Origin of the sequence: Sphingomonas sp. OK281, assembly GCF_900115295.1 — a bacterium.
In the GTDB taxonomy this organism is placed as follows: Bacteria; Pseudomonadota; Alphaproteobacteria; order Sphingomonadales; family Sphingomonadaceae; genus Sphingomonas.
This window is the reverse complement of sequence record NZ_FOVZ01000002.1, coordinates 799,137-855,807: the sequence shown is the minus strand read 5'-3', so window position 1 is coordinate 855,807 and position 56,671 is coordinate 799,137. Positions and strand designations below refer to the sequence as shown.

Sequence of the window (56,671 nt, the reverse complement as noted above, 5' to 3'; positions counted from 1 at the left end):
GCAGGCCAACCGCGACGACGCCGACGATCGCGGAAAGGACGGTCATCCATGCATCGTAGCGAAGCAGAAGATCCGGGCGATATGCGAGGATGGCAATGAAATGCGTCGTCCAGACGCCCAGTCCGGCAGCGAGCGCCAGCGCGCACCCCCGCCATCCGGTCCGCTCTCCCTCGAAAGCATCCCCCAGATCGACCGCAAGCAACGCAACCGACCACCCCGCTGTCAGGCAGATTCCGATGGCGACCGCGATCAGGAAGCCCGAGTGCTGGAAATGGAGATTGAAGAGAATAGGCAAGGCGTTCGCTTCGACAGTTTTTTATGCCCTGCCATGCAGACATTAACGAAGTTTCTCCCTTGTTGCAGCGCAGCAGGCAATCGTTTGCAACGAGTGACGCGGTAATGCGCCTCCGAGTATGACAGGTCTGGCATATCGCATTGATATTGCCGCCTTCGCGCCACACATGCCTGCTGCCGGTCGAGCTGGGAAACGAACGGCTTTCGGCATGGGCACGACCGCGGGGTATCGTAGATGCGTGATGATCGAACCCTTCTCGCGGTGCACGGGCTCGGCAAGTCGGTGCCCGGGCCGCGACTGCTGTTCCAACGGCTCGAACTCGACGTCCGCGCAGGCGAACTTGTCGCGATCATCGGTGAGTCGGGAGTCGGCAAATCGACGTTGCTCAACATTCTCGCCGGGCTCGACGACGCGGACTCGGGAAGCGTCGCGATCGACGGAACGGTACTGGCGACGCTCGACGAGACCGCGCGAACCCGGCTGCGGCGCGAACGGATCGGCTTCGTGTTCCAGGCCTTCCACATTCTGCCCTATCTGACACTGCAGCAAAATGTCGCGTTGCCGCTGACGCTGGTGTCGCCCGACGCCGCCGCGGCGATCGCCCGCGCCGACGCGATGCTCGACGCCGTCGGGCTCGGTGGACGCGGCGAAGGCTATGCCCGCGACCTGTCGGGGGGTGAGTTGCAGCGCGTCGCGATCGCCCGCGCGCTCGTCCACCGTCCCGCACTGATCCTGGCGGACGAGCCGACCGGCAATCTCGATCCCGAAACCGCGGCGCGCGTGTTGTCGCTGTTCGCCGACGCCGTACGCGACAACAAGGCGGCAGGCGTGATGGTGACGCATTCGGATGCCAGCGCGGCGATCGCCGACCGGGTGCTGACACTGGGACGCGACGGACTGGTGGAGCGCCGTGCCCGCTGAAACTTACCCTGCTGAGCCCCGGCTCTGGTCGGCGCGGGTCGCGCTACGCTGGCTGATCGCCGGCGAATGGCGGTTTCACCCCGCCCGCTTCGTCATGACCGCGGTGGCGATCGCGGTCGGCGTCGCGCTCGGGTTCGCGGTTCATCTCGTCAACGGATCCGCGCTCGCGTCTTTCGATGGGGCGATGCGCGGCGTCAGCGGCGCGGCCGAACTGTCGGTGCGCGCGACCAGCCCGCTTGGCTTTGACGAACGCCTCTACCCGCGGGTCGCACACGCAGACGGTGTCGCCGACATCAGCCCCGTCCTCCGCCTCGACGCACGGATCGGCACGAAGCGCCTGACGCTGCTCGGTGTCGACGTCGTGCGCGCCGCCGTGGTCACGCCCTCGCTGATCGGAGCGCGACCGCAAGGCGCCGACACCGGCAACGACGCGGTGTTCGACGAAGACACGCTGTTCCTGTCGCGCGCCGCGCTCACCCAGGTCGGCGCGACGATCGGCAGCCGGGTGACCGTCGTCGCCAATGGGCGATCGGTGTCGCTCCGAGTCGCCGGCAGCCTGCCGGCAACCGATGCCGCCGTCGCGGTCGGCGTGATGGACATCGCAGCGGCGCAGTGGCGTTTCGGTCGGCTCGGCCGGATCGATCGGCTCGACCTGGCGCTGTCGGACCGGCCTGCGGCGGAGACGGCGTTGCGGCCAATCCTCCCGGCTGACGCGATCCTGTCGACCGCCGAGACGCAGAACGCACAAGGCGACTCGCTCTCGCGCGCCTACCGGGTCAACCTCGACATGCTGGCGCTGGTCGCGCTGCTGACCGGCGGCTTTCTCGTCTATTCGGCGCAATCGCTATCGGTGGTCCGCCGGCAGCGCGCCTTCGCCTTGCTTCGGACGCTGGGCATGCCCCGGGGCGGCATCGTTGCGGCGGTGGTCGTCGAGGGTCTCGCAATCGGGCTCGTCGGCGCGTCCGCGGGCCTGATCATCGGCTATGCGCTCGCCTGGAGCGCGCTGCATTGGTTCGGCGGCGATCTGGGCGCCGGGTATTTTGGCGGCGCCACGACGCATGTCGTGATCCAGCCCGTTGCGGCATTCGGCTTCTTCTCGCTCGGCCTGCTGGCGTCGATCCTGGGGAGCGCACTGCCCGCACGCGTGGCAGCACGCGCGGCGCCGGCCGCCGCGCTGAAGAATGCGGGCGACGTGCTCGATCCGCGACGACGCGTGGCATGGTGGCCTGCGGTCGCGTTGCTTGCGGCGGGCGGCGCGGCGGCGTTGCTGCCCGCGGTGGGTGGCCTGCCGCTGTTCGGCTTTGCCGGCATGGCGCTGATGCTTGCGGGCGGGGTTGCGGGCGTACCGTGGTTCGCGCGAACGCTGCTCACTCCGCTCGCGAGACGGACGGGAGGCAGCGTGCCGAAGCTGCTGGCGATCCGCCATCTTCATGGTGCGCCCGGCGAGGCCGCCACCGCGCTGTGCGGGATCGTCGCGTCCACCGCGCTGATGATCGCGATGGCGACGATGGTGACCAGCTTCCGTGGCGCGGTCGACGAGTGGTTGAACCAGGTGCTCGGCGCCGACCTGTATCTCCGCACGACCGCGGGCGCGACGTTCGACCCCGCCACGCGGACGCGACTGGCGACCACGCCGGGGATCGAGCGGCTTGCCTTCAGCCGCCAGATCCCGCTGACGATCGCCCCCGATCGCCCACCGGTGAGCCTGATCGCACGGCCTGAACGGGGCGGCCGCGATCCGTTGCTTGTGCTGATCGAGACCGCGCCGCCTCCCGCCGCGAACACGCCGACTTCGCTGACGCTGCCGATATGGGTCTCCGAACCGGCGCAACGGCTATACGGCTGGAACCCCGGCGACCACATCACGCTGCCGATCGCCGGACGTACGCCGTTCATGGTCGCGGGCGTGTGGCGCGATTACGGACGACAGGCCGGGGCAGTGCTGATCGACGAAGGCGATTACCAGCGGCTTACCGGCGACGACACGCGCGACGAGATTTCGGCGATGATCGCGCCCGGCCGGGATGCCGCGCAGATCGCACGCACGATGACCGCAAAGCTGCCACCGGCACTACGCGATCAGGTCGAAGTGAGCCAGCCGGCGACGCTCCGACGGCTTGCGCTGACGATCTTCGATCGCAGTTTCGCGGTGACGTACCTGCTGGAGGCGGTCGCAATCCTCGTCGGGCTTGCCGGAGTCGCGGCGACGATGTCCGCACAGACGATCGCGCGCGAACGCGAGTTCGGAATGTTGCGGCATCTTGGGCTGACGCGGCGGCAGTTGACGACGATGCTGGCAACCGAAGGGGCGATCGTCGGGCTGACCGGGGCACTCGCCGGGATCGGGCTCGGGTTGCTGCTGTCGCAGGTGCTGATCCACGTGATCAACCCGCAGTCGTTCAACTGGACGATGACCACGCGGGTGCCGATCGGGACTTTGCTCGGCGTGGCGGCGGCGTTGACCGGCGCCGCGGCGGCGACCGCGGTCCTCGCCGGGCGGCGCGCTACCGCGAAGAGCGCGGTGCAATCGGTGCGGGAGGATTGGTGATGGCACGTTCCTGGATCCCCCTCGGCTGGATCATCGCAGCGCTTGCGGCGATCGCACCTGCCGCTACCCCGACCGTCACGTATCCTGCGGTCGCGCCTGGCATCACGCTGCGCTTCCCCGCCGATCACGGTGCACATCCGGCGTTTCGCACCGAGTGGTGGTATTTCACCGGGTGGTTGCGCACCGCGGATGGCAAGGATCTCGGCTTCCAGGTGACGTTCTTTCGCACCCGCCCGCCGGTCGATCCGCGCAACCCGAGCCGGTTCGCCGCCAGGCAGGTGCTGTTCGCACATGCGGCGTTGTCCGATCCCGCTACCGGGAAACTGTCGCATAGCGAGCGGGCCGCGCGCGCCGGCTTCGGACTGGCCGAGGCCCAGACGGGCGACGCGAACGTGTCGATCCGCGACTGGCGGTTACGGCGCGCGGGCGACGGCCGCTGGGCGACGCGCGTGACGGCACAGGATTTCGGGCTCGACCTGTCGTTCCAGCCGACGCAGCCGTCGCTTCCCCAAGGACGCGGTGGCTATAGTCGCAAGGGGCCTCGTCCCGCCGAGGCCAGCTATTACTACTCGGTGCCGCATCTGCGCGTGACGGGACAGGTGACGCGCTCGGGCAAGACTGTCCCGGTGACCGGCGAGGCGTGGCTCGATCGCGAATGGTCGTCCGACTATCTGGCGCCCGCCGCACAGGGCTGGGACTGGACCGGGCTGAACTTCGACGATGGTTCGGCGCTGATGGCGTTCCGGATCCGGCGCAAGGGCGGTGGCACGGTATGGGCGGGCGGGTCGCTGCGGCGTCCCGATGGCAGCATCACGGTGTTCGCGCCGGGCGACGTCGCCTTCCGCACGCTGGCGACGTGGCGGAGCAAGGCGACCGGCGCGGTATATCCGGTGTCGCAGGAGTTGAGCGTTCGGGCGGAGGGCCGCGTCCAGCGTTGGCGGCTGGTGCCGATGTTCGCCGCGCAGGAACTCGATACCCGGCGCAGCGGAATGCCCGTCTATTGGGAGGGAGCGGTACGGACGCGGGGTGGGCGTGGATATCTCGAACTCACCGGCTACGACCGCGCGCTCAGGATGTAGCGCTGCGACGCCAGAGCCAGCCGAGCAGGCGACCCGCAAGCGCCGGCAGGCCGGGACGGAACAACAGCCAGTCGCGGATCGGTGCGTCTGCCGTCGCGCCGATGACCTGCTTGTAGCCGCTGTCGCCGGCACCCCAGTCAACCCGACGAATACCGCGGCCCTGCGCCGCAACCAGGTTGCGCCAGTAAAGAAGTTTGCCCGGCGAATGTCTGCCAAAGCGCGGGTCGTAGCTGTTGGCGATCGCGTACAGCAGTTCGCCGGTGTCGATATCGAACGAAAAGGCAGCAGGCGCGCCATCGACGGTCAGCAGCGCGGCACGGAACATTCCGGCCAGTGCCGGGTCGGCGACAGCGGCCTGCCAGAAGGCGAGATGGCCGTCGTCGGTGAACTTCATGCCGGTGCGGTCGGTGGCGTGCGCGATCCAGCTGGTCTGCTCAACCGCGCCGAGACCGGCAAAGGCGGCGGGCCAGTCCGCGCCTGCCAGGAAGTGCCAGCCTGGTTCGCCATGCTCGGCAAGATGCTTCTCGTGGAAACGGTTCTTCCGCAGCGTCGAATTGCGCGGCCAGGGCTGGCCTTCTCTGGACAGTGGCAGGTCGAGCGACCAGCTGTCGCCGATCGCACGATCGATCGCGGTCCAGCCTTGCGCGCGGGCGGCGGCGATCAACGCGGTAGCGGCGGGATCGGTGTCGTACACCGGACCTATCCTCAGGCCGGTGACGTGACTGGCGAGCGTCGCCAGCGCGGTCTTCAGCGCCGCGTCGCCCGCTTCGAGTGCGAGGCCGAAGCTGCGGAACGGCCAGTAGCAACCAGGAACAGCGGCGATCCGGAGAAGGCGAGGACCGATCGGGACGAACGGCAGCGTCAGGACCGGCGCGTCGTCTTGGGTCACGACCAGCGTTCGGGCTTGTCCGCCATACGCCGCGAGCGCGGCGGCGTACCAGCCGAAGCGAAGAAAGCGGTGGCTCTGCGGCCCCCGCTCCGCGACGGTATCGATCGCCGCGGAAAGCCCCGCGACCACGTCGCCTCGGACGTTGGGGGGAAGCCGGACGAAGTCGGTCAGGAGCATCGGCTTGGACATTGCCCGCTAGATACCGCGCAGAAGGTTACGATTGCATGCTCTTTTACAATCGCCCCCTTTTGCAATCGGGTATTCCCCATCATGGTAGGATCATGCCGATCATCCCCGCCATCTCGACCATCGCCCAGACGATCCAGCTCTCGCTGGCCCCGGTCTTCATGCTCGCGGGCATCGGCCAGTTGCTCAACGTGCTGGCGGGACGCCTGTCGCGTGTCATCGACCGAGCGCGAAAATTGGAGCAGTTGCACCCCAATTTCTCGGCGGCCGATCGGACTCGCTACGGCTGGGAGTTGCGGTTGCTCGACCGGCGGATGACGATCATCAACGCGGCGCTGTTCCTAGCGGTGTCGAGTGCGATCATGACCTGTGTGCTGATCGCGCTGCTGTTCATCGCCGAGCTTGCCAAGCTACATTTCGGTACGGCGGTCGCCTTGTGCTTCATCCTGGCGATGATCCTGCTGATCGCAGCGCTGGTCTCGTTCATTTTCGAGGTCAGGATGTCGTTGCGCGCGTTCCGCATCAGACCGGAATTGCTGAAGGACCTGTCGTGATCGAGAAACGCGTGTTGCAGGCGGTCGTCGCGGTCGCATGCCTGTTGCCACTGATCGTAGGCGGACAGGGTGTGTTGCATGGCCCTGCGCCTTTCGGTCATCTGAGTGACGTGCCGCGCGATCTGGATAGCCATTTTCGCTATATCTCGGGGATCTTTTTCGCGACCGGGCTGGGCTTTCTAAGCTGTATTCCGGATATCGAGAGGAAGGGACCGCGGTTCCGGCTGCTCGGCGGGTTGATCGTCGTTGGCGGGCTTTCGCGCGGGATTTCGCTGCTGGCGGTTGGGGTGCCGTCGCAGGGACATGTGCTCGGGCTGGTGATGGAGACGGTGGTCGTGCCGTTGCTGATGCTGTGGCAGTGGAGTTTTGCCAAGCGGGCGGCGCGCGCCTGACGATCCTCCCCCGCGCGGGGGGTGACTGGCGCTTGCCAGACGGAGGGGGCGGATACGAAACAGCAGTTCTCCGTATCCTCCCCCTCCGTCACCTGCAGTGCCCCCCTCCCTGGCGGGGGAGGATCGTCAGGTCAGCGCGCAGCCTCCATACCGGGTCCTACGGCGGCGGTTGGCAGATACCGTGGCGCCACGCGGGCCTCCGCGGTTTGCTCATAGGCATACCCGGCGCCGAGCACTTCCGCATCGCCATACGCGGTCGCGATGAACGACAGGCCGACCGGCAGGCCACGAACCAGCCCCATCGGCACGGTGAGGTTCGGGTAGCCCGCGATCGCCGGCAGCCCGCTCGAACTCGGCCCGCCATATTGATCGCCGTACACAGGCTCGCTCAGCCACGCGGGGCCGTAGGTCGGCTCGACCAGTACGGTAGCGCCCGCCGCCTTGAGCATCGCGTCGATCCCCCCCGCGCCCGCCAGCCGCAGCGATTTCGCTCGTGCCACCTTGTAGGCCAGGTCGCCCAGACCCTTGGTCTTCGCCGCAGCCTCGAACGTCTCCTGCGCGAAGAAGGGCATTTCTGTCGCCGCGTTGGCCGTGTTGAACGCGATGACCTGATCTAGCGTCCGCGTGCTGACCGCCCCCGGCGTGGTGGCGAGATAGGTGTCCAAGTCAGCCTTCAATTCGGTCTGGAGAACGAGCAGTTCGGCCTCGCCAAGCCCTTCCAGCTTGGGCTGCTTCACCTCGACCAGCACCGCGCCCGCGGCCTTCAGTACGTCGAGCGCCGTCTGGTATTTCGCGGCAAGGTCGGCGGTCATCTCAGGCCGAATCACGCCGACGCGCAGGCCCGACAGCGCGCTGGTCGACAGCCCGGCCGCATAGTCGCGCTTGTAAGCCCCTGCCCCCGCGGTCGCGGCATCGGCAGGATCGGCCGCGATCATCGCCGAGAACAGCGTCGCGACATCGCGGACGCTGCGCGCCATGGGCCCCGGCGTATCCTGGCTGTGGCTGATCGGCACGACATGCGTGCGGCTCACGAGGCCCAACGTCGGCTTCAACCCGACCAGTCCGTTGAGCGACGACGGACACACCACCGAGCCGTCGGTCTCCGTCCCGATCGCCGCCGCCGCGAAGCTCGCCGCGATCGCTGCGCCCGAGCCGCTCGACGATCCGCACGCGGTACGGTCGAGCGCATAGGGGTTCTTGACTAGGCCACCAACCGCGCTCCAGCCGCTCATCGACCGGGTCGAGCGGATGTTCGCCCATTCGCTGAGGTTGGTCTTCCCGAGGATCACCGCGCCCGCAGCGCGGAGTTGCGCCACGACGGGTGCGTCCCGACGCGTGAGATTATCCTTCAGCGCGAGGCTGCCCGCAGTGGTCGGCATCGCATCCGCGGTCTCGACATTGTCCTTGATCAGCACCGGCACGCCGTGGAGCGGACCACGGACGCGCCCCGCCTTGCGTTCGGCATCGAGCGCCTTGGCCTGCGCCAGCGCGTCGGGGTTGAGCGCGATGACGGCACGGAGAGTCGGCCCCTTACGATCCATCGCCGCGATCCGCGCGAGATAGGCGCGGACGAGATCGACGCTGCTTGCTTTACCCGCGGTCATCGCCGCCTGGAGCTGGTCGATCGACTGTTCCTCGACCGCGACCGTCTTTGCGCTCGCGACGGCTGGAACGGCGGTTGCGAGCAATAGCCCGATGATAACCTTACGCATTTTCTGAATCCCCTTTGTCGGGAAGCTATCGGGGTTGCGCTCCCGCGCCAAGCGGTCTGAACGATGCGCGAGACGATGCGTTACGGATCAGCAACGGATAGGGGAATGGCGTGCGTCTGGTGTTGAAGATCGTCGGGGGCGTCGTGCTGCTGGCGATCGTGGTCGTCGCCTTGGCGGTGACGATCGTGCCGCGCTTCCTCGACCGCATCTATTACCGCGGACCGGCGACCGGCCATTTCGATGGTGCGCACTTCGCCAACCCCGACAACGACGCCGACACGCAGCAGATCCAGCCCGCAGGCGGTGGTCGCGCGAGCTTCTTCTGGCGCTATTTCACCGGCAGCGATGGCCGCCCCGCGTGGCCGAAGACGGTCGCGGTGAACCGCGTCGCGCCGCCCGCCCGCGTTGAGGGCGAGCGGATGGTCGTGACCTGGGTCGGTCATGCCAGCGTGCTGATCCAGACGCAGGGGCTGAACATCCTCACCGATCCGGTCTGGGCGGAGAAGGCCGGGCCGCTGGGCACGGGCCCGCGTCGTGTCGCCGAGCCGGGGATCGCGTTCGATGCGCTGCCCAGGATCGACCTCGTGTTGGTCAGCCACAATCACTACGATCATCTCGACAAGGCGACGCTGAAGCGGCTGTGGGAGCGAGATCGGCCGCGGATCGTCACGAGCTTGGGCAACGACAGCGTGATCGGCCAGACCGGCGCGCAGGCGACCGCGCTCGACTGGGGTCAGCGGGTGGCGATCAGGCCCGGCGTCGCGGTCACCGTGACGCGCAACCATCATTGGGGCAGCCGCTGGTTCACCGATCGCAACCGCGCTTTGTGGTCGAGCTTCGTCGTCACGCTGCCGGGCGGGAATGTGTTCTTTGCGGGCGATACCGGGATGGGCGACGGCCAATGGCCGCGCGAAGCGGCAACGTTGGGACCGATCCGGCTGGCGCTGATCCCGATTGGAGCCTTCCGGTTCGTCGATGGGCAGATGGAGTCGGGCAGCCATATCGGACCGGTCGATGCGGTCGAGGTCTATCGCCGACTGGGCGCGGCGCACGCGATCCCGATCCACTGGGGTACGTTCCGGCTGTCGTTCGAAGGGTATGATACGCCGCCGAAACTACTGGCGGCGGCGATGCGGTGTACGGGGCAGACTGGGTTCGCGCCGGTGGCGATTGGGCGGCCGGTGGCGGTTGCGGGGTATGTAAAGCCGGTGACGGTAACGCCGATGGCTCGGGCGGCCTTGTTGCAGTGTCTCGATACGCCGCAGGTTCGCGCACTCCGTTAATTCTTCCGTCACCCCGGAGTTGTTCGGCGCGTATCCCCTGCGACCAAGTAAGCCTGTTTCCCCGCGAAGGCGGGGACCCAGACTGGGCTCCCGCCTTCGCGGGAGAACAACGAGAAAGAAGAGTAACGCCGGCCTCCCATCCGACCACCCCGGCGAAGGCCGGGGCCCAGTTGGAAAGGTCGCAGTAACGGAAGACCGCGTTAAGTTAGCGACGTTACCCAACTGGGCCCCGGCCTTCGCCGGGGAGGTGTACCCGCTCGGACGCGATAGGCGCCGAACACAGCCCGCACCTCACCCCATCTTGAACACGCAAAGCTTGTTGCCGTCCGGATCGCGGAAATACGCGCCGTAGAAGCCCATTTCCTCGGGTCCACGCGTGCCGGCGGCGCCTTCGTCCGCGCCGCCGAGTTCGATCGCCTTGGCGTAGACCTGGTCGACCTGCTCGCGCGAATCCGCCGCTAGCGCGACCATCGTGCCGTTGCCCGCGGTCGCGGCCGCGCCGTCATAGGGCTTGCCGATCACCAGCATCGGCTTGTCGGGGCCCGCGCCGTAGAAGGTCAACTGGCGGGCGTCGGGCATCTGCATGAGGCGCTTGCCGCCGACCGTCGCGAATAGCGCGTCGTAGAACGCCAGCGCCGAGTCGATGTCGTTGGTGCCGAGCGTCGCGTAACCGATCATGGGTCTCTCCTCTTATGAATAAGGAGCGATATCGGCGGGTTACGCGGGGGACGCAACTAGCTGTTCCCCCGCGAAGGCGGGGGAACAGGGCCGAACCCTCCCGGCATGCGACGGTGATGTAATCCCTGGGCCCCCGCCTTCGCGGGGGAACCCAAAGCTCAACGCCATCAGCCGACGAAAGCGCGCTCGATCACGAACGTACCCGGCTTCGAATTCGCGCCCTCCTCGAAGCCCTGCCCCTCGAGCATCACCGCGAACTCCTTGATCATCTCGGTCGAGCCGCACAGCATCGCGCGGTCGGTCTCGGGGTTGAGCTTCTGCTCACCGCGGACCGGGTGGCCGAACAGCGACGCATCCTCGATCAGCGCACCGATCCGCCGCGTGGTGCGGAACGGCTCGCGGGTCACGGTCGGGATGTAGTGGAACTGCGTCTGCGCCTCGTCGGCGATCAGCGGGTCCTCCGCCAGCAGCCCGGCCATCTCGTCGTGATAGGCGAGATCACTCACGCGGCGCACGCTGTGCACGACGATCACCTGCTCGTAGGCCGCATAGACGTCGGGATCGCGCATCAGGCTGAGGAACGGCGCGAGGCCGGTACCGGTCGAGAACATGAACAACCGCTTCCCCGGCAGCAGCGCGTCGAGCACCAGCGTACCCGTCGGCTTCTTGCCGAGATACACTTCGTCGCCGGGCTGGATCAGCTGGAGCTTCGAGGTCAGCGGGCCATCCTCGACCTTGATCGACAGGAACTCGAGCTCTTCCGAATAATGCGGGGACGCGATCGAATAGGCGCGCATGATCGGCTTGCCGCCTTCCTGGGGCAAACCGATCATTACGAACTCGCCCGAGCGGAAGCGGAAGGTCGAGGGCCGCTCGATCGCGAAGCTGAACAGATGTTCGTTCCAGTGACGCACCCACAGAACCTTGGCGTTGAGGAACGCGGGGGTCTCGGGGATCAGCGCGGGCGCGCGGGTTGCTTCGACGGTCGGGGCGGTCATGCGTCTATTCCTTGGCCTGCGCGCGGGCGCTGGCGGATCGATGGCTTGCGAAACGGTCGCATTATGGGCGCGAGCCGGACGGGTCAACAACAGCTAAACTTGGCATCGCCCAAACAGGTCCCGTGGCCGTTGCCGACTCACCGTATGTTCCCCATATTCCCCCTTGATGGCCATTCAGATCCGCACCAGCCTCGCCGAGCCCGAAACCGGCGAAAGCTTCGTCCCGCACCGCCCGACCGCGCGCCCCGACAAGGTCGAGGGCGGAAAGCGGTTCAACCTCGTCAGCGAGTACGAACCCGCGGGCGACCAGCCGACCGCGATCGCCGAACTCGTCTCCGCGATCGGCGACGGCGAGAAGGATCAGGTGCTGCTCGGCGTCACCGGCTCGGGCAAGACCTTCACGATGGCCAGCGTCATCAACCGAGTCCAGCGCCCCGCGCTGATCCTCGCGCCGAACAAGATCCTGGCCGCACAGCTGTACGGTGAGATGAAGTCGTTCTTCCCCGACAACGCGGTCGAATATTTCGTCAGCTATTACGATTATTACCAGCCCGAAGCGTATGTCGCGCGGTCGGATACGTACATCGAGAAGGAATCGTCGACCAACGAGTCGATCGACCGGATGCGGCATTCCGCCACCCGCGCGCTGCTCGAACGCGACGACGTGATCATCGTCGCGTCGGTGTCGTGCCTGTACGGCATCGGCTCGGTCGAGACCTATTCGGCGATGATCTTCGACCTCAAGAAGGGCACGACGGTCGACCAGCGCGAGATCGTGCGAAAGCTCGTCGCGCTCCAGTACAAGCGCAACGACGCCGCGTTCCAGCGCGGCAATTTCCGCGTGAAGGGCGACACGCTCGAAATCTTCCCGTCGCATTACGAGGACAGCGCATGGCGCATCTCGTTCTTCGGCGACGATATCGAGGAGATCATCGAGTTCGATCCGCTGACCGGCAAGAAGGTCGCGTCGCTGAACTCGGTGCGCGTCTATGCGAACTCGCATTACGTGACGCCCGGCCCGACGCTCAAGCAGGCGGGCGAGGCGATCAAGCATGAACTGGCAGAGCGGCTGAAGGAGCTGGTGCTGGAGGGCAAGCTGCTGGAGGCGCAGCGGCTCGAACAGCGCACCAACTTCGATCTCGAGATGATCGCGGCGACCGGGTCCTGCGCGGGGATCGAGAATTACAGCCGCTTCCTGACCGGCCGCATGCCCGGCGAACCGCCACCCACTTTGTTCGAATATCTCCCCGACAACGCGCTGCTGTTCGTCGACGAGAGCCACGTTACGATCGGCCAGATCAACGGCATGTCGCGCGGCGATCACCGTCGCAAACTGACGCTCGCCGAATACGGCTTCCGTCTGCCGTCGGCGATCGACAACCGGCCGTTGCGCTTCAACGAATGGGACGCGATGCGGCCGCCGACGACCTATGTCTCGGCGACTCCCGGCAGCTGGGAGATGGAGCAAACCGGCGGCGTGTTCGCCGAACAGGTCATCCGCCCGACCGGGCTGATCGATCCGCCGGTCGAGATCAAGCCGGTCGAGGAACAGGTCCAGGACCTGATCGTCGAGGTCGGCAAGACGACGGCGCTTGGCTATCGCACGCTGGTCACGACGCTGACCAAGCGGATGGCAGAGGACCTGACCGAATACATGCACGAGGCGGGGATCAAGGTCCGCTACATGCACAGCGACGTCGAGACGCTGGAGCGCATCGAGCTGATCCGCGACCTGCGGCTCGGCGTGTACGACGTGCTGATCGGCATCAACCTGTTGCGCGAGGGGCTCGATATTCCCGAATGCGGGCTGGTCGCGATCCTCGATGCGGACAAGGAGGGCTTCCTGCGCTCCGAGACTTCGCTAATCCAGACGATCGGTCGCGCCGCGCGCAACGTCGACGGCCGCGTGATCCTGTACGCCGATCGCGTCACCGGATCGATGGAGCGCGCGATGAACGAGACCTCGCGCCGCCGCGAGAAACAGGTCGCGTACAACACCGAGCACGGCATCACCCCGACGACGATCCGCCGCAACATCGGCGATATCATCGCGCACGTCGCGAGCCAGGATCAGGTGACAATCCCGATCGACGAGGATCGCCCGCACATGGTCGGCCACAACCTGCGCGCGTATATCGAGGACCTCGAGAAGCAGATGCGCAAGGCGGCGAGCGATCTGGAGTTCGAGACCGCCGGGCGACTGCGCGACGAAATCCGCCAGTTGGAGAACGAGGAACTCGGCCTGCCGGTCGACCAGCAAAAGGCGCCGGTCATGGGGCGGTCCAACGAGGGCAAGCCCGGCACGCGCAAAACGCGTTACGGCAAGAGCCAGAAAATGCGGATGGGCGGTTCGCGATCGCGGTGATCGCGGACGTCACCGGTGCGGGCAACTTACCCGCACCGGTCGAAATTGAGCTTAGCCGACGACGAGGTCTTCGCTGTTCGACCCGTAATAGCTGGCGACGCGGTCGGCATAGGCCTGGTCGAAGACGGGTGCGTTGTTTGCCCAGCTCGGGCCGCCTTCGAGGACGCGCTTGTCGATCGTGACGACGTAGAGGTCGCGGACGGCGTCGAACTGGAGGAGCGCATACGGCAGCGGGTAGAAGCTCTTGCCCATGCCAAGGAAGCCGCCGAGGCTGAGGACGGCGTGCGTGACGCGGCCGGTGCCCTTGTGGACCATGAACGCGTGGACCGAGCCGACATTGTCCCCGTCGCGGCTCTCGACCTTCATCGTGCCGGAGATGTTCGACTGGACGAGCAGCTGGGTGGGCGTCTGGGCGGCGGTATCGGACATGGACATTCTCCTGATTTCTTCCGTCGTTGAACCGGTATCACCGTGCGGCGGTTCCCGCCTGACGCTCTTCGTCGTACTTGAGCGGCCGCCGGGCGTGCCGCATAGCAGTGCGATGCGCACTCCGTCCCCTTCCCTCGTCGGCTTGCGATCGCTTGCCAGCCCCCTCGTCCTCGCGCGGCTTGCCGGTCTGGCGACGCTCGCGTCGATCGCGGGCTGCGTGCCGCCACCGCGGGCCAAAGCGCCGCCCCCGCCGCGCATTATGGCCCCGGCCGCTGCTCCGGCACCGCGTCCGGCACCGATTGCTGCCGACTGGCGCGACTGGCCGTATTCGCCGGGGACGTGGGTGTATCGCCGCGATGCGCGCGGTTCGATCGCGTTGTTCGGGCCGGCCAATGCCGATGCCTCGCTGACGGTGCGCTGCGACACGGCGGCGCGCCAGGTCTATCTGTCGCGCGCGGGCAGTACGCCGACGCCGCTGACAATCCGCACGTCGAGCGTTACGCGCGCCGTGTCCGTACAGCGGACCGGAGGCACGCCGCCCTATGTCGCGGCTGCGCTGATGCCGAACGATTCGTTGCTGGAGGCGATGGGGTTCAGTCGCGGGCGGTTCGTCGTCCAGCAGGCCGGACTGCCACCGCTCGTCGTCCCCGCCTGGGCCGAGATCGAACGCGTCACCGAGGATTGCCGCGGCTAATTTCGACGAACCGGCAGCCGCACAGGGTTGCCCGAAAACTTCCGTAAAACAAGGCTTGTATCGCAGCCGCGGTCGGCACACATTGGCGTTGCGGTCAGGCTTGGCCGCGTTGTTTCAACAAGCGAAAGGAGGTGATCCGATGTCTCATGGTTCAGCAGTGAGTTCGGTTCGGTTCGTTCGGGGGACGCACCGCTAAGTCCGCCGGTCCGCGTGGGGAGTATCCTCTCCCAGTCAACACGTGGTCCATAGGATAGGCGGTACGCATGGTCCTCCGGGCTGGAGCTCTCCGGCCGCTGACCATGTCAGGAGGCTGTCGGTTCGTCGTGAGACGATCCGACAGCCTCTTTTCGTTTGTGGGAACTACAGGGTGTGTTGGCATGCCGCGCTCGGGGGCAAACCCATTGCCCGGCCCGCGCTGCCTAATGTGAGGCCAATGCCAGACTCCACCGCTACGTACTTGATCGGTTAAGTTTTGCGGCATTGTGTGGCCGAAACTATCTAGAGATTCCGGGACGTTTGGCACGCCGCCGTCCGTGACAGATCGAAGGGGCAGCGCACGTCCTTGATTTCCCGCGAAGGCGGGAGCCAAGTCTGGATCCCCGCCTTCGCGGGGAAACATGCTGGTTCAGGTACACACGCTGCGCTTTGCCCGGTGGAGGCGGCGGTTGCCCAAGACCGCCGTCCTACAGGAACGACTTCGCCCGGTTGAGGACGATGCTGCACATCCGCGTCTTCACCTGCCCGCCGAGGTCGTCGAGTGAAAACGCTTGGCCGTTCGGCGCCTGCACTTCGCCTTCCTGTCCCGCGGCATAGCCCGGCGAAGTATGCACACCCTGTCGCCCGGTCAGACGCTGAAGGATCGACTGCGCGCCGGTGGCCGGAGCCTTCGCGCTGCCCGCTCGTGACGCTGCATTCCGCCCGCCGGTTAAGGCGCCAAGTGCACCGCCTTGCCCGAGCAGATTGTTCTTCAAGCAATAGCTGAGCAACCCGGCAGCATTACCCGCGCCGATCGATCCGACGTTCGGCAATGCGCCTCCTAGCAGACCGCCGAGTCCCCCGAGGCTGCCCAGGCCACCCTGAGTCGACGCCGACTCCGGCGCGGTGGTCTGGGCCGAGGCCGTGGTCGCGAGGGCAAAGGCTGCGACGAGGGCGATTGCGGTCTTGGGCATGATGAGCGTGCTCCGATGAGGTCGCAATACAAACAGGACTGGCCGGGGTGCGTTCCGGGCTCGCCTTCGTTCAGCCGCCCGCGAAGAACGCGTCGACCGATCCGCGCTTGGCGCCCAACGCCGCCGCGACCCGTCGGCGGGCATCGTAATATACCAGTGCCGGCGCGACCGGATCGGTCTGTCGAAGGCGGGCGGCCTTCGCGTCCGTCAGGCTGCTCTCGCCCGCGACATGATCCGCATACTCCTCCTGCTGCCAGGTCGGGAGCATAGCGCTGCGCACTCCGCCAAGATCGTTGGCGATCATGATGTGCGTCGTCTCGTGCGCGATCACGCCGGACAGCGTCCGGGTACCACCGATCGCACGACCGTTCGTCACGCGATCCGCGGGGACATCGCTGCGGTTGAAAACGATCGCCGAACTGAAGGGCCGGCGGAATGCAAAGGCGCCCGGCGACTGGATCGCCAAAAGGCGCCACCGCCAGCCACCGTCCGTCAGGAACAGCGACCGATCGAGCGGGCCGGTGTAGATCGGACTGGCGCGCAGCAACCCTTCCGCGCGCGCCAGTTCGCCGGCAATCCGCGGATCGATCGGACGCTCGGCATAGACGGTGACGGTGCCGACGTGCTGCTTATACGGAAACGCGAGCAACTGCGGCGCGTGGACGACCGCGACGGCAAGCAGAAGGAGGAAGGCCACGACCCACCGGACGGGCCCCCGCCCCCTTCTGCCTGCGCGCGTCGTCAGGCCGGCGTCAGCAAGCCTTCGCGCGCGATCTTCTCGCGCCACACCAGCGGTGCAAGCTGGTGGACGTTCTCGCCCGCGGAATCGACCGCGACGGTCACCGGGAAGTCGGCGACCTCGAATTCGTAGATCGCTTCCATGCCAAGATCGGCGAAGCCGACTACCTTCGAGCCCTTGATCGCGCGCGCCACGAGATATGCAGCCCCGCCGACCGCCATCAGATACGCGGACTTGGCCTCCGCGATCGCCTTGGTCGCATCGCCCCCGCGCTCCGCCTTGCCGACCATCGCCAGCAGGCCCTGGTCGAGCATCATCCGCGTGAACTTGTCCATCCGCGTCGCCGTGGTGGGGCCCGCAGGTCCGACGACTTCCTCGCCGACCGGATCGACCGGGCCGACATAGTAAATCACGCGACCCTTGAAATCGACCGGCAGCGGCTCGCCCGCATCGAGCATGTCCTTGATGCGCTTGTGCGCCGCGTCGCGCCCGGTCAGCATCTTGCCGTTGAGCAGCAGGCGGTCGCCGTGCTTCCAGGTCTGCACGACTTCGGGCGTCAGCGTGTCGAGATCGACGCGGATCGCGGCCTTGTCGGGCGTCCAGTTGACGTCGGGCCATTCCTCCAGCTTCGGCGCCTCCAGATATACCGGGCCCGAGCCGTCGAGCACGAAATGCGCGTGGCGGGTGGCGGCGCAGTTCGGGATCATCGCCACCGGCTTCGACGCGGCATGCGTCGGCCAGTCGAAGATCTTGACGTCGAGGATGGTCGACAGCCCGCCCAAGCCCTGCGCGCCGATACCGAGCGCATTGACCTTGTCGTAGATCTCGATCCGCAGCGCCTCGATGTCGTTTTTCGGCCCGCGCACCTTCAACTGCGCCATGTCGATCGAACCCATCAGCGACTGCTTGGCGAGGATCATCGACTTCTCGGCGGTGCCGCCGATGCCGATCCCGAGCATGCCGGGCGGGCACCAGCCGGCGCCCATCTGCGGGATCATCTCGAGCACCCAGTCGACGATCGAGTCGGATGGGTTCATCATCTTGAACTTCGACTTGTTCTCGCTGCCGCCACCCTTCGCCGCGACGTCGATCGAGACGGTGTTGCCGGGCACCATCTCGACATGCATCACGCTCGGCGTGTTGTCTTTGGTGTTGCGGCGGGTGAAGGCGGGATCGGCGAGGATCGACGCGCGCAGCTTGTTCTCGGGGTTGAGATAGGCTTTCCGCACGCCCTCATCGACGACCTCCTGCAAGGAGCGGGTCGAGTCGAGGCGGCAATCCTGGCCCCATTTGACGAAGATCGTGACGATCCCCGTGTCCTGGCAGATCGGGCGGTGGCCCTCGGCGCACATCCGGCTGTTAGTCAGGATCTGCGCGATCGCATCCTTGGCGGCGGGGCTCTGCTCGGCCTCGTACGCGACGCCCAGTGCGCGGATGTAATCCATCGGGTGGTAGTAGCTGATGAACTGGAGTGCGTCGGCGACGCTTTCGATCAGGTCGGCTTCGGTGATGACGGTCATGCAGCGCCTTTACGGATACAGGTTTGCAGACGTCTTAGCGGCGATCGTGCAATTTTTGAAGACGGGGCCGTTGCGGTGATCGGGGCGCAAACGGCCAAAGGTTACGATAAGGTCACACCAACGCGCCCTCGGGTATCCGATGCCACCAAACGGAAAAGGCCGGGATGGCTTCACCGCCACCCCGACCTTTCCCAATCATTACAGAGCGTTGTGCGATTACATCGGCGGGGTAAGGCCGTCCTTGCCGACGGCGACCGACTTGGCGCCCTTGGAGTCGGTCGAGACGATCGCGAACAGCTTCTGGCCCTTGGCGAGGACGGTGCGCTCGGCCGGCTCGAACCGGACGATCGGCGTGCCGACGGGAACGACGACCTGTGCCTTGCCGCCCTTGTACGAGATGCTCAGCTTGGTCTCGCCGGGCTTGCCTGCGCCGCCGGTAACGGTGCCGTTGGTCATGCCGCTCTGCTGCGCGACCGTGCCGTTCGTCATCGCGCTCTGGCCATCGACGTTGCCGTTGGTCATCGCGCTCTGCCCGTCGACGGTGCCGTTGGTCATCGCGCTGGAGCCGTTCGTGCCGCCGCCCGCAGCCGCGACCGCGCCGGGGACGTCCCAGGGATAATGACCCTCGCCCGTGCCGCGCATCGCCTCGGGGAAGATCACCAGTTCGACCGCGCGCAGGGCGTCGTCGGGGCCGGTCGTCGCGGTGCCGATGAAGTCGCCGTCCTTGAGCGTCGACAGGTCGGACTTCACCACCCAGGCGAACTTGGTGTTGGCGTCGAGCGGCACGGTGGCCGACTTGCCGTCATAGGTCTGGACGGTCAGCGCATCCGTGCCGATCGCGGTGATCACGCCGCGCACGCGGTTGACCGCCGGGGTCGCGCTCGCCGCGGCGCTGGTGTTGCCCATGGCGATGTTCGCGGTCGTGGTATTCGAGTCCGTCGAAGTCGTCTGACCACAGCCGCCGAGGACCGCGATCACGCCGCCCAGCAGCATCAGCTTTTTCGTCAACATCGCAGTAAATCCTTCACAATATCAAAGCGTAGCGCCGAGACGGCACCGGCGATCGGTTCGCAGACGGCCATGATGATATGGTCGATGTACGTCAACGCCGGAAGGGACAATCGGTCGCATCGCATGGACAGGGCGTGCGGGCGACCGGAAGGCCATTTCGGCGGCGGCAGGCCGACTTCGGCTTTCCGCGCGGCGCTGCCCCGCCTAGAATGTGCCGATGCAGGATATCAGAAACATCGTCGTCCTGACGGGCGCGGGCATCGCGCCGGAAAGCGGGATCGCGACGTTCCGCGGGCCGGGCGGCTTGTGGGAGGGGCACCGTGTCGAGAAGACATGCCCTTCCCCATTTATACGGAAATATGCCCTGAATCAGTAGGTTAGTGGCACTTCGAAGCGGTAAACAGCCGATGCCCTTCCCACATTTTCGAATGTCCGTTTTCGCCCACTTGCGGACATTCGCCAAGCGTCTCAATCTGCGGTGATGAGCAGGGTAGACATTCAGCGTGAGGCCGCTCCTGAGATCGTGGCGGACGTCAGGATGTATGAAACGGCGGACGGCGGCAGGGCAGCTCCCGCCGCGCCGGGTTGGGGCTGTCCGGTGATGGTGTCGGATGTCGAACCGCTATTGGGCTTTGACGCACTCCCGCTACTGCGCGACCAAGCGCTTGAACCCGGCGAGTGCCGACGCTTGGGTTTTGTGTTTTTATCGCCCCAAGAGGCGGTAGCGGCCATCGAGAAAGCGGGCCGCTTCTATCTGTGGGAAGGTCGGTTCGTTGGCGAGGCGACCGTGGTTGCGAACGGCAGCTAACCACCACTTTCAGACATTCCGCCGCCAGCGTATTCAACGCCCATGAGCGATATCCATAACATCGTGATCCTGACCGGAGCGGGCGTTTCCGCCGAATCCGGCATCCCCACATTTCGCTCCAAATCGGGCGTAACCTATTGGGATGTGGACGATAACGACCTTGTTCCGAAAAGTTATAGAGTTGAAGACGTGTGCACCCCCGAGGCGCTCGCGGCGGATCCGGAACTGGTGCACCGGTTCTACGATCTGCGGCGCGCGGCTCTGGCGGAGGTCGAGCCTAACGCCGCGCACCACGCGCTGGCGCGGCTGGATGCGGCTTGGGAGGGCGAATTGCTGATCGTTACGCAGAATGTCGACGACCTGCATGAGCGCGCGGGGGCGACGCGGATGCTGCATATGCATGGCGAGTTGTTGTCGGCCTTGTGCGCCGTTTGTGGGGGGCGTGAGCCTTGGACGGGGGCGTTGCCTGAGGGGTCGGTGTGCGGCGCGTGTGGGGCGGCGGCGTTGCGGCCGGACATCGTGTTCTTCGGCGAGATGCCGTACCAGATGGAGCGGATCGAGGCGGCGTTGGCTAAGGCCGATCTGTTTGTGTCGATCGGGACTTCGGGCGCGGTGTATCCGGCGGCGGGGTTCGTGCAGACCGCGGCGTATCACGGGGCAAGGACGCTGGAGCTGAACCTCGATCCGTCGATGGGGAGCGTGTTCTTCGAGCAGACGCGGATCGGTGCGGCGGGCGTGCTTGTGCCGGCCTGGGTGGACGAAGTGCTCGGCTAGGTACCTGGCATTCACCCCGGCGAAGGCCGGGGCCCAGTTGGGAAGGCCTGAGTAACGGAGCGCTGTCCGTCGTGACGACCGTCCCCCAACTGGGCCCCGGCCTTCGCCGGGGTGAGCGCGGGTTGGTGCTGACCGAGGGCGGAAAGATTGTTCTCCCGCGAAGGCGGGAGTCCAGTCTGGGCCCCCGCCTTCGCGGGGGAACAGTCTTTTAGACGACGGTCAGTCGACCCAGTCTAGGCCCATGTCGCGATAGACTTCGCGGTCTTCGTCCCAGCCGGGTTTGACCTTTACGTGCAGGTACAGATGGACGGGCTTGCCGGTGATCGAGGCGAGTTCGATGCGGGAGCGGGCGCCGATCTCCTTGATGCGGACGCCGCCCTTGCCGAGCACAATCGCGCGCTGCGTCGGGCGTTCGACGAGGATCTGCTGGTGGATTTCGAGGCTGCCGTCCTGGCGTTCGATATACTGCTCGGTCTCGATCGTGCTCGCATAGGGGAGTTCGGCGTGGAGCTGGAGATAGAGCTGCTCGCGGGTCACTTCGGAGGCCAGTGCGCGTTCGGTCGAGTCGGAGACCTGGTCCTCGGGATAGTGCCACGGACCTTCCGGCATCGCCTTGGCGAGCTGCGTCTTGAAGTGGGCGAGGCCGTCGCCGGTGCCGGCGCTGATGAAGAACGTTTCGGCGAACGGGAGCAGTGCGTTCAGTTTCTCGGCGTGGATCAGCAACTTGGTCTTGTCGGCGAGATCGACCTTGTTGAGGATCAGCCAGATCGGCTCGGTGCGGCCGACCAGCGACTCGACGATCGTCGTGACCTTGCCGCCGATCCCGCCCTTCGCGTCGACCACCAGCGCGATGATGTCGGAGCCTTCCGCGCCTCCCCAGGCGGCGGCGACCATCGCGCGGTCGAAGCGGCGCTTGGGCTCGAAGATGCCGGGAGTGTCGACGAGCAGGATCTGCGTGTCGCCTTCGATCGCGACGCCCATCAACTTCGCGCGCGTCGTCTGCGCCTTGGGGCTGACGATGGCGACCTTCTGGCCGACGAGCGCATTGACGAGCGTCGACTTGCCCGCGTTCGGCGCGCCGACGATGGCGACTAGGCCGCAATGCTTGGGGGCGGAGATTTCAGGCGTGGTAGTTTCGGTCACTTAGGCTCTTTTCGGCATCGGGATATTCAAGGCGGGTCATACAGATAAAACGCCCTCGCGTCATTCCCGCCGAATTGCGGCCTCACTCGCCGGCGCGTCGGGCGCAGTCCGAGAAGGAGAAATGGTTCACGCGGAGGCGCGGAGGCGCGGAGGCGCGGAGATGGTGTGCATGGGGCTTGCGCCGTCTGCCATCATGCGCCGTCGATTAGCTCGGAGGCATTCGGGGCAAGTCCGGAGTTCCAACCGCACCGCCTCCGCGGCTCCGCGTCTCCGCGTGAACCATTCTTCTCAGCCGAGCTTCTCCAGCAGCGCCTTGGCGGCGGCGGTCTCGGCTTCCTGTTTGCTGGAGCCGGTTGCAGTCGCTTCGGCGAGTTTGCCGACTGACACCAGCATCGTGAATTTCGGGGCGTGGCCGGGGCCGGTGCGTTCTACGATGGTGTATTCGGGGGGCTTACGGTTGTGGGCGGCCGCCCATTCCTGGAGGGCGGACTTGGGGTGTTGGGGGGCCTTTGCGCCGGCCTGGACGCGATCGCCCCAGGCGCCGCGGACGAATTTGCGCGCGGCGTCTAGGCCGGCTTCCTGATACCAAGCGCCGATCAGCGCTTCCATCACGTCGCCGAGCACGTTGTCGCTGTCGCTGGCGCCGTCGTCGCGGGCCTGCTTGCCGAGTTTGAGGTGCGCGCGGACGCCGAGTTCTCGCGCGACGTCGGCGCAGACCGGGCCGGTGACGAGTGCGTTCAGGCGCTTCGACAGCGAACCCTCGGGGTCTGTGGCGAACAGTTCGTACAGCCACTCGGCGATGATCAGGCCGAGTACGCGGTCGCCTAGGAACTCGAGACGCTCATAGTTCGCCGCGGCCTGGCTGCCGTGCGTGAGGGCGCGCTCATAGGGGGCGAGGTTGGTCGGTGCGCGGCCGAAGAGCGTCTTCAGCCAGCCGGCGAGGTCGCTCAAAAGCCTTCCCCGATACGGCTCCAGCGCGCGGCACTGACCCAGGTCCACGGCTTCAGCCATTCGGCATTGCCGTCGGTCGAGAAGAAGTTGACGACCGCCTTGCCCTCGACGTTCTCGAGCGGGACGTAGCCCATGCCCTGCGGCGCGGGGAACCGGCTGTCGCCGCTGTCGTCGCGGTTGTCGCCCATCACGAAGATGTGGCCCGCGGGGATGGTGTAGAGGCCGGTATCGTCGCGGTCGGGGAGTTCGGCCTGGTCGAGGACTTCGTAGCTGCGGCCGCCCGGAAGCGTTTCGCGGAAGCGAGGGTAGCGGCATATCTGGACGTTTGCGACGACGTCGACGAACGGCGCGCCGCATTTCTCGGCGTTGAAGTTCTCGGTCAGCGGGATCGTGAAGTCGGCGATGCGGAGCTTCGGGATCGCCTTGCCGTTGAGGTAGACTGTGCCCTGGCGCATCTGGATGGTCTCGCCGGGCAGGCCGATGACGCGCTTGATGACGTCGTGGTCGAGCACTTCGGGTGCGCGGAAGACGACGACGTCGCCGCGCGTCGGCGTGCTGCCGAAGATGCGGCCGGGGATCAGCGGGATACCGGCGGGGAGCGACCAGCGCGAATAGCCGTAGTTCCACTTCGAGACGAAGAGATAGTCGCCGATCAGCAGCCGGGGCAGCATCGATTCGGACGGGATGCTGAACGGCGCGAAGATGAAGCTGCGCAGGATCAGCACGACCACGGCCAGCTTGAGCAGGAAGCGGAACGTTTCGCTCGTTTCGGAACGTACGGGTTTGGTCTTAACGTCATTTGCCATGTGCGCGGGGTTTGCGCAGACCGCGCCTATCGTCAAGCGTGAGCGGGATACGTGTCACCGAAAGAGCGTTGTCGCGGTCTCGCGCTTGCAGCATGACCGGCGCGCACGTCTATTCGGAGAAGTAGCATGACCGCCGACTGGTCCAAGATCGAAACCCTGCCCGCCGCCAAGCTGACTGACCTGTTCGCGGCGGACTCGGAGCGCCTCTCGAAGCTGAGCCTCGACGTCGCGGGGATCCACTTCGACTGGTCGAAGACGCATCTGACGACGGACATGGTCACCGCGTTCGAAGAGATGGCGAAGGCGCAGGACCTGTCGGGCAAGCGGCAGGCGCTGTTCTCGGGCGAGGTCGTCAACGTCACCGAGGGCCGCGCGGTCGAGCACACCGCCGAGCGCGGCGAGGGCAAGCCCGAGAGCGTCGCGATCGCGCAGGCGAGCCACCAGCGCATGCGGACGCTGATCGATGCGATCGAGGCCGAGGCGCTCGGTCCGGTGCGGCATATCCTGCACGTCGGGATCGGTGGGTCGGCGCTGGGGCCGCAGTTGCTGGTCGATGCGCTGGGACGTGACGACAAGCGCTACGACGTGGCGATCGTCGCCAATGTCGACGGCGTGGCGCTGGAGGACGTGTTCGCGAAGTTCGATCCGGCGGCGACGTTGCTGGTGGTCGCGTCGAAGACGTTCACCACGACCGAGACGCTGATGAACGCCGAAAGCGTGCTGCAGTGGATGACCGAGCATAATGTCGAGGATCCGTATGGCCGCGTGATCGCGCTGACCGCGTCGCCCGAGAAGGCGATGGAATGGGGCGTCGACGAGACGCGAATCTTGCCGTTCGCGGAGAGCGTCGGCGGGCGGTATTCGCTGTGGTCGACGATCGGTTTTCCGGCGGCGATCGCGCTGGGTTGGGACCGGTTCGAGGAGTTGCTCGAGGGGGCGGCCGAGATGGATCGGCATTTCCGGCTTTCGGCTCTGCACGAGAACGCGCCGGCGCTCGCAGCGTTCGCGGACCTGTACTATACGCAGATCCGGCATGCCGAGACGCGCGCGCCGTTCGCGTATGACGAGCGGTTGCGGTTGCTGCCGAGCTATCTCCAGCAGCTGGAGATGGAGTCGAACGGCAAGTCTGTGACGGTCGACGGCCAGCCGCTCGGGCGGCCGTCGGCGGCGATCACTTGGGGTGGCGTCGGCACCGAGGCGCAGCATGCGGTGTTCCAGTTGCTCCACCAGGGCACGCATCTCGTCCCGGTCGAGTTCATCGCGGTGATCGAGCCGGGCGATACGTTGCCCGAGGAGCATCACCGGGCGCTGTTGCTCAACGCGTTCGCGCAGGGGGCTGCGTTGATGGCGGGCAAGCAGGTCGAGGATCCGGCGCGGAGCTATTCGGGCGATCGGCCGTCTTCGACGTTGCTGCTGGACGATCTGGATGCGCGGACGCTGGGCGCGCTGATCGCGTTTTATGAGCACCGGGTGTTCGTGAACGGCGTGCTGCTGGGGATCAACTCGTTCGACCAGTTCGGGGTGGAGCTGGGGAAGGAAATGGCGAAGGCTGCGGAGAAGGGCGGACAGACGTTCGATCCCTCGACGGATGACCTGATCAAGCGCGCGTTTGGGTGAGGTTTTGGGGGCGCTTCCCCCCTTATTCTGAAGTTGCCCTCGGCTACTCCACCCCGGCGAACGCCGGGGCCCAATTGGGCGAACCACGGTTCATTAAACGACCACCTTCCCAATTGGGCCCCGGCGTCCGCCGGGGTGGTTGCGGTTGAGGGGAGCGCGAGCCCGCTTCCTGCGTTGTCTCCCAATGCCTCTATTCCTCGCTGTCGCACTCGCCGCCTCCCCCACCGTTGCGCAGATGAAGTGGGAGCGGCGTGTGTTGATCGTCTCCGCCCCGACCGCAGGAGACGCAACGCTCGCTGAGCAACACCGTATCCTCGCCGGTTGGAAGGCCAACGCCGCCGCGCGCGACCTCAGCATTGTCGAAATCATCGGGGACGAAGTCCACGGCGCGTCCGATTCCTCGGCCGCACTCCGCCGCAAATACCATCTGCCCGCCACCTTCACCGCGATCCTGATCGGCAAGGACGGCGGCGAGAAACTGCGTGGCACCAAGCCCTTCCCCGCCGCCGCGCTGGAGGCGACGATCGATGCGATGCCGATGCGTAAGGCGGGCCAGCGATAGGCTGAGCCGATCAGCGTGATCGTCGCGCCGGGGTTGCCGCTTAGCGCCCCCTGCCCCAGATGGCATGCAAAGCTGCTCAGCGGCGCGTGACCTGCAAGGACTGCCTGTGACCGATACCCAATTCGACTATGACCTCTTCGTCATCGGCGCAGGCTCGGGCGGGACGCGTGCGTCGCGCGTTGCCGCCGCGCATGGTGCGCGCGTTGCGGTCGCGGAGGAGTACCGGGTCGGCGGGACCTGTGTCATCCGCGGCTGCGTGCCGAAGAAGCTGCTGATCTATGGCGCGCATTTCGCCGAGGATCTGAAGGATGCCAAGCGGTTTGGCTGGCAGGTGCCCGACAATTGCGCGTTCAGCTGGCCGACGTTACGCGACAACGTGATGGAGGAGGTCGACCGGATCAACGGCGCCTACACGACCACGTTGCAGAACAATCATGTCGACATCATCCACCAGCGCGCGGTCGTCTCTGGGCCGAACGAAGTCACGCTCGCCGACGGCACCACTAAGACCGCCGCGAAGATCCTGATCGCGGTCGGCGCGCATCCGCTCGTGCCAGAGTTCCCCGGCGCCGAGCATGGCATCACCTCGAACGAGGTGTTCCATCTCGACGATGTGCCGAAGCGCGTGCTGATCGCCGGCGCAGGGTATATCGCCAACGAGTTCGCCGGGATCTTCCACCAGTTTGGATCGCACGTTACGCTGGTCAATCGGACCGACGTGATCCTGCGCGGCTATGACGAATCGATCCGCGACCGGTTGCTCCAGATCTCGATGAGCAAGGGCATCGATTTTCGCTTCAACGCTGCGTTCGAGAGCATCGAGAAGGATTCGGACGGCTGCCTGACGGTCAAGATGAGCGGGCATGAGCCGATCGTCGTCGATTTGGTGATGTTCGCGACCGGCCGTTTGCCCAACACGAAGGGCCTCGGGCTTGAAACCGCAGGCGTCGAGATGGACGCGGCGGGCGCGGTGGTCGTCGACGAGGACAACCAGTCGAGCTGCGCATCGATCTTCGCGGTCGGCGACGTCACCAACCGCATCCAGCTCACCCCGGTCGCGATCCGCGAGGGGCAGGCGTTCGCCGACACGTTCTTCGGCGGCAAGCCGACGCGCGTCGACTATGCCAACGTCCCCGCCGCGGTGTTCAGCCACCCGCCGATGGCCGGCGTCGGCATGACCGAGTCGCAGGCCAAACAGGCACTCGGTTCGGTGAAGGTCTACACCTCCGACTTCCGGCCGATGAAGAACGTGCTGGCAGGCCGTAACGAGCGGTCGCTGTACAAGATGATCTGCGATGGCGAGACCGACCGGGTGGTCGGCATCCACATGATCGGGCCGGACTGTCCGGAGATCCTGCAATCGGCTGCGGTGGCGGTGAAGGCCGGGCTGACCAAGGCCGATTTCGACGCGACTGTCGCGCTGCATCCGACGATGGCGGAAGAGCTTGTCTTGATGAAGTAGGGGCGGCCGCTGGGCATCTGTCGTCATTCCCGCGCAGGCGGGGATCCAGATGGGCATATGCCGGCAAACTTGCCGCGAAAGCTGGCCATTATGGGTTCCCGCCTCCGTGGGAATGTCAGATAGTTGGTGTAAGGGTGCGATTGCCAACTTGTTCTACCGCGAAGGCGGTAGCCCAGTCTGGGCCCCCGCCTTCGCGGGGGAACAATCAGGTGGCGGTGAAATTGCCGGGACGGCGTTCGCTGACGGCGCGGACGCCTTCAGCGAAGTCGTTGGTCTTCTGCAACCAGGCCTGTTCGGCGAGTTCGTGATCGGTTTGTGACTGGACCAGCGCGAACAAGTCGCCGCGCATCGTCTTGCGTGTCGATCCCACCGCGAGCGGCGCACCCGCCGCGATCTCCTTTGCGAGCGACAGCGCTTCCGCGCGCAACCGGTCGACGGGAACGATAGCGTCCACCAATCCCCAGGCCTCAGCCTGCTCAGCCCGGATGCGCCGCCCCGTCAGGTTCATCAGCAGCGCGCGCTGGCGACCGACCACGCGTTCCAGCACTGCGGAGATACCGAAGCCGGGGTGGAAGCCGATCTGGACGAAGTTGGCGACGAACCTCGCTTCCGTCGACGCGACGCGGAAATCGGCGACGAGCGCGAGGCCGAGCCCTGCCCCGACCGCGGCGCCCTGAATCGCGGCGACGACCGGCGTCTCGACGGCGAACAGCTTGGCGGCGGCGACGTAGAACGGATTGCGCTCGCCTTTCGTCCGGTCCGCGGCAACCGGATTGGCGTTGACGAGGTCCGCCCCCGCGCAGAATACCTTGCCCTCGGATTGCAGCACGATCGCGCGCACGTCGCGGTCGGCATCCGCGGCGGCGAACGCAGCACCGATCGCTTCGATCAGCGCCAGATCGGCAAAGTTGTGCGGCGGCCGCGCGAACGTGACGATCGCGACATGCCCGTCGCGGGTGACGTCGACGCCGTCTGTGCGAGCCTGATCGGTCATTGCATTCTCCTCGAAGCGGTCTCGATATCCGTCCGCGTGCGCGCTGGATAGCGTCAAAGCACTTTCAAACGATCGTGCCACCGCCTAGGTCATCTGCATACCCGATCCTCGAAAGGTTCCAGCATGCGTGAAGCCGTCATCGTCTCGACCGCCCGTACCGCTATCGGCAAGGCGTATCGTGGCGCGTTCAATGCGACCGAGGCGCCGGTGCTGGCGGGGCATGTGATGAACGCCGTGGTCGAGCGCGCGGGGATCGATCCGGCGCGGATCGACGAGGTGTTTTGGGGCGTCGGCAATCAATGGGGTACGCAGGGCGGCAATGCCGGGCGGATGGCGATCTTTGCGGGCGGGCTGCCGGAGTCGGTCCCTGCGTTCACGCTCGACCGGAAGTGCGGATCGGGACTGACCGCGGTGGCGCTCGCGGCGCGGACGATCATGTGCGACGAGGCGGATGTCGCGCTGGCGGGCGGGATGGAGTCGATCAGCTATACCGTGACGAAGGACGCGCCACGCTTCGTCAATGCGAGCGTCGTGGCGAAGGAGCCGGCGGCGTATATCCCGATGATCGAGACCGCGGAGATCGTCGCGGAGAAATACGGCATCAGCCGCGAGGCGCAGGACGAATACGCCGCAATGAGTCAGCAACGCGCTGCAGCGGGCCTCGCGAACGGGGCATTTGCCGAGGAGATCGTGCCGATCACGGTGGAGAAGGCGCTGTACGACAAGCAGGGCGCGCATGCCGGGATCGAGAGCGTCACCTTGTCGCAGGACGAGGGCATTCGCGCGGGGACGACGCTGGAGGGTTTGCGTGGGCTGAAGACGGTGTGGCCGGGTGGCGAGTTCTCGGGGCCGGGATCGAGCGTGACTGCGGGCAATGCGAGCCAGCTGTCGGACGGCGCGTCGGCGCAGTTGCTGATGGACCGCAGGACGGCCGAGGCCGAGGACAAGGATATCCTGGGCATCTATCGCGGGTTCCAGGCGGCGGGTTGCAGCCCGGCGGAAATGGGAATCGGACCGATCTTCGCGATTCCGAAACTGCTCGAACGGGCGGGGTTGTCGGTTGGTGACATCGGCATGTGGGAGCTGAACGAGGCGTTCGCGTCGCAGTGCCTGTATTGTCGCGATTTCCTCGGGATCGATCCGGAGAAGTACAACGTCAACGGCGGTGCGATCGCGGTCGGGCATCCGTTCGGGATGACGGGGTCGCGGCTGGTCGGGCATGCGCTGATCGAGGGGCGCAAGCGCGGGGTGCGTTATGTCGTGGTGTCGATGTGCACGGCGGGCGGGATGGGCGCCGCAGGGTTGTTCGAGATCGTCTGAGAAAAGATGGTGGGGCCGCCGTGACGGCCCCACCATCTTCATGCCGTCAGGACGCCGACACGCCCAGCGGGAACACCTGCGCGGCCAGGACCGGCACCGTCTGGCTGGTCACCGGGATCGTCTGGCCCTGCGACCCGGCAGCGGGTGGCGTCATCGTCAGCGTGAACCCCGATCCGGTGCTCGATTGCGATGCGCTGGCAGTGTAGGTATCGACGCTGGCCCCACCCAGTGGGATAAAGCCGAACAGGCTGACCGATACCTTCGTATGGGTCGACAACCACGACGAGAAACTGGTGAAATCGCCTTGGGTGAAGTCGACCGTGATCGTCGGATAGCCCGAGACCACAAGTGCCTTCAGATACGACAGCCCATTCGGTCCGAGCGGAATGCCGCCCGGCACGGCGTTGACGAAGCTGAACCCGGTCTGCGCGCCGGCGCCCGCCTTCAAGCTCTGCAAGGCCTGATAGATGATCGCCTCGTAGAACCAGCCCTGCGTCGCACCCGAATTCTGCAGATACGCGGTCGGCGCGAACGGGATGATCGTGACGCCGGGATAGACCATCGTGATGTTCATGGTCGATCCCGAGCTCTTCTGCCCCGCGACATCCCCACGGAACGACGTGTCAGCGCTGATGTTCAGGAGATTGCCGAAGAAGCCCAGCGACGCACCGCCCGCAAACTTGATGTCGTACGAGCTGCTCTGCGTTTTGGTGGCCGAGAAGCTCAGCGTGACCTGCTGGGTGGTATTGTTGAGATCCTGCAGGATCTGCGGCGGCGTCACGTTGCTTGAATAGCCGAGATAGCTGTTCGTGCTGGGCGGATTGAACAGCGAGATGCCGCCGTTCGTCGCGCTCGGGATCAGGTTGTTCTTGATCTGCTGGAGCGTGAAGGCACCCAGCGACTGCATGTCCATCAACCGTGTCGCACCGCCGAGCGTATTGAGATAGCCGACGATTGCCTGGATGACGGGCTGAGCGCTCGCCGGGGCATATTGCAGCAACGTCCGAAGATTCTGTGCCTGCTGCATGGTGAAGAGGCTGAGGCCCATCGAGCCTGCAGGAGTGGCCGACCACACGAAGCCTGCCTTGTACAAGACGATATAGTCGAGCGGGGTAACGATGCTGGGAACGACTAATTGGGCGGCGGCGATCTGTGCCGGCGTGGGGGCACCGTAGATGCCCACATACGTGCCGACGACCGCGGTGCCCTGCGTGGCGCTTTGGGTGCTGGCGGTCTGCAGCGTGGCATTGTCCGCGGTGCTGAACTGCCAGGCGATGCCGTTGATGAGCTGCTGATACTGCAGCGCGAGGCTACCTGCGGCACCGACCTGGACCGTGCCGGGCTGATCGGTCGACGCCGTCACGGCGCCCGAGATGTAGTTGTAGCTCGGCTGGTTGACGTTGGTGGTGCCGTCGTTCCACGACCAGTTGAAGTCGCCGTTATACTCGACCGGCACCAACGACGCCGCAACGACGCTGCCGAGCACGGTGGAAGCCTGTTCCTTCAGCTGCGTGATATAGGCGGCAGCGACATCCGCCTGGCCGCCCACGTCTTCGAATCCTTCTACGGCGTACAGGGAGGAAGCGCGGCCACCGGCCTTGAGCGCGATCGGGGATTTGCGTCGTTCGGTCATCTCGGGTCTCCTGAATGAGGATACGCACGGGAACACACCGATCGCCGCCCGACTTTACGGCACGGCGATCTGCGACAGAGTCCTGACTGGATAGCTAGGCTTGCCGCACGACTATGCGCGCAAGGTTCCGTGCGTCACGCAGGTCTGCGTCCGAGACGGTTGAGGTTCGCGTCAGATTGGTCCGGATCGACGGTAAACCCGGCGATCGCGCACCACGAGCGCGATCGCGGGTGGGGCGACGTCAGTCCGCGAAAAGGAGGACCGGGGTTTCGAGGTATTTCTTGAGCCCCTGGACGAAGCTGGCAGCGTCCCAGCCGTCGACGACGCGGTGGTCGCAGCTGATAGACAGGTTCATCAGCTTGGCGCGGACGACCTCGTCGCCCCCTCTTCCATCAGAACGGAATATCGGCCGCTCGACGATCTTGTTGGGGCCGATGATCGCGACTTCGGGGCGGTTGATGACCGGGGTCGTGGCGATGCCGCCGAGCGGGCCGAGCGAGGTTACGGTGATCGTGCCGCCGCCCATTTCGTTGGGGGCGAGCTTGCCGGCGCGCGCGGCTTCGGCGAGGCGCGTAATCTCGGTTGCGAGCTGCCAGACGTTGCGGTCCTGGGCGTCGCGGATCACGGGGACGGTGAGCCCGGCGTCGGTCTGCGCTGCCATGCCGAGGTGGATGGCGCCGTGGCGCGTGACCACGCCGGCCTCGTCGTCGTAGCGCGCGTTGAGCATCGGGAAGTCGGGAATCGTCTTGCAGATCGCGACGATCATCAGCGGCAGCATCGTCAGCTTGGGGCGGCCGCCGCGGTTGGCGTTGAGGTCGGCGCGCATCGCTTCGAGGGCGGTAACGTCGATCTCGTCGACATAGGTGAAGTGCGGGATCGCGCGCTTCGAGGCGGCCATGTTCTCGGCGATGCGGCGACGCATGCCGATGACCTTGATGGGCTGGTCTTCGCGGGCGCGCGATGCGTGCGGGGGGTGGTAGCCTTCGCCCGAGCCGTAGCGGAGATAGGCGTCGAGGTCGGCGTGGCGGACTCGGTCTGAGTCGGTTTTTACCGAGGCAAGGTCGATGCCGAGGTCGCGCGCGCGGGCGCGGACTGCGGGCGATGCGAGCGCGTGGGGCTGCTGCGCCGCGTTGCCTGTGGGGGCGGCGCTCGCCTTCTGCTCCCTCTCCCCGGCGGGGAGAGGGCTGGGGTGAGGGGTTGGGGCAGTTGCCGGCGTTTCCGCCTGGGGCTGCCCCTCACCCCGACCCTCTCCCCGGAGGGGAGAGGGAGTTGCCTCGACCACTTCTTCGACACCGGGGTTTTCGGCTTCGTATTGCTCGGCGGTTTCAGTCTGGGCCGTCGTCAGCGGCGCAGCGACGACGTCTTCCGCGGCGTCGACCGCATCCGTCTCGATCACCACCAGCGCGGCGCCGATCGAGACCTGGTCGCCGACTTCGCCCGCGAGTTCGACGACGATTCCCGTCACCGGCGACTCCATCTCGACGGTCGCCTTGTCGGTCATCATGTCGGCAATCGGCGAATCCTCCTCGACGCGGTCGCCGATGGCGACGTGCCACGCGACGATCTCGGCCTCGGAGATGCCTTCGCCGATGTCCGGCAGCTTGAAGGTGAAGCGGGCCATTATGCGTCCTTCATGATCTTTTTCAGGGCTTCGCCGATGCGAACCGGCCCCGGGAAATAGGCCCATTCGAGGCTGTGCGGGTACGGGGTGTCGAACCCGGTCACGCGCTCGATCGGCGCCTCGAGATGGTAGAAACAGCGTTCCTGGACGATCGCCGACAGCTCCGCGCCGAAGCCGCTGGTGCGTGTCGCCTCGTGGACGATCATGCAGCGACCGGTCTTCTTCACCGACGCCTCGATCGTCTCGATGTCGAGCGGCACGAGCGTACGCAGGTCGACGATCTCGGCGTCGATCCCGGCTTCGGCGACCACGGCCGCGCAGACATGGACCATCGTGCCGTAGGCGAGGATCGTGAGCGCCTCGCCCGCGCGGACGATCTTCGCCTTGCCGAGCTCGATCTTGTAATAGCCGGTCGGGACTTCGCCCGCGGGATGCTTCGACCAGTTCTGCGACGGGCGATCCCAATAGCCGTCGAACGGGCCGTTGTAGATGCGCTTGGGTTCGAAGAAGAGCGTCGGATCGTTATCCTCGATCGCGGCGATCAACAGGCCCTTGGCGTCATAGGGCGTCGACGGAATGACCGTCTTGATGCCGGACATGTGCGTGAAGAGCCCCTCCGGCGACTGGCTGTGCGTCTGGCCGCCGAAGATGCCGCCGCCGAAGGGCGAGCGGACCGTGATCGGCGAGGTGAACTCACCGGCGGAACGGTAGCGCAGGCGTGCGGCTTCGGAGACGAGTTGGTCGAGCGCGGGATAGATGTAATCCGCGAACTGGATCTCGGGGACGGGGCGCAAGCCGTACGCGCCCATGCCGACCGCGACGCCGATGATGCCGCATTCGGTGATCGGGGTGTCGAACACGCGCGTCTTGCCATGCTTGGCCTGGAGCCCGGCGGTCGCGCGGAAGACGCCGCCGAAATAACCGACGTCCTCGCCCATGACGATTACGTCGGGGTCGCGCTCCATCATGATGTCCATGGCGGAGTTGATCGCCTGGATCATGTTCATGCGGGTGGTGGGTTCGGCGTCCGTTGCTTCCGACTCGGGTGTCTCGATCATGTCGCTCATGCCTTGCGATCCCATGGACGGCCGCTGGCCGTTTCTTCGTCGAGCATCTGCTGACGCTGCTCCTTCAGATGCCACGGCAATTCCTCGAACACGCCGTCGAACAGCGATTCGAGCGGCTGGTGCAGGCCGTGGCCGAGAATGCCGTTCTTCTCGGCTTCCTTCTGCGCAGCCTTGACCTGCTCGGCGAGCTCCTTGTCCTGTGCTGCATGACGCTCGTCGTCCCATTCGCCGATCGCGATGAGGTGGTCCTTCAGGCGCTTGATCGGGTCGCCGAGCGGCCAGGCATTGGGTTCGCCCTCGCTGCGATACTGGCCGGGATCGTCGGAGGTCGAATGGCCTTCCGCGCGGTAGGTGAAGTGCTCGATCAGCGTCGGGCCCTGGTTGGTACGCGCGCGCTCGGCAGCCCATTCGGTCGCGGCGTAGACTGCCAGCGCGTCGTTGCCGTCGACCCGCAGCCCGGCGATGCCGTAGCCGACCGCGCGCGCGGCGAAGGTCGTTGCCTCGGCGCCGGCGAACCCGGAGAAGCTGGAGATGGCCCACTGGTTGTTGACGACGTTGAAGATCACCGGCGCTCGGTAGACCGCGGCGAACGTGCAAGCCGAGTGGAAGTCGCCTTCGGCGGTCGAGCCCTCGCCGCACCAGGTCGCGGCGATCCGCGTGTCGCCCTTGGCGGCGGACGCCATCGCCCAGCCGACCGCCTGCGGATATTGCGTCGTGAGGTTGCCCGAGATCGAGAAGAACCCGGCTTCCTTGACCGAGTACATGATCGGCAGCTGCTTGCCGCCGAGCCTATCGGCCGTGTTCGAATAGATCTGGTTCATCATGTCGACGAGGCTCCAGCCCCGTGCGATCAGCAGCCCCTGCTGGCGGTACGAGGGGAAGCACATGTCCTCGTAATCGAGCGCATAGGCCGCCGCGACGGCGACCGCCTCCTCGCCGAGCGCCTTCATGTAGAAGCTGGTCTTGCCCTGCCGCTGGGCACGGAACATCCGTTCGTCGAACGCGCGGAGCAGCGCCATGCTGCGCAGCATGCGGCGCATCACGTCAGGCGAAAGCTTGGGATCCCAGGGGCCGACCGCACTGCCGTCGTCGTCGAGCACGCGGACCAGCGTGTAGGCGAGATCGATGAAGTCGGACGCCTTGTCCGCGGTGTCGGGGCGGCGCGCCTGGCCGGCGGGCGGCACGTCGACTTCGGCGAAGTCCACCGCGTCGCCGGGGCGGAACTTCGGCTCGGGGATATGCAGCGTAAGTGGCTGCAAATTGGCGCGCGGGTGCTCGCTTGCCATCGTCATTCCATCTCCATGAGGCCGCTGTGACCGCGGAACACTCTTACCGAGGCTTGTTATTAAATTTCAACGCAGATTGCGAGGGGGAGTTGCGCATTCACGCTGTGCCGCGCGGATTTTTTCTCCCCCTCGGCGGAATTCAGCCGCCGACGGTCTGTTCGATCACGCCGAAGATCGGGTGGCGCTTGTCGTCTTCCGCCCAGATACGGACGACATCACCCTGCTTGAGGAACGGCGTGACGGGCTTGCCGCCCTGAATCGTCTCGATCGTCCTCACTTCGGCGAGACAGGAATAGCCGACGCCGCCCTCGGCAACCGATTTGCCCGGGCCACCATCGGGGCCGCGGTTCGAGACGGTGCCGGAGCCGACGATCGTTCCCGCGCCGAGCTTCCGGGTCTTGGCGGCGTGCGCGACCAGCGTGCCGAAATCGAACGTCATGTCTTCGCCCGCCTCGGCGCGACCGAGCGGCTGGCCGTTGAGGTCGACCATCAGCTTGCGGTGCAGCTTGCCGTCCTTCCACCAGTCGCCGAGCGAATCGGGCGTGACGAAGACGGGCGAGAACGCGCTGGCCGGCTTCGACTGGAAGAAGCCGAAGCCCTTGCCGAGTTCGCCGGGGATCAGGTTGCGCAAGGACACGTCGTTGGTCAGCCCGACCAGCAGGATCGCCGCCAGCGCCTCGTCGCGACTCGCGCCGAGCGGGACGTCGCCGGTTACGACGACGACCTCGGCCTCCATGTCGCAACCCCAGGACTCGTCAGCGAGCGGGATCGGATCGCGGGGCCCGAGGAACCCGTCCGAGCCGCCCTGGTACATCAACGGATCGTGCCAGAAGCTGTCGGGCATCTCCGCGGCGCGCGCCTGTCGCACTAGCGCAACATGATTCACGTATGCCGAGCCATCCGCCCATTGATATGCGCGCGGCAAGGGCGACTCGGCGTCATGCTCGTGGAAGCGTCGCATCGGGATCATCTCGTGCTCGAGATCGGTCGCCAGGTTCTGGAGGTCGAGCGACAACCGGTCCCAGTCGTCGAGCGCGGCCTGCAGCGTCGGCGCGATGTGGCTCGCATCGGCATACCAGGCGAGGTCGTTGGAGACGACGACGAGCTTGCCGTCTCGCCCGCGGATAGCGTCGGGCTGCTTCAGACTGGCCAGTTTCATGGGGCGGATCCTCTCGATGTTTTCCGACTCCTACGCCTTTGTCTCGATCGAAGTCGAGCACTGACGTGAGGGAGGCAGCGCCCCAAACATCCAGCCTGCATAACTTCGTCGGACCTGATTTTAGTAAGAGCGGCGTGCCTCGCTTGACGGTAAGATCGATCATGCCCCCAGATCGAGGATATCCAGCATGCCCAGATACTTCTTCGATATCGACAACCACGAACGCTACGTCGACGAGGAGGGAACGGAACTAGCCGACGCTGACGCGGCGCGTATTCAGGCGGTAATATTTGCCGGCGACTATCTGCGCGACAATCCCCATTTGGTATCGAACGGGGGACATTTGCGCGTCGCGGTTCGCGACGAAATGGGAACGATCTTGCTCTCCGTCGCGGTAACGACGGACGATCCTGGCGATCCCGATTCCTGATCGATTTTTAGCCATCGGCAGCCTGCGCGGCGCAACTCTCGACAATAACATGGGTTTTGTCGGGGCGCTCCATCCTGGGATAAGGCCGTGCCCGTTCCGACGCGCTATCCCGATGGGGGTGACAGCGAGGGGATTGCTCCTGCCCGGGATGCGGAGCGTGCGCGTGGATATCTCCACAGTAAGTAATCAGTTGGTTCGAAAGTTCGCGTCGCGCGTGACGATGCAGGCGGAGGACCGCGCCAAAATCGCGGCGCTGCCGTTCAAGGTGCGAACCATCGAGCCATCGACGTACATGCTGCGCGAAGGGCAGCATCCGACACGGTGCGCCTTCATCGTCGAAGGCCTGGCCTATCGCCAGAAACTGACACCTAACGGCGAGCGGGAAATCGTGTCGATCATAATGCCGGGCGAGTTCGTCGATCTTCAGAACCTGTTTCTGGAAGAATCCGATCACGACATCCAGGCGCTGACCCGGTTGACCCTGGCCGAAATTCCGATCACCGCCCTGCGCGAACTGGTTGCAACCTGCCCCGCTGCCGGCCAGACGCTGTGGGTCGATGCGCTGGTCGAAGCGTCGATCCACCGGGAGTGGCTGCTGAACATCGGACGTCGTAATGCGCGGACGCGTCTCGCACACCTGCTTTGCGAATTTTCCGTGCGGTTCAGGACGTCGGCAGGCGACGACATGGCCTATGAACTACCCATGACCCAAGAACAGCTCGGCGACGCGCTTGGTCTGACTCCGGTCCATGTAAACCGCGTGCTGAAGTCGCTCGAAGCCGCGGGACTGATCGCGCGGAAAAAACGCCAGGTCAGTGTCATCGACTGGCCCGGCTTGCGCGACACGGCGGAGTTCAACGAGCGGTATCTGCATCTAAATCAGACGCGGATCTGACCCGACGCACGAAATTTGACTTTTCGCGCGCTTTGCTGCAGATGCGCTCCATCGAGGCGTAATGCAGCGTGATTGGACCCTAGCCGGTCTTAGCTCCGCCTCGGTCGTTTCCAACGGGCTTCCCTTTTCACGCGGGGTGTCAAAACACCACCGCCCCTCGCGCGTCCTTGTGTGGATTCGCGAGCCCGGCATCTATTTGAGAGACTCTCCATGTCATTTGCAAACCTCGGCCTTGCCGAGCCGCTCGTCCGTGCGCTCGAAGCCAAGGGCTATACCGAGCCGACGCCGATCCAGGCCCAGTCGATCCCGATCCTGCTCGAAGGCGGCGATCTGCTCGGCATCGCGCAGACCGGCACCGGCAAGACCGCCGCATTCGTGCTGCCGTCGATCCAGCGCCTGACCGAAAACCAGAAGCGTGTCCTGCCGACGCATTGCCGCATGCTGGTGCTTGCACCTACCCGTGAGCTGGCAAGCCAGATTGCAGACAGCGCCCGCGCGTACGGTCAGTTTAGCAAGATGTCGGTGACGACCGTGTTCGGCGGCACCAGCATCAACAAGAACCGCCAGGACATGAGCCGCGGCGTCGACATCCTCGTCGCCACGCCGGGCCGCCTGATCGATCTGATCGAGCAAGGCTTCGTCAACCTGTCGATGATCGAGATCCTCGTGCTCGACGAAGCCGACCAGATGATGGACCTCGGCTTCATCCACGCGCTGAAGAAGATCGTCCGCATGCTGCCGAAGAAGCGCCAGACGCTGTTCTTCTCGGCGACGATGCCGGTCGCGATCCGCGAGCTGGCCAGCCAGTTCCTGCTCGATCCGAAGACGGTGTCGGTGAAGCCGGCCGCGACGACGGCCGAGCGCGTCGACCAGTATGTCACCTTCTGCAACCAGTCGGAGAAGCAGGCGCTGCTGACGATCACGCTGGCCGATCCGGCGATCGACCGCGCGCTCGTGTTCACGCGTACCAAGCATGGCGCAGACCGCGTCGTGAAGCTGCTCGCGGGCAACGGAATCGCCTCGAACGCGATCCACGGCAACAAGAGCCAGGGACAGCGCGAGCGGGCCCTCGGCGAGTTCAAGCAGGGCAAGGTCAAGGTCCTGATCGCGACCGACATCGCCGCACGCGGCATCGACGTCTCGGGCGTTTCACACGTCATCAACTTCGAGCTGCCGAACGTCGCGGAGCAGTATGTCCACCGCATCGGCCGTACCGCGCGTGCGGGCGCGAGCGGCATCGCCGTCGCCTTCTGCGCGGATGACGAGAAGGCCTACCTGCGCGATATCGAGCGGATCACGCGCCAGAAGGTTCAGGTCCGGTCGCTGCCGGACGATTTCGTTAACCTGTCGAACCAGATCAAGCAGACGCGCGTGAAGACGATGGGTGCCGATCCCGAGGTCCGGATCGACCGTCCGCGCGATCCGGCCCGTCCGCGCGCGACGCATTCGCCGCGGGCTACCGGGACGACCGGGCGTAACTATGCGGGTGCTAGCCGTGGTGGCCAGGGTGGCGGCGGTCAGGGCGGCGGCGGTCGGCCGCAGGGCGGTGGTCGTCCTGGTGGTCAGGGCGGCGGTCGTCCGGCTGGTGGCGGCGGTCGTGGTCCTGCGCGCGGTGCAGGGCCGAGCTCGGCACGCTGAGGAGCATTCGTTCGCCTCGCGGGTTTGGTGTAGACCGGTCCCGCGAGGAGAATGCTCATGGACGTTTCCACTACACCTGTCGCCGAACGCGTCGCGCGCGTTTTGGCGGGACAGCGGATCAGCGCGAATGCCGGCGGCGATGCCGAGTCGGCGTCGCGGCTGATCGACGATGCGTGGGCGGATTATCTGCCCGATGCGCTGGCGGTGCTGAAGACGTTGCGCGAGCCTGACAAGGCGATGGCCGCGGCGGGTGACCCTGCGGTCTGGGAAGCGATGATCCTCGCGGGGATCAAGGGCGCCAAACCCCAGACGGTAATCCTCTGATCCTTGTTTCCCCGCGAAGGCGGGGACCCAGTCTGGGCACCCGCCTTCGCGGGTGAACAATGCCGCAAACGCCACCACCCCGGCGGAGGCCGGGGCCCAGTTGGCAAGGCCGGCGTAACGAAGCGCTTTCATCCGTTACAATCGTCCCCCAACTGGGCCCCGGCCTTCGCCGGAGTGGTGTTTTGGTGAGCTTCGATACCCTAAATTAGCTGATCGTTGTCAGCCATTCCGCTTCGTCCGCGCGCTCCGTGCGCAGCGCGTTGACAGGCGCTCTTTTGTCCTCGTAGCCGACCGCCATGCCGCAGAAGAGCATGCGGTCTTCGGACATGTCCAAGACCCTACCGACCGTTTCCGGGTACATTGCCCAGCATTCCTGCGGGCAGGTGGCTAGCCCCGCCTCCACCGCGAGCAGCATCAGGTTCTGCAGATACATGCCAAGGTCCGACCATTGCGGCGGGCCCATGCGCTTGTCGACGGTGCAGAAATACGCGGCGGGGGCTCCGAAAAACTGGAAGTTTCGGGCGAACCAGTCTCGGCGGGCGGGCTTGTCGTCGCGGTGGATGTCGAGATGGGCGTACATCGCTTCGCCGACGGCGTAGCGGCGGTCTCGGTAGGGGGCGGCGAGGTCTCGCGGGTAGACGTCGTAGGCTGGGGTTTCGGTGGCGCCGGCCGCGAGTTTTTCGGCCATCGTCGCCTTGAGGCAGGCCAGGGGTTCGCCTTGGACGATGGCGATGTGCCAGGGTTGGAGGTTACCACCGGTTGCTGCTCGGGACGCTTTTATCGCGAGGTCGTGGAGGAGAGCGGGATCGACGGGGGTGTCGAGGAAGCCTCGGACGGAGCGGCGAGCGGCTATGGCTTCGGTCACGTCCATAGGTTTTTCCTTAACACCCCCGCTCCGTTCGTCCTGAGCGAAGTCGAAGGGCATGAGACTCAGGTGCTTCGACTTCGCTCAGCACGAACGGATGGGGGAAGGCTTGCCTTCCCCCGTTAGTTACAGCACGAAGCGGCTCAGGTCGGTGTTGCGGGCGATTTCCTTCAGCTGGCTGTCGACGTAGGCGCCGTCGATGACGAGGTTCGAGCCGCCGCGGTCTTCGGCATTGTAACTCACCTCTTCCAGCAGCTTTTCCATTACCGTCTGCAAGCGCCGCGCGCCGATATTTTCGATCTCGGAGTTCACCTCGGCGGCGATACGCGCGATCGCGGCGATGCCGTCTTCGGTGAACTCGATGCCGACGCCTTCGGTGGCGATCAGCGCCTTGTACTGGAGCGGCAGCGACGCCTTAGTGTCCGACAGGATCGCGACGAAATCGGCTTCGGTGAGGCCCTTCAACTCGACGCGGATCGGCAGGCGGCCCTGCAATTCGGGGAGCAGATCGCTCGGCTTTGCGACGTGGAACGCGCCGCTAGCGATGAAGAGGATGTGATCGGTCTTCATCGGGCCGTACTTGGTCGCCACCGTCGTGCCTTCGATCAAGGGCAGCAGGTCGCGCTGGACGCCCTCGCGGCTGATCGAGCCGCCGCGGCCGTCGGAGACCGCGATCTTGTCGATCTCGTCGAGGAAGACGATGCCGTTGGCTTCCGCGTCAGCCAAGGCTGCGCGGCTGACCTCGTCCTGGTCGAGGCGCTTGTCGGCCTCTTCCTCGACGAGCTTGTCCCACGCCGCGTGGACGGTCAGCTTGCGACGCTTCAACTGCTGGCCGCCACCGAACGACTTCATCATCTCGCCGAGATTGATCATCTGCGGCGCGCCGCCGGGGATCTCGAACGGCATGGCGGGCGCCTGCTCGATCTCGATCTCGACTTCGGCGTTGTTGAGATGACCGTCGAGGAAGCGCTGCTTGAAGCTCTCGCGCGTCGCTTCACTCGCGTTCTTGCCGGTGAGCGCGTCGAGCAGGCGCGACATCGCCGCCTCTTCCGCCTTGTCCTTGACGGCGACGCGACGGCGTTCCTTTTCGAGGCGGATGGCTTCCTCGACGAGGTCGCGGGCGATCTGTTCGACGTCGCGGCCGACATAGCCGACCTCGGTGAACTTGGTCGCCTCGACCTTGACGAACGGCGCGTCTGCGAGCTTGGCCAGACGGCGGCTGATCTCGGTCTTGCCGCAGCCGGTCGGTCCGATCATCAGGATGTTCTTCGGCGTGACCTCGTCGCGGAGGTCTTCGCTGAGCTGCTGGCGGCGCCAGCGGTTGCGCATCGCGACGGCGACCGCGCGTTTCGCGGCGGCCTGGCCGATGATGTGGGCGTCGAGCGCGGCGACGATTGCCTTTGGGGTGAGCTGGTCGTTCATTTTGTTACCTTCTCCCCTCCCGCTCGGGAGGGGTCGGGGGAGGGCGTGGCCGCAGCGGAAGGCTTGGGTGGGTGTATTTCAGCCCCTCCCCTAACCCCTCCCGCAAGCGGGAGGGGGATTAGGTAGTCGAATCCATCGTTTCGACCGTGAGGCGGTCGTTGGTGTAGACGCAGAGTTCGGACGCTATGCCCATTGCCTTGCGGCAGAGGACTTCGGCGTCGGTCTCGTATTCTACCAGCGCTCGGGCTGCGGCGAGCGCGTAGTTGCCGCCGGAGCCAATTGCGGCGACGCCGTTCTCGGGTTCGAGGACGTCGCCGTTGCCGGTGAGGATCAGCGTGACGTCCTTGTCGGCGACGATCATCATCGCCTCGAGGTTGCGGAGGAACTTGTCGGTGCGCCAGTCCTTGGCGAGCTCGACCGCGGCGCGCAGGAGTTGGCCCTGGTGCGCTTCGAGCTTGCGTTCGAGGCGTTCGAACAAGGTGAAGGCGTCGGCGGTGGCGCCGGCGAATCCGCCGATGACGCTGCCGTCGCCTAGGCGGCGGACCTTGCGCGCGTTGGGTTTCATGACGGTCTGGCCCATCGAGACCTGGCCGTCGCCGATCACGACGACCTTGCCGCCGCGGCGGACCGAGAGGATCGTGGTGCCGTGCCATGTCGGCATGGCGTGGGGGTCGTTGCTCATAGGCGCGATGTAGGGTTTGGTTTTGGGGGTGCAACGCCCCCCTGCACCCATGCCGTTCGTCCCGAGTAGCGATCGAGCTTGTCGAGAGTGCGTATCGAAGGACTGAGGTTGCGCGCGCTTCCTGTACCTCGATACGCGCCCTCGATACGCCCAAGCGGGCTACTCGGTCGCTACTCGGCACGAACGGGTGTGGGGAGTGCGGGCGATTTGTTCTGCGCGAATGACGTCTTAAGGCCGGCGCATCTCATCGCCCCTTCCCCCATTCCCTTGCCACCGTGTAGCCTAGATAGCCGGTGCCGAAGAGCGCGTAGAGGGGTTCGGGGATGGCGTTGAGGTACGCCGCCATGCCGGCCGCGATTGCCTGCGCCGTTTGCGGGCGGACGGCGGCGATCAGGCCTGCGGGGATCGCACCGAGCAGCAAAGTGTACATCACGTAGAGGAACGTCGGGCGAGCGCGGGTGGTCCAGGGATCTGGTGCGGGATCAAGGGGTTGCGGGGTCATTGGCTGCCTCCGGCAAAAGTGAAGTATAGGAAGTGTAGACGCTGGGAGCGTTTCGTCACGAGCGTCATGTGCGGTTCGCGAGCCAGCCGTAGAGGAAGGCTTCGTTGGCGGGACGGGTCTCGGCGAGCGCGACGTAGCGTTCGCCCTGGAGCGCCTCGATCGCTTTCAGGAGCACGGTTTCGCCGCCTGGTTTTCGGCGGGACAGGAAGGCGTTGAGGGCTGTGAGCGTGGCGGGGCCGATGCGGCCGTCGAGGGTTATATCGGGATAGTCGGTGGCGCCTCGGTTCAGGGCGTTTAGGGCGCGTTGGAGGAAGGTGGCGGCGACTGCGGGGCCCATGTTGACGCCGGTGTCGAACAGTTCTTCGGCGATTTTCGGAGCTCGCGGGGCGATCTGGTCGAAGGCGGGACGGGTCCAGTAGAGGCGGCGGTAGATGGTTTCGGCCTGGTCGCGGGGGAAGTTGCGCATGTCTCCGGGGTAGCCGTTGGTGCGGGCTACTTGTTGCGTGATGCCATAGCGGGTGGGGCCACCTCGGTCTGCGGGGTGGTTGGTGTAGCCGCCTTCGCGGTCGATGACGGCTTCGATTAGGTGGTCGATGGTCATGGCTGGCTCCCGGGCTTTGTCGGGGCGAGCGAACCATATTGGTTCGCTGTAGGACAGGGGATTCTGTGCCGCCTGGGCGCGTACCGTTGCTCAGGCGCCACCTGCTCCCCTCCCTGGAAGGGAGGGGTTGGGGGTGGGTTGGCCTGCTTGGGTTGCGGCGGGTTTGTATACGGAAGCCGACCCACCCCCTGCCCCTCCCTTCCAGGGAGGGGGGAAGTCTAGGGGCAGCAGCTATCGAGAGGATCGTGGGCCGTTCGTTTCGAGAGCACCTCCCCGGCGGAGGCCGGGGTCCAATTGGGGGGCGGCGATGATGGAGGACGGCGCTTCGTTATGTCCGACGTTCCAATTGGGCCCCGGCCTTCGCCGGGGAGGTGCCGTTGCGGGGGGGTGCCGTTGCGGGGGGGTGCCGTTGCGGGGGGGTGCCGTTGCGGGGGGGTGCCGTTGCTGGATGGCAGGTGGGTCGCGGTCGCACCCGCCCACCCAAACCGACGCTACGTCCGCGCGGGGTTGGCGGATCGGTGCCCCTGAGGCTATGCGCTCCCTTGAACATTCGCCGCGGGCCTTGCCCGCGCCCACCCGGTCGCCGCCGCGGCCGACAGGTTAGGAAGATCATGGAAGACGATTTCCGCAAAGCCGCGCTCGATTATCACCGCTATCCAAAGCCCGGTAAGCTCTCGGTCGAGGCGACCAAGCGGATGGCGACGCAGCGCGACCTCGCGCTTGCCTACTCGCCGGGCGTTGCTGCCGCGTGCGAGGAAATCGCCGCGGATCCCGACAAGGCGCGGGATTACACGGCTCGCGGAAATCTCGTGGCCGTGATCACCAACGGAACCGCGGTGCTCGGGCTCGGGGCGATCGGTGCGCTCGCGTCGAAGCCGGTGATGGAGGGCAAGGCGGTGCTCTTCAAGAAATTCGCCGGGATCGACTGTTTCGATATCGAGATCGACCAGCTCGATCCGCAGGCGTTCATCGAGGCGGTCCGCGTGCTCGAGCCGACGTTCGGCGGGATCAATCTCGAGGACATCAAGGCGCCCGAATGCTTCGAGATCGAGACGAAGCTGCGTGAGGTCATGAACATCCCGGTGTTCCACGACGACCAGCACGGCACCGCGATCGTGTGCGCCGCCGCGGTCCGCAACGTGCTCGAACTGCGCGGCAAGCGGCTCGACCAGATGAAGCTGGTGACGTCGGGCGCAGGCGCGGCGGCGCTCGCGACGGTCGACCTGCTGGTGTCGATGGGGCTCAACCCCGAGAACGTGACGCTGACCGATATCGCGGGCGTGGTGCACAAGGATCGCGGCGACGTGATGCCGCCGAACATGGCGCGGTACGCGCGCACGACCAACGCGCGGACCCTGCCGGACGTGCTGGAGGGGGCGGACATCTTCCTCGGCCTGTCGGCGCCGCGCGTGCTGAAGCAGGAATGGCTGCATCTGCTCGCGCCCGATCCGCTGATCCTGGCGCTGGCGAATCCGGAGCCCGAGATCCAGCCGGCGCTGGTCCATGCGACGCGGCCCGACGCGATCATCGCCACTGGCCGCTCGGATTTTCCAAACCAGGTTAACAACGTGCTGTGCTTCCCGTTCATCTTCCGCGGCGCGCTGGACGTCGGCGCGACCGAGATCAACGAGGCGATGAAGGTGGCGGCGGTCGATGCGATCGCGGCCCTCGCGCGTGCGACCGCTTCGGACGTGGTGGTCACGGCTTACGGTGGCGCGACGCCGGTGTTCGGGCCGACCTACATCATCCCCAAGCCGTTCGATCCGCGGCTGATCCTGCACGTCGCCCCGGCAGTGGCGAAGGCGGCGATGGAATCGGGCGTGGCGACGCGGCCGATCGAGGATTTCGACGCGTATCTGCGTGACCTCGAAGTGTTCGTGTACCGCTCGGGCCAGCTGATGCGGCCGATCTTCGCGCGTGCCAAGCAGGCGGGGCGCTCGATCGCGTATGGCGAGGGCGAGGACGACCGCACGCTGCGCGCGGTGCAGACGGTGATCGACGAGGGTATCGGCCGGCCGGTGCTGATCGGGCGGCGCGAGGTGATCGCCGAGAAGATCCAGTCGAGCGGGTTGCGAATGGCGATCGGGACCGACGTCGAAGTGCTCGATCCGGGGACCGACCGCGAGGTGTTCGATCCGCTGCTCGCCGGGTATAACGCGCTGGTTGGTCGTCGCGGATCGCCGCCCGACAGCGCGGAGCGGGCGCTGCGGACTCGGCCGAGCGTGGCGGCGGCGATGCTGTTGCGCGAGGGTCGCGTCGATGCAGCCTTGTGTGGTGGTATCGGCGATTGGTGGACGCAGATGACGTACGTCATGCCGCTGATCCCGCGGATGCCGGGCGTCTCGCGGCTGTATGCGATGTCGGCAGTGATCCTGCGCACCGGCAGTCTTTTCTTCTGCGATACGCACGTGACGGTCGATCCGACCGCCGAGCAGATCGCCGAGATGACCTTGCTGGCGGCCGAGGCGGTGCGCGCGTTCGCGATCGAGCCGAAGGCGGCGTTGCTGTCGCATTCGAGCTTTGGTGCGTCGCGGTCGCCCTCGGCGCAGAAGATGCGCGCGGGCCATGCTTTGCTGAAGGAAGCGGCGCCCGAGTTCGAGTTCGATGGCGAGATGCACGGCGATGCGGCGCTGTCGGAGGCGCTGCGGCGGCGGTTGGTCGCGGACAGCCCGCTGACCGGGTCGGCGAATCTGCTGGTGATGCCGAACATCGATGCGGCGAACATAGCTGTGTCGTTGTTGTCGGCGTCGACCGAGTCGCTGCCGTTGGGGCCGATGTTGTTGGGGCTCGCCAAGCCGTTGCAGATGATGGTGCCTAGCGTGACCGCGCGGGGGATCGTGAACTTGAGTGCGGTGGCCGTGGGTCATGCGGCGACGGTAAGCGAGACGGCTTAACTCTTCTCCTTCTGCCCCCCTCCCTGGACGGGAGGGGTTGGGGGTGGGTCGGTTTCCGCAAGTTCGAACGGGGGTGGCTCGAACCGGCCTACCCACCCCCAGCCCCTCCCTTTCAGGGAGGGGGGCGCGTTGCGGGCGGGGTGGGCGTGGCACGCAAGTGAGCAGCGTCGCTGCTACCTGAGCAACGGCGCGTCTCATCATCGCTATAAGAAAATGGTCGGAGCGACAGGATTCGAACCTGCGACCCCCACACCCCCAGTGTGGTGCGCTACCAGGCTGCGCTACGCTCCGACCGAACGGGCCGCAAGGCGACCCGAGGGGGGCGCACTACGCGGCGCGCGCGCCGGATGCAAGCGCGAACACGGCGGCAATGAGAGATGCGTTCGGTCGCAGGGCTCCCACGTCTCATCCTGTGTCGATCTGTTGCGTGAGGTTCCAAGCGATGATAGCGGGCGGACCAATGCGGGCGCGACGCGCGACGTCCGGCCCGACCCATCCTTGCGCCTTTTACGGCCCAGCCAGATACGGACCTTCATGTTCATCTCACCAGCTTATGCCCAGGCCGCAGACGGCGCCACGACGGCGGGGGGCGGGATCGCCTCGTTCCTGAGCCTCGCGCCGCTCTTCCTCGTGTTCGTCGTGTTCTATTTCCTGATGATCCGTCCGCAGCAAAAGCGCATGAAGGCGTTGCAGGCGTCGGTCGCCGCGGTGAAGAAGAACGACAGCGTCGTGACCTCGGGCGGGATCCTGGGCAAGGTGACCAAGGTCGAGGATAATGTCGTCGAGGTCGAGATCGCGCCGAATGTCCGCGTCCGCGTCGTCAAGGCGACGCTGACCGACATCACCAGCCCGAACACGAAGCCGGCGAACGACTGATGTTGGATTTTCCGCGCTGGAAGGTCGGGTCGATCATCGGGTTGCTGGCGGCATTGTGCCTGCTGGCGATTCCGAGCTTCCTCCCCGAGAGCACCACGAGCCAATGGGGGCGGATTCCGCATCCGCATATCAACCTCGGGCTCGATCTCGCCGGCGGCAGCTATCTGCTGCTCGAGGCGGATACCGCCGACCTCGCCGCGACGCGGATCGAGGCGATGCGTGACAGCGTCGCGGGGACGATGCGCAACGGGACGCCGCGGATCGAGATCGGCGACATTTCGACGCGGGGCGGCCAGCTGAGCTTCCTGCTGCGTGATCCGAGCCAGGTCGACGCGGCGCGCGAGCGCCTGCTGGCGATCACCGGCGGTGGCGCGGGCATGAGCGGCCAGCGCGAGTGGGACATCAACGTCGTCGACACGAGCCGCTTCGTGCTCAAGCCGACCGAGGCCGGCCTGACGCAGGCGGTCGACACGGCGATGAAGGACGCGACCGAAGTCGTCCGCCGCCGTATCGACGAACTCGGCACCAAGGAGCCGACGATCGTTCGCCAGGGCGCGACCCGGATCGTCGTCCAGGTGCCGGGGCTTAAGAACCCGCAGGCGCTGAAGGAACTGCTCGGCAAGACCGCCAAGCTCGAATTCAAGCTGGTCGACGAAACCGCGAACCCGGCCGACCTGGTCAAGGGTATCGCGCCGATCGGCAGCCAGGTTCTCCCGTATCCGGGCAACCCGCGCGGCGTGCCGTTCATCGCGGTCAAGCGCTCGGTGATCATCTCGGGCGACCAGCTCGCCGATGCGCGCCAGGAGTTCGAACAGCAGACCAACGCAGCCCAGGTGGCGATCACGTTCGATGCGGTCGGCGGGCGTCGCTTCGCCAAGGTGACGACCGAGAACACCGGCAAGCCGTTCGCGATCATCCTCGACAATTCGGTGATCTCCGCACCGAACATCAACGAGCCGATCCTTGGCGGTCGCGCGTCGATTTCGGGCAATTTCACGGTCGAATCGGCGAACTCGCTGGCGATCTCGTTGCGCTCGGGCAAGCTGCCGGTCGCGCTGAAGACGATCGCCGAGAGCACCGTCAGCCCCGATCTCGGCAAGGATTCGATCCGCGCCGGCGTGCTCGCCTCGATCATCGCGGCACTCGCGGTGATCGTGTTCATGTTCGTCACCTATGGCCGGTTCGGCGTCTATGCGAACCTCGCGGTGGTCATCAACATCCTGGTGATCGTCGCGGTCATGGCGATGCTGAACGCGACGCTGACGCTGCCGGGGATCGCCGGGTTCGTGCTGACGATCGGGACCGCGGTGGATGCCAACGTGCTGATCAACGAGCGTATCCGCGAGGAGCGGCGACGCGGGCGTAGCGTGATCCAGTCGGTCGAGCTCGGCTACAAGGAAGCGTCGCGGACGATCTTCGAGGCCAACGTGACGCACGCCATCACCGGCGTGATCATGCTGCTGCTCGGCTCGGGTCCGGTGAAGGGCTTCGCGGTCGTGCTGCTGATCGGGATCTGCACGTCGGTGTTCACCGCCGTCACGTTCACGCGGATGATGGTCGCGCTGTGGCTGCGGAAGAACCGCCCCACCACGATCAATATTTGAGGCGGGAGATAACCATGCGCCTGCTGAAACTCGTACCCGACAACACCAACCTGAAGTTCGTCTCGCTCCGTAAATGGGCGTTCGGGCTAACCCTGCTGCTGTCGTTGCTGGCGATCGGACTTGTCGTGACGAAGGGCCTCAACATGGGCGTCGACTTCGTCGGCGGCGTCCTGATCGAGGAGAAGTTCGCGACCACGCCGTCGATCGATGCGGTCCGCACCGAAGTCGACCGGCTCGGCGTCGGCGAAGCCTCGATCCAGTCGTTCAGCGATCCCAAGACGCTGTCGATCCGCCTCCCCGTCCCGCAGAGCGGCGATGAAGGTGCAACCAACCGCCTCGTGAAGAAGGTGTCGGACGACCTCGCCGTAAAGTTCCCCGGCGCGACCTTCTCGAAATACGACACCATTTCAGGCAAGGTTTCCGAAGAGCTGATCAGCAAGGGGCTGCTCGCGGTCGGCCTCGCGATCCTCGGCATCGCGCTGTTCGCGGTGGTGCGGTTCGAATGGCAGTTCGGCGTGTCGACCGTCGTCGCGATCGTCCACGATCTGTTGATGACGCTCGGCTTCTTCGCGCTGACGCAGTTCGAGTTCGACCTCAACATCGTCGCGGCGGTGCTGACGATCATCTCCTACTCGATCAACGACAAGATCGTGATCGACGACCGTATCCGCGAGAACATGCGCCGGTATCGGAAGATGGACATGCGCGAGATCATCGACCTGTCGGTGAATGAGACGCTGCCACGGACCGTGATGACGTCGGTGACGATCCTGCTCGCGCTGGTCGCGATGCTGGTGCTGGGCGGCCACGTGCTGCGCGGGTTCACCGCGGCGATGATCCTGGGTATCGTCGTGGGCACGTATTCGTCGATCTACGTGTCGTCGTCGCTGCTGATCACGCTGGGGCTACGGGCCGATCCTGCCCCGCGCAAGGGCGGCGTGCAGGACGGCGCCGAGCGGGTTGGTCCCAAGGTCGAGCGTTGATCTTCGAGCGCTCGTCATTCCCGCGGAGGCGGGAACCCATAGTGGCTGGCGTCGCGATCGAGTCGCTGGCGGTTGCCGTTATGGGTCCCCGCCTCCGCGGGGATGACGGGGTTTTGTCATGAGGATGGACCGCGAGAAGACCGATGGGCCGATGATCTCGGCGATCGGTCGGGCTGGGTTCAAGGTCGACGACGGCTATTATACCGCGTTGTTGATCAGCCCCGAACGCGCGGATGGCTGGGAGCCGCCGGCGTTCGAGGCGCTGGGCGAGGCGGATGTGGCCGCGTTGCTGGCGCTCGATCCGCCGCCGGAGTTCCTGTTGCTGGGGACCGGTTCTGCGCTTCGCCAGCCGCCGCTTGCGTTCAAGCGTGCGGTGGAGGCACGGGGGTTCGGGATCGAGGCGATGGATAGCCGGGCTGCTGCTCGGGCTTGGGCGGTTCTGCGTGGTGAAGGTCGCTGGATCGTGGCGGCATTGTACCCGCTCGAGGGGTGATCTGAGACTGCTGATCCTCCCCCGCCAGGGGGAGGTGTCGCCGGAGGTGACGGAGGGGAGGCAGCGCAACCGATGTTTCCCTTTCCTCCCCCTCCGTCAGGCAAGCGCCTGCCACCTCCCCCTGGCGGGGGAGGATTCTAAAGCCGGTGATTCGCGGCCAGCGTTGCGAGGTGCTCGTAGAGCGCGGCGGTGTTGGCTTCCCAGGTGAAACTGGCGACTGTGGCGCGCGTCGCTTGGGGCGACGGCGGATCAGCCAGCAGGGCGCCGATCGCTGCGGCGAACGCTAGTGGGTCGCCTATCGTGACGCGGCCTGCTTCGGGCGATGTCACCACGTCATGCGCGCCGCCGGCGTCGGTGATGACGATCGGCGTACCGCAGGCGAGCGATTCGACCCAGGCGTTGGCGAGGCCTTCCGAGCTCGATGCGAGCGCGGTGACGTCGGCGGTTGCGATCAGCTTCGGAATTTCGGCGTGCGGCACGGCGCCGAGCAGGCGGACGCGGTCGGCTATGCCGAGTCGCGCGATCTGCGCTTCGAGGTTCGATCGCGCGGGGCCCTGCCCTGCGATGAGGAGCGTGACGCCGGGAAGGGCGGCGACCGCGTCGATGACGATGTCATGGCCCTTGCGCGGGATCAGCGCGCCGACCGAGACGACCAGCGGGCCCGCGATGCCGAGGGCTGCCTTGGCAGCGGCGCGGTCGACGGGGTGGAAGCGGTCCTGGTCGACGCCGGTGTGGTGGACGCGGATGCGATCGGCCGGCAAGCCCATCGCGACCATGTCGGCCTTCATCGCGGCGCTGACCGCGAGCATGCCCGCCGCGTCACGGCCTGCGTCGCGGACCTGGGCGGCAGTGGCGGGCGCGTTGCCCCAATGGTGGATGTCCGCTCCTCGCGCCTTGATCGACACGGGGACGTCGTAGCGTTTGCCGAGGGCGACCGCGGCGGGGCCGTCGGGGAAGAAGAACGATGCGTCGATCACGTCGAACGCGAAGTCTTTGCGGATCGTATCGAGCACGGGGATGAGCGCGCGTTGCAACGCGGCGGCGTGATGGCGGCCCTGGAGGAACGGCCGGACGGTGAAGCGCGGGCGGTGGATTTCGAGGCCCTTCCACCGTTCGTGCGTCGGCAGTTTTGCCAGGGTGGCGTAGTGGCCGAGGCGGCGGAGCGGGCCTGGGGGGAGGCCTATCGGTGCTACCGCTTGCAGCGAGACGTCCGGGTGTGCGGCGAGGCCGAGCGTCTGGCGTTCGACGAAGACGCCGAAATTGGGGCGGGTCGCATCCGGGAACAGGGTGGAGAGGGTGAGGATGCGGAGCATTGGTTCGGGGTTATAGGGGGTGGGTTAATGTGGGGTGAGCGGGGGGCAATGGTCTTGGAGGTGCGCGCTCAACGGTAACCGCCACCCCGGCGAAGGCCGGGGCCCAGTTGGGGGACGTAGCTAACGGAGCGCTGTTTTCCATTATTGCCACCTTTCCAACTGGGCCCCGGCCTTCGCCGGGGTGGTGGTTAGGTGGTGCTCGTTGTTGGGGTGGTAGTCACTTGGGGTGGTGGCAACCTAAGGTGTGGTTGCCCTCGATTACCTTGTTTCCCCGCGAAGGCGGGGACCCAGACTGGGCTCCCGCCTTCGCGGGAGAACAAAGAGGTGGGGTGGAACGGACGTTGAGACGCGGTGCCCTCAGATTCGCTTTGCGAGGGGATACGCGAACAGGACATCCGCGTCCGCACTCGTCGAGACGGTTTCGCTGCCCGTCATCGTGGCACACTCACCAGCCTTGAACGCGACGCCGGCGACGTCGCCCGAGCCGGTGATCGGGATCACCCAGCCGGTCGTGCCTTCGGGCAGGTTGACGACGTGGTCGCCGCCCTTCCAGCGCTCCAGCACGAACTTGGGGCCCTCGACCATGATCGTGCGGCCCGTCTCGATCTCGACCGGCGGCGCGACGGGGACGTAGGGCGTGGGGTCGGCGACTTCGATGCCGTCCTTCAGGTGCAGCTCGCGGTCGCTGCCGTAGTCGTAGAGGCGGTAGGTGGTCTCGGAGTTCTGCTGGACCTCGATCACGGTCAGGCCGCCGCCGATCGCGTGGATCGTGTCCGACGCGCAATACATGAAGTCGCCCGGCTTGACCGGCTTCCAGTCGAGCATGTCCTCGATCGTGCCGTCGATCGCCGACTGGCGAAGATCGTCCTTCGAGACCGGCTGCTTCGTGCCGACCGCGATCGTCGAGGTCGGTTCCGCGGCGAGGATCGTCCAGCACTCGTCCTTGCCGCGCGGCAGGCCACGCTCGTGCGCCTGTTCGTCGTTGGGATGGACCTGAACCGACAGCTTCTCGCTGGTGAACAGGTATTTAATCAGCAGATCGGGGGTGGTGTTGCCGGGCTCCTGGAACCAGACTTCGCCGATCGGCGGGGAGCCGGCGGCGGGGTCTTCGAAACCGGGCCAGAGCGTGTCGCGACCCCAGGGCTTCTCGACGCGGTGGGTGTGCAACAATGTGGCCGGCATGACATGATCCTCGACGTGAATGACGCAATGGGAATGATAGCGTCAACGCGCCACTATTGCCGTGCGATCCGGCCCACGGAAAGGCCCAATAGGGTGTGGCGAAAGGGATTGTTCGCCGAGCCCCGCATACGCTAAGGACAACGCCAATGCGTATCACCCAGTCACGTGCCCTCGCGGTCACGCTCATCGCCGCGCTCGCGCTCCCCATTGCCGGTTGTGCGAGCGGCCGCGCCGCGAAGGGCGACCTGCCCTATGTCGCGCGCGATGTCGGCACGCTGTACTCGACCGCGAAGCGCCGGCTCGACCAGGCGCGCTACAAGGAGGCGGCGCAGCTGTTCGACGAGGTGGAGCGCCAGCATCCCTATTCGATCTGGGCGCGTCGTGCGCAGATCATGTCGGCATTCAGCTATTACCTCGCCAAGGACTATACCGCGTCGATCAGCTCGGCGCAGCGCTTCCTGGCGGTGCATCCCGGTAATCGCGATGCGCCTTACGCCTATTACCTGATCGCGCTCGGCTATTACGAGCAGATCACCGACGTGACACGCGACCAGAAGATCACGCGGCAGGCGCTCGATTCGCTCGGCGAACTGATGCGCCGCTATCCGAACACGCGCTACGCGTCGGATGCGCGGCTGAAGATCGATCTGGTCAACGACCATCTCGCGGGCAAGGAGATGGAGATCGGCCGGTTCTACGAAACGCGCGGCCAGTGGCTCGCCGCGAACGGCCGGTTCCGCACCGTGATCGACAAGTTCCAGCAGACCACGCACACCCCGGAAGCGCTGATGCGGCTGACCGAGACGTATCTCGCGCTCGGCGTGCCCGTCGAGGCCGAGAAGGCCGGCGCCGTGCTGGGGCGCAACTATCCGGGTACCGACTGGTACCAGCACGCGTACGACCTGCTGAAGAAGAACCAGGTGCCGGCCGTACCGCCGCTCAAGCCCGGCGAGCAGGTGGTGCCGGTGGGGACCAAGGGTACGCCTTCGGTGATGGTCGAGCTGGACGAGCCGGGCTCGACCCCGACCGGTCCTGCAGAGCGCGCGCCGGCGGCACCGCGATCGGCCGGGCAGCCGTCCAACACCGGCAGCTGATCCACGACGCTGGAACATAGGGGGATCGCTTTGCGTGGTCGTTCGTCTATGGCGGACATACTATGCTGACCGAACTTTCCATTCGCGACGTGGTGCTGATCGAGGCGCTGGACCTGGGATTCGGCGAAGGGCTCGGTGTGCTCACCGGCGAGACCGGGGCGGGCAAGTCGATCCTGCTCGATGCGCTGGGCCTGGCGCTCGGCGGGCGCGGCGACAGCGGGCTGGTGCGGCATGGCGCGGCGCAGGCTGTCGTGACCGCGACGTTCGATGCCCCTGCCCCCGAATCGCCGCTGGCGCTGTTGTTCGACGAGAACGGGCTGGAGATTGAGCGCGGCGAGCCGCTGATCGTGCGGCGAATCGTCAAGGCGGATGGCGGCAGTCGCGGTTTCGTCAACGACCAGCCGGCGTCGGCGGGGCTGTTGCGCGAGATGGCGCCGCACCTGGTCGAGATCCACGGCCAGCATGACGAGCGCGGGCTGCTCAATGCGCGCGGGCATCGGGCGTTGCTCGATATCTTCGGACGGACCGAGCCTGGCGCGACCGGCAAGGCTTACGCGGCGTTTCGTGCTGCCGAAGCGGAGTTGGCGGCGGCGCGCGCGGATATCGAGACGGCGGCGCGCGATCGCGAATGGCTCGAGCATACGGTGGCCGAACTGACCGCGCTGGCGCCGGTCGCGGGTGAGGAAGAGACGCTGGCGGATACGCGGCGATCGATGCAGCGCGCGGAGAAGATCGCGGACGATCTCGCGGCGATCGACGATTTCCTCGAGGGCAAGGACGGCGGCATGGCGAAGCTGCGCCAGGCCGCGCGCGTGCTCGAGCGGATCGCGGAGGATCATGTCGCGCTGGGCAATGCGCTGGCAGCGGTCGATCGTGCGGTGATCGAGGCGTCGGTGGCGGAGGAGAGCTTGCGCGATGCGCGGGCCGAGATGGCGTATGATCCGCGCGCGCTGGAGGATGACGAGGCGCGGTTGTTCGAGCTTCGGGCGATGGCGCGCAAGCACCGCGTGCAGCCGGACGATCTGGCGGCGCTGGCGGACGAGATGCGCGCGCGGCTGGAGCGGCTCGATGCGGGCGAAGGCGGGATCGCGAAGATCGAGGCGCGGGTGGCTTCGGCGCGGAAGGCATTCGATGCGGCGTCGGATGCGTTGACGAAGCGGCGGCTGGCGGCGGCCAAGCGGCTCGACGTGGCGGTGGCGGGCGAGCTGGCACCGTTGAAGCTGGATGCGGCTCGGTTCCAGACCGTCGTCGCGCCGCTTGGCGACGAGGGCTGGTCGGCTGCGGGCAAGGACCGGGTGGAGTTCGAGATTTCGACCAATCCGGGCGCGCCGTTCGCTGCACTGACCAAGATCGCGTCGGGTGGCGAATTGTCGCGCTTCATCTTGGCGCTGAAGGTGGCGTTGGCGGAAGAGGGCGGCGCGTCGACGATGGTGTTCGACGAGATCGACCGAGGCGTCGGCGGTGCGGTGGCGAGCGCGATCGGCGAGCGGCTTGCGCGGCTGGCGTTGAGCACGCAGCTGCTGGTGGTGACGCACAGCCCGCAGGTTGCTGCACGGGGGGCGAAGCATCTGCTGATCGCCAAGAGCAGCGACGGGACGGTCACGCGGACCGGCGTGCGGGCTTTGTCGGAAAGCGAGCGGCGGGAGGAGATCGCGCGGATGCTGTCGGGGGCGCAGATTACGGATGAGGCGCGGGCTCAGGCGGAGCGGTTGCTGGAGCGGGCGTAGACGCGCGACGTTTTGCCTCCTGTTCCCCCCTCCCTGGAAGGGAGGGGTCGGGGGTGGGTCGGTTTCCACATGGTCGAACGTCGGCGGCACAATCGGGCCTACCCACCCCCAGCCCCTCCCTTTCAGGGAGGGGGGCCGACATTTACCGGGGAAAGGTCAGCTGAAGTCAGCCAAGTCCCGTACGGTTCTCCCGTAAATCAAGGCATCGCCTGCCGCGGGTGCCCCAGATGGATCTTCAGGACGGGCACGACGATATAGTCGCCGCCGACTTTCCGCAGGCCGTGCAAAGCCCGACTGCCGAAATCACCGTCTTCGTGGATCGCGGCGCGGACCGGCGCCTGTTCGGTATGGATCATGTCGTCGAGCCCGGCGGCACTGGCGTCGGAGCGCGGCCATAGCGATTGCTGGACGCGGTCGTCCGCGGACGAATCGTCGTTCCAGTCATAGCCGATCGCCGGGGCGGGCTTGGGGGAGACGTGAG

Annotated in this window: 51 protein-coding genes, 1 tRNA gene and 2 pseudogenes (2 of these 54 only partly in view); 26 read left to right on the top strand and 28 right to left on the bottom strand. The window is 66.1% G+C overall.

Going from position 1 to position 56,671, the window contains the following annotated elements; genetic code table 11:
* Positions 1–295, bottom strand: partial view of a bifunctional diguanylate cyclase/phosphodiesterase gene (locus BM244_RS10050; protein ID WP_093398752.1) — the 5' portion only. 2,132 nt of this gene lie to the left of the window's left edge; the window shows 295 of its 2,427 coding nt (coding positions 1–295); it begins with the start codon at positions 293–295; its stop codon lies beyond the left edge, outside the window.
* A gap of 234 nt (positions 296–529) precedes the next feature.
* Here BM244_RS10050 and BM244_RS10045 point away from each other — a divergent pair, with 234 nt between their 5' ends.
* From BM244_RS10045 to BM244_RS10035, 3 genes are read left to right on the top strand one after another with little or no spacing between them, the layout of a single operon-like run.
* Entirely contained in the window at positions 530–1,216 is a 687-nt protein-coding gene (locus BM244_RS10045; protein ID WP_093398751.1) for an ABC transporter ATP-binding protein, read from the top strand.
* Positions 1,206–3,764 (top strand): FtsX-like permease family protein, encoded by a 2,559-nt coding sequence (locus tag BM244_RS10040; protein ID WP_093398750.1) that lies wholly within the window; start codon positions 1,206–1,208, stop codon positions 3,762–3,764. Before BM244_RS10045 ends, BM244_RS10040 begins: the two co-directional genes overlap by 11 nt.
* Positions 3,764–4,843 (top strand): lipocalin-like domain-containing protein, encoded by a 1,080-nt coding sequence (locus BM244_RS10035; RefSeq protein WP_093398749.1) that lies wholly within the window; start codon positions 3,764–3,766, stop codon positions 4,841–4,843. The genes BM244_RS10040 and BM244_RS10035 overlap by 1 nt, the downstream gene beginning before the upstream one ends.
* On the opposite strand, the gene BM244_RS10030 is transcribed toward BM244_RS10035, so the two are convergent.
* On the bottom strand, positions 4,833–5,921 hold the full coding sequence (locus BM244_RS10030) for a GNAT family N-acetyltransferase (RefSeq protein WP_093398748.1): 1,089 nt from the start codon (positions 5,919–5,921) through the stop codon (positions 4,833–4,835). The genes BM244_RS10035 and BM244_RS10030 overlap by 11 nt on opposite strands.
* Positions 5,922–6,013: 92 nt before the next feature.
* On the opposite strand from BM244_RS10030, the gene BM244_RS10025 reads away from it, so the two are divergent.
* Both BM244_RS10025 and BM244_RS10020 read left to right on the top strand, forming a co-directional pair.
* A complete protein-coding gene (locus tag BM244_RS10025; protein ID WP_093398747.1) occupies positions 6,014–6,472 on the top strand; it encodes a DUF2721 domain-containing protein in 459 nt (152 codons plus the stop codon).
* Entirely contained in the window at positions 6,469–6,864 is a 396-nt protein-coding gene (locus BM244_RS10020) for a DUF4345 domain-containing protein (RefSeq protein WP_093398746.1), read from the top strand. The genes BM244_RS10025 and BM244_RS10020 overlap by 4 nt, the downstream gene beginning before the upstream one ends.
* A gap of 131 nt (positions 6,865–6,995) precedes the next feature.
* Here BM244_RS10020 and BM244_RS10015 read toward each other — a convergent pair whose 3' ends face one another.
* On the bottom strand, positions 6,996–8,576 hold the full coding sequence (locus BM244_RS10015) for an amidase (protein ID WP_093398745.1): 1,581 nt from the start codon (positions 8,574–8,576) through the stop codon (positions 6,996–6,998).
* 119 nt (positions 8,577–8,695) lie between these two features.
* On the opposite strand from BM244_RS10015, the gene BM244_RS10010 reads away from it, so the two are divergent.
* Positions 8,696–9,859, top strand: coding sequence for an MBL fold metallo-hydrolase (locus BM244_RS10010; protein WP_093399088.1), 1,164 nt, complete (start codon positions 8,696–8,698; stop codon positions 9,857–9,859).
* 291 nt (positions 9,860–10,150) lie between these two features.
* Here the strand turns inward: BM244_RS10010 and BM244_RS10005 are convergent, their stop codons facing one another.
* Both BM244_RS10005 and BM244_RS10000 read right to left on the bottom strand, forming a co-directional pair.
* Positions 10,151–10,537, bottom strand: coding sequence for a VOC family protein (locus BM244_RS10005; protein ID WP_056489810.1), 387 nt, complete (start codon positions 10,535–10,537; stop codon positions 10,151–10,153).
* A 167-nt stretch (positions 10,538–10,704) separates the two neighbouring features.
* Positions 10,705–11,535 (bottom strand): ferredoxin--NADP reductase, encoded by an 831-nt coding sequence (locus tag BM244_RS10000; protein ID WP_093398744.1) that lies wholly within the window; start codon positions 11,533–11,535, stop codon positions 10,705–10,707.
* Between the two features lie 166 nt (positions 11,536–11,701).
* Here BM244_RS10000 and uvrB point away from each other — a divergent pair, with 166 nt between their 5' ends.
* Positions 11,702–13,900 (top strand): excinuclease ABC subunit UvrB, encoded by a 2,199-nt coding sequence (uvrB, locus tag BM244_RS09995; RefSeq protein ID WP_056065553.1) that lies wholly within the window; start codon positions 11,702–11,704, stop codon positions 13,898–13,900.
* A 51-nt stretch (positions 13,901–13,951) separates the two neighbouring features.
* Here uvrB and BM244_RS09990 read toward each other — a convergent pair whose 3' ends face one another.
* Positions 13,952–14,329, bottom strand: coding sequence for a PRC-barrel domain-containing protein (locus BM244_RS09990; RefSeq protein WP_093398743.1), 378 nt, complete (start codon positions 14,327–14,329; stop codon positions 13,952–13,954).
* A gap of 112 nt (positions 14,330–14,441) precedes the next feature.
* Here BM244_RS09990 and BM244_RS09985 point away from each other — a divergent pair, with 112 nt between their 5' ends.
* Complete coding sequence (locus BM244_RS09985; RefSeq protein WP_254784368.1) at positions 14,442–15,023, top strand: hypothetical protein; 582 nt, start codon at positions 14,442–14,444, stop codon at positions 15,021–15,023.
* 683 nt (positions 15,024–15,706) lie between these two features.
* Here BM244_RS09985 and BM244_RS09980 read toward each other — a convergent pair.
* The 4 genes from BM244_RS09980 to BM244_RS09965 form a co-directional block, all read right to left on the bottom strand.
* Positions 15,707–16,192, bottom strand: coding sequence for a DUF2501 domain-containing protein (locus BM244_RS09980; RefSeq protein WP_093398742.1), 486 nt, complete (start codon positions 16,190–16,192; stop codon positions 15,707–15,709).
* Positions 16,193–16,262: 70 nt separating this feature from the next.
* A complete protein-coding gene (locus BM244_RS09975; protein ID WP_093398741.1) occupies positions 16,263–16,889 on the bottom strand; it encodes a hypothetical protein in 627 nt (208 codons plus the stop codon).
* Between the two features lie 44 nt (positions 16,890–16,933).
* Complete coding sequence (locus BM244_RS09970) at positions 16,934–18,451, bottom strand: fumarate hydratase (protein ID WP_093398740.1); 1,518 nt, start codon at positions 18,449–18,451, stop codon at positions 16,934–16,936.
* Between the two features lie 216 nt (positions 18,452–18,667).
* Positions 18,668–19,462 carry a hypothetical protein gene (locus BM244_RS09965; protein WP_175518154.1) on the bottom strand — a complete coding sequence of 265 codons (795 nt, stop codon included), beginning with the start codon at positions 19,460–19,462 and terminating at the stop codon, positions 18,668–18,670.
* A gap of 217 nt (positions 19,463–19,679) precedes the next feature.
* Here BM244_RS09965 and BM244_RS22645 point away from each other — a divergent pair.
* From BM244_RS22645 to BM244_RS09955, 3 genes and pseudogenes are all read left to right on the top strand, one after another.
* Positions 19,680–19,790, top strand: a pseudogene (locus tag BM244_RS22645) (NAD-dependent protein deacylase); the annotation flags it as partial.
* A gap of 153 nt (positions 19,791–19,943) precedes the next feature.
* On the top strand, positions 19,944–20,270 hold the full coding sequence (locus tag BM244_RS09960; protein ID WP_175518153.1) for a hypothetical protein: 327 nt from the start codon (positions 19,944–19,946) through the stop codon (positions 20,268–20,270).
* 42 nt (positions 20,271–20,312) lie between these two features.
* Complete coding sequence (locus BM244_RS09955) at positions 20,313–21,044, top strand: NAD-dependent deacylase (protein WP_093398739.1); 732 nt, start codon at positions 20,313–20,315, stop codon at positions 21,042–21,044.
* A 219-nt stretch (positions 21,045–21,263) separates the two neighbouring features.
* Here BM244_RS09955 and era read toward each other — a convergent pair whose 3' ends face one another.
* From era to lepB, 3 genes are all read right to left on the bottom strand, one after another.
* Positions 21,264–22,187, bottom strand: coding sequence for a GTPase Era (era, locus tag BM244_RS09950; RefSeq protein WP_254784367.1), 924 nt, complete (start codon positions 22,185–22,187; stop codon positions 21,264–21,266).
* 288 nt (positions 22,188–22,475) lie between these two features.
* Positions 22,476–23,138 (bottom strand): ribonuclease III, encoded by a 663-nt coding sequence (gene rnc, locus BM244_RS09945; RefSeq protein WP_056065532.1) that lies wholly within the window; start codon positions 23,136–23,138, stop codon positions 22,476–22,478.
* The gene (lepB, locus tag BM244_RS09940) at positions 23,135–23,944 is read right to left on the bottom strand and encodes a signal peptidase I (RefSeq protein ID WP_093398737.1); all 810 of its coding nucleotides are present in this window, start codon (positions 23,942–23,944) and stop codon (positions 23,135–23,137) included. Before lepB ends, rnc begins: the two co-directional genes overlap by 4 nt.
* 126 nt (positions 23,945–24,070) lie before the next feature.
* Here lepB and pgi point away from each other — a divergent pair, with 126 nt between their 5' ends.
* The 3 genes from pgi (at position 24,071) to gorA (ending at position 27,585) form a co-directional block, all read left to right on the top strand.
* Positions 24,071–25,561, top strand: a complete 1,491-nt coding sequence (gene pgi / locus BM244_RS09935; protein ID WP_093398736.1) for a glucose-6-phosphate isomerase — start codon at positions 24,071–24,073, stop codon at positions 25,559–25,561.
* A 184-nt stretch (positions 25,562–25,745) separates the two neighbouring features.
* Positions 25,746–26,123 (top strand): DUF4174 domain-containing protein, encoded by a 378-nt coding sequence (locus BM244_RS09930; RefSeq protein WP_093398735.1) that lies wholly within the window; start codon positions 25,746–25,748, stop codon positions 26,121–26,123.
* 106 nt (positions 26,124–26,229) lie between these two features.
* On the top strand, positions 26,230–27,585 hold the full coding sequence (gorA, locus tag BM244_RS09925; protein ID WP_254784366.1) for a glutathione-disulfide reductase: 1,356 nt from the start codon (positions 26,230–26,232) through the stop codon (positions 27,583–27,585).
* A gap of 205 nt (positions 27,586–27,790) precedes the next feature.
* Here the strand turns inward: gorA and BM244_RS09920 are convergent, their stop codons facing one another.
* Positions 27,791–28,579, bottom strand: coding sequence for an enoyl-CoA hydratase/isomerase family protein (locus tag BM244_RS09920; protein ID WP_093398733.1), 789 nt, complete (start codon positions 28,577–28,579; stop codon positions 27,791–27,793).
* Positions 28,580–28,702: 123 nt separating this feature from the next.
* Between BM244_RS09920 and BM244_RS09915 the strand changes: the two genes are divergently transcribed.
* Positions 28,703–29,899, top strand: coding sequence for a thiolase family protein (locus BM244_RS09915; protein WP_093398732.1), 1,197 nt, complete (start codon positions 28,703–28,705; stop codon positions 29,897–29,899).
* Between the two features lie 46 nt (positions 29,900–29,945).
* Here BM244_RS09915 and BM244_RS09910 read toward each other — a convergent pair whose 3' ends face one another.
* From BM244_RS09910 to BM244_RS09890, 5 genes are all read right to left on the bottom strand, one after another.
* Positions 29,946–31,532 carry a hypothetical protein gene (locus tag BM244_RS09910; RefSeq protein WP_093398731.1) on the bottom strand — a complete coding sequence of 529 codons (1,587 nt, stop codon included), beginning with the start codon at positions 31,530–31,532 and terminating at the stop codon, positions 29,946–29,948.
* Positions 31,533–31,773: 241 nt separating this feature from the next.
* Complete coding sequence (locus BM244_RS09905; protein ID WP_093398730.1) at positions 31,774–33,153, bottom strand: dihydrolipoamide acetyltransferase family protein; 1,380 nt, start codon at positions 33,151–33,153, stop codon at positions 31,774–31,776.
* The gene (locus BM244_RS09900) at positions 33,153–34,160 is read right to left on the bottom strand and encodes an alpha-ketoacid dehydrogenase subunit beta (protein WP_056053047.1); all 1,008 of its coding nucleotides are present in this window, start codon (positions 34,158–34,160) and stop codon (positions 33,153–33,155) included. Before BM244_RS09900 ends, BM244_RS09905 begins: the two co-directional genes overlap by 1 nt.
* Before the next feature lie 56 nt (positions 34,161–34,216).
* Positions 34,217–35,506: a thiamine pyrophosphate-dependent enzyme gene (locus BM244_RS09895; protein WP_093399084.1), complete on the bottom strand. Its 1,290-nt coding sequence runs from the start codon at positions 35,504–35,506 to the stop codon at positions 34,217–34,219.
* Between the two features lie 139 nt (positions 35,507–35,645).
* Positions 35,646–36,665 (bottom strand): fumarylacetoacetate hydrolase family protein, encoded by a 1,020-nt coding sequence (locus tag BM244_RS09890; RefSeq protein WP_093398729.1) that lies wholly within the window; start codon positions 36,663–36,665, stop codon positions 35,646–35,648.
* 187 nt (positions 36,666–36,852) lie between these two features.
* Here BM244_RS09890 and BM244_RS09885 point away from each other — a divergent pair, with 187 nt between their 5' ends.
* The 4 genes from BM244_RS09885 to BM244_RS09870 all read left to right on the top strand — a co-directional run bounded on the left by BM244_RS09885 (position 36,853) and on the right by BM244_RS09870 (position 39,952).
* A complete protein-coding gene (locus BM244_RS09885) occupies positions 36,853–37,095 on the top strand; it encodes a DUF6894 family protein (RefSeq protein WP_093398728.1) in 243 nt (80 codons plus the stop codon).
* A 163-nt stretch (positions 37,096–37,258) separates the two neighbouring features.
* Positions 37,259–37,990, top strand: a complete 732-nt coding sequence (locus BM244_RS09880; RefSeq protein ID WP_254784364.1) for a Crp/Fnr family transcriptional regulator — start codon at positions 37,259–37,261, stop codon at positions 37,988–37,990.
* A 210-nt stretch (positions 37,991–38,200) separates the two neighbouring features.
* Positions 38,201–39,628: a DEAD/DEAH box helicase gene (locus BM244_RS09875; protein WP_093398727.1), complete on the top strand. Its 1,428-nt coding sequence runs from the start codon at positions 38,201–38,203 to the stop codon at positions 39,626–39,628.
* Positions 39,629–39,685: 57 nt separating this feature from the next.
* Entirely contained in the window at positions 39,686–39,952 is a 267-nt protein-coding gene (locus tag BM244_RS09870) for a hypothetical protein (protein WP_093399082.1), read from the top strand.
* A 205-nt stretch (positions 39,953–40,157) separates the two neighbouring features.
* On the opposite strand, the gene BM244_RS09865 is transcribed toward BM244_RS09870, so the two are convergent.
* The 5 genes and pseudogenes from BM244_RS09865 to BM244_RS09845 all read right to left on the bottom strand — a co-directional run bounded on the left by BM244_RS09865 (position 40,158) and on the right by BM244_RS09845 (position 44,024).
* Positions 40,158–40,823, bottom strand: a complete 666-nt coding sequence (locus BM244_RS09865; protein WP_093399081.1) for a nitroreductase — start codon at positions 40,821–40,823, stop codon at positions 40,158–40,160.
* A 120-nt stretch (positions 40,824–40,943) separates the two neighbouring features.
* A complete protein-coding gene (gene hslU, locus BM244_RS09860; protein ID WP_093398726.1) occupies positions 40,944–42,239 on the bottom strand; it encodes an ATP-dependent protease ATPase subunit HslU in 1,296 nt (431 codons plus the stop codon).
* Between the two features lie 118 nt (positions 42,240–42,357).
* Positions 42,358–42,900, bottom strand: coding sequence for an ATP-dependent protease subunit HslV (hslV, locus tag BM244_RS09855; protein WP_056066793.1), 543 nt, complete (start codon positions 42,898–42,900; stop codon positions 42,358–42,360).
* Between the two features lie 265 nt (positions 42,901–43,165).
* A pseudogene (locus tag BM244_RS09850) lies at positions 43,166–43,399 on the bottom strand (3TM-type holin); the annotation flags it as partial.
* 88 nt (positions 43,400–43,487) lie between these two features.
* Positions 43,488–44,024 carry a glycoside hydrolase family 108 protein gene (locus BM244_RS09845; protein ID WP_093398724.1) on the bottom strand — a complete coding sequence of 179 codons (537 nt, stop codon included), beginning with the start codon at positions 44,022–44,024 and terminating at the stop codon, positions 43,488–43,490.
* A 611-nt stretch (positions 44,025–44,635) separates the two neighbouring features.
* On the opposite strand from BM244_RS09845, the gene BM244_RS09840 reads away from it, so the two are divergent.
* Positions 44,636–46,918 (top strand): NADP-dependent malic enzyme, encoded by a 2,283-nt coding sequence (locus tag BM244_RS09840; RefSeq protein WP_093398723.1) that lies wholly within the window; start codon positions 44,636–44,638, stop codon positions 46,916–46,918.
* Between the two features lie 214 nt (positions 46,919–47,132).
* On the opposite strand, the gene BM244_RS09835 is transcribed toward BM244_RS09840, so the two are convergent.
* Positions 47,133–47,209, bottom strand: a tRNA-Pro gene (locus BM244_RS09835).
* Between the two features lie 243 nt (positions 47,210–47,452).
* Between BM244_RS09835 and yajC the strand changes: the two genes are divergently transcribed.
* From yajC to BM244_RS09815, 4 genes are all read left to right on the top strand, one after another.
* Positions 47,453–47,794: a preprotein translocase subunit YajC gene (gene yajC / locus BM244_RS09830; protein WP_055875282.1), complete on the top strand. Its 342-nt coding sequence runs from the start codon at positions 47,453–47,455 to the stop codon at positions 47,792–47,794.
* Positions 47,794–49,398, top strand: coding sequence for a protein translocase subunit SecD (gene secD / locus BM244_RS09825; RefSeq protein ID WP_093398722.1), 1,605 nt, complete (start codon positions 47,794–47,796; stop codon positions 49,396–49,398). Before yajC ends, secD begins: the two co-directional genes overlap by 1 nt.
* Before the next feature lie 14 nt (positions 49,399–49,412).
* Positions 49,413–50,381, top strand: coding sequence for a protein translocase subunit SecF (gene secF, locus BM244_RS09820; protein WP_093398721.1), 969 nt, complete (start codon positions 49,413–49,415; stop codon positions 50,379–50,381).
* Between the two features lie 118 nt (positions 50,382–50,499).
* The gene (locus tag BM244_RS09815; RefSeq protein WP_093398720.1) at positions 50,500–50,874 is read left to right on the top strand and encodes an Mth938-like domain-containing protein; all 375 of its coding nucleotides are present in this window, start codon (positions 50,500–50,502) and stop codon (positions 50,872–50,874) included.
* A 137-nt stretch (positions 50,875–51,011) separates the two neighbouring features.
* On the opposite strand, the gene BM244_RS09810 is transcribed toward BM244_RS09815, so the two are convergent.
* Together BM244_RS09810 and BM244_RS09805 are read right to left on the bottom strand one after the other, a co-directional pair.
* Entirely contained in the window at positions 51,012–52,187 is a 1,176-nt protein-coding gene (locus tag BM244_RS09810) for a glycosyltransferase (protein WP_093398719.1), read from the bottom strand.
* 357 nt (positions 52,188–52,544) lie between these two features.
* Positions 52,545–53,369, bottom strand: a complete 825-nt coding sequence (locus BM244_RS09805; RefSeq protein WP_093398718.1) for a class I mannose-6-phosphate isomerase — start codon at positions 53,367–53,369, stop codon at positions 52,545–52,547.
* Between the two features lie 146 nt (positions 53,370–53,515).
* On the opposite strand from BM244_RS09805, the gene BM244_RS09800 reads away from it, so the two are divergent.
* Together BM244_RS09800 and recN are read left to right on the top strand one after the other, a co-directional pair.
* Positions 53,516–54,463: an outer membrane protein assembly factor BamD gene (locus tag BM244_RS09800; protein ID WP_093398717.1), complete on the top strand. Its 948-nt coding sequence runs from the start codon at positions 53,516–53,518 to the stop codon at positions 54,461–54,463.
* 62 nt (positions 54,464–54,525) lie between these two features.
* On the top strand, positions 54,526–56,190 hold the full coding sequence (gene recN / locus BM244_RS09795) for a DNA repair protein RecN (RefSeq protein WP_093398716.1): 1,665 nt from the start codon (positions 54,526–54,528) through the stop codon (positions 56,188–56,190).
* Between the two features lie 197 nt (positions 56,191–56,387).
* On the opposite strand, the gene BM244_RS09790 is transcribed toward recN, so the two are convergent.
* Positions 56,388–56,671, bottom strand: partial view of a hypothetical protein gene (locus BM244_RS09790; RefSeq protein ID WP_093398715.1) — the 3' portion only. Its footprint extends 46 nt past the window's final position; the window shows 284 of its 330 coding nt (coding positions 47–330); its start codon lies beyond the right edge, outside the window; the stop codon is at positions 56,388–56,390.

Excerpts from the sequence above, each read along its gene's own strand:
- BM244_RS10045 (WP_093398751.1), top strand. The coding sequence starts at position 530 with ATGCGTGATGATCGAACCCTTCTCGCGGTGCACGGGCTCGGCAAGTCG.
- BM244_RS10035 (WP_093398749.1), top strand. The coding sequence starts at position 3,764 with ATGGCACGTTCCTGGATCCCCCTCGGCTGGATCATCGCAGCGCTTGCG.
- BM244_RS10030 (WP_093398748.1), bottom strand. The coding sequence starts at position 5,921 with ATGTCCAAGCCGATGCTCCTGACCGACTTCGTCCGGCTTCCCCCCAAC.
- BM244_RS10025 (WP_093398747.1), top strand. The coding sequence starts at position 6,014 with ATGCCGATCATCCCCGCCATCTCGACCATCGCCCAGACGATCCAGCTC.
- BM244_RS10015 (WP_093398745.1), bottom strand. The coding sequence starts at position 8,576 with ATGCGTAAGGTTATCATCGGGCTATTGCTCGCAACCGCCGTTCCAGCC.
- BM244_RS10005 (WP_056489810.1), bottom strand. The coding sequence starts at position 10,537 with ATGATCGGTTACGCGACGCTCGGCACCAACGACATCGACTCGGCGCTG.
- BM244_RS10000 (WP_093398744.1), bottom strand. The coding sequence starts at position 11,535 with ATGACCGCCCCGACCGTCGAAGCAACCCGCGCGCCCGCGCTGATCCCC.
- uvrB (WP_056065553.1), top strand. The coding sequence starts at position 11,702 with ATGGCCATTCAGATCCGCACCAGCCTCGCCGAGCCCGAAACCGGCGAA.
- BM244_RS09990 (WP_093398743.1), bottom strand. The coding sequence starts at position 14,329 with ATGTCCGATACCGCCGCCCAGACGCCCACCCAGCTGCTCGTCCAGTCG.
- BM244_RS09985 (WP_254784368.1), top strand. The coding sequence starts at position 14,442 with ATGCGCACTCCGTCCCCTTCCCTCGTCGGCTTGCGATCGCTTGCCAGC.
- BM244_RS09980 (WP_093398742.1), bottom strand. The coding sequence starts at position 16,192 with ATGCCCAAGACCGCAATCGCCCTCGTCGCAGCCTTTGCCCTCGCGACC.
- BM244_RS09970 (WP_093398740.1), bottom strand. The coding sequence starts at position 18,451 with ATGACCGTCATCACCGAAGCCGACCTGATCGAAAGCGTCGCCGACGCA.
- BM244_RS09965 (WP_175518154.1), bottom strand. The coding sequence starts at position 19,462 with ATGTTGACGAAAAAGCTGATGCTGCTGGGCGGCGTGATCGCGGTCCTC.
- BM244_RS09960 (WP_175518153.1), top strand. The coding sequence starts at position 19,944 with ATGAGCAGGGTAGACATTCAGCGTGAGGCCGCTCCTGAGATCGTGGCG.
- BM244_RS09955 (WP_093398739.1), top strand. The coding sequence starts at position 20,313 with ATGAGCGATATCCATAACATCGTGATCCTGACCGGAGCGGGCGTTTCC.
- lepB (WP_093398737.1), bottom strand. The coding sequence starts at position 23,944 with ATGGCAAATGACGTTAAGACCAAACCCGTACGTTCCGAAACGAGCGAA.
- pgi (WP_093398736.1), top strand. The coding sequence starts at position 24,071 with ATGACCGCCGACTGGTCCAAGATCGAAACCCTGCCCGCCGCCAAGCTG.
- BM244_RS09930 (WP_093398735.1), top strand. The coding sequence starts at position 25,746 with ATGCCTCTATTCCTCGCTGTCGCACTCGCCGCCTCCCCCACCGTTGCG.
- BM244_RS09920 (WP_093398733.1), bottom strand. The coding sequence starts at position 28,579 with ATGACCGATCAGGCTCGCACAGACGGCGTCGACGTCACCCGCGACGGG.
- BM244_RS09915 (WP_093398732.1), top strand. The coding sequence starts at position 28,703 with ATGCGTGAAGCCGTCATCGTCTCGACCGCCCGTACCGCTATCGGCAAG.
- BM244_RS09910 (WP_093398731.1), bottom strand. The coding sequence starts at position 31,532 with ATGACCGAACGACGCAAATCCCCGATCGCGCTCAAGGCCGGTGGCCGC.
- BM244_RS09905 (WP_093398730.1), bottom strand. The coding sequence starts at position 33,153 with ATGGCCCGCTTCACCTTCAAGCTGCCGGACATCGGCGAAGGCATCTCC.
- BM244_RS09900 (WP_056053047.1), bottom strand. The coding sequence starts at position 34,160 with ATGAACATGATCCAGGCGATCAACTCCGCCATGGACATCATGATGGAG.
- BM244_RS09895 (WP_093399084.1), bottom strand. The coding sequence starts at position 35,506 with ATGGCAAGCGAGCACCCGCGCGCCAATTTGCAGCCACTTACGCTGCAT.
- BM244_RS09890 (WP_093398729.1), bottom strand. The coding sequence starts at position 36,665 with ATGAAACTGGCCAGTCTGAAGCAGCCCGACGCTATCCGCGGGCGAGAC.
- BM244_RS09885 (WP_093398728.1), top strand. The coding sequence starts at position 36,853 with ATGCCCAGATACTTCTTCGATATCGACAACCACGAACGCTACGTCGAC.
- BM244_RS09875 (WP_093398727.1), top strand. The coding sequence starts at position 38,201 with ATGTCATTTGCAAACCTCGGCCTTGCCGAGCCGCTCGTCCGTGCGCTC.
- BM244_RS09870 (WP_093399082.1), top strand. The coding sequence starts at position 39,686 with ATGGACGTTTCCACTACACCTGTCGCCGAACGCGTCGCGCGCGTTTTG.
- BM244_RS09865 (WP_093399081.1), bottom strand. The coding sequence starts at position 40,823 with ATGGACGTGACCGAAGCCATAGCCGCTCGCCGCTCCGTCCGAGGCTTC.
- hslU (WP_093398726.1), bottom strand. The coding sequence starts at position 42,239 with ATGAACGACCAGCTCACCCCAAAGGCAATCGTCGCCGCGCTCGACGCC.
- hslV (WP_056066793.1), bottom strand. The coding sequence starts at position 42,900 with ATGCCGACATGGCACGGCACCACGATCCTCTCGGTCCGCCGCGGCGGC.
- BM244_RS09845 (WP_093398724.1), bottom strand. The coding sequence starts at position 44,024 with ATGACCATCGACCACCTAATCGAAGCCGTCATCGACCGCGAAGGCGGC.
- BM244_RS09840 (WP_093398723.1), top strand. The coding sequence starts at position 44,636 with ATGGAAGACGATTTCCGCAAAGCCGCGCTCGATTATCACCGCTATCCA.
- yajC (WP_055875282.1), top strand. The coding sequence starts at position 47,453 with ATGTTCATCTCACCAGCTTATGCCCAGGCCGCAGACGGCGCCACGACG.
- secD (WP_093398722.1), top strand. The coding sequence starts at position 47,794 with ATGTTGGATTTTCCGCGCTGGAAGGTCGGGTCGATCATCGGGTTGCTG.
- secF (WP_093398721.1), top strand. The coding sequence starts at position 49,413 with ATGCGCCTGCTGAAACTCGTACCCGACAACACCAACCTGAAGTTCGTC.
- BM244_RS09815 (WP_093398720.1), top strand. The coding sequence starts at position 50,500 with ATGAGGATGGACCGCGAGAAGACCGATGGGCCGATGATCTCGGCGATC.
- BM244_RS09810 (WP_093398719.1), bottom strand. The coding sequence starts at position 52,187 with ATGCTCCGCATCCTCACCCTCTCCACCCTGTTCCCGGATGCGACCCGC.
- BM244_RS09805 (WP_093398718.1), bottom strand. The coding sequence starts at position 53,369 with ATGCCGGCCACATTGTTGCACACCCACCGCGTCGAGAAGCCCTGGGGT.
- BM244_RS09800 (WP_093398717.1), top strand. The coding sequence starts at position 53,516 with ATGCGTATCACCCAGTCACGTGCCCTCGCGGTCACGCTCATCGCCGCG.
- recN (WP_093398716.1), top strand. The coding sequence starts at position 54,526 with ATGCTGACCGAACTTTCCATTCGCGACGTGGTGCTGATCGAGGCGCTG.